Raw genomic sequence first — 56,964 nt, 5'->3', positions numbered from 1 at the left:
CTCGGTGTGCTTTCCGGCCTTTCGGCCTTCCGGCGGTTCCGACTCTATCAGACTCTTTCGGGCCTGATTCCCAGTCAGCGGGTGTTGTCCTCGCGGCTGTTGGGCCGTTCCGACGCTCAAACTGTAGCGGATTTCCCGGGCGGCTCATAATCGAGCTTTCGAAATAAATTTCGGCATGCCGAAATTCGTCCCGGCTGGGAGATCGTGCTGAGTTTGGTTGCCGCGTTCGCGGCGGGATGGCTGTCGAAGAACCGTTCCGGCTCCGTGACAACTCGAAGAACCTTACGGATCGCCGAGGGTCGTGTCAAGTGTCCGCCAGGGGCCCGGACAGGTCGTCCAGCAGGCGCTTCCTAGTCCAGATCGGTGAGGCGGCCGCCGGCGTCCGGCTGGTCGTGTTCCACCCGGCGCAGCACCCGGATCAGCAGCTCACCGAGGAGAGCCCGCTCATCGCCAGAGAGGTCCTGGAGGAGGTCCTCCTCGAAGTTCGTTGCCATGCGCATCGCCTCGAGCCACTTGGTGCGGCCCTCGTCCGTCAGCTCCACGATCACGCGTACGCGATTGCTCTCGTCACGGTCGCGGGTGACCAGCCCTTCGCCGGCCATGCGGTCGATGCGGTGCGTCATGGCGGCCGGGGTCAGGCCGAGACGCTTCGCGAGTTCGCCGGGGCCCAGGCGATAGGGGGCGCCCGAGAGCACCAGCGTCTTCAGGACCTCCCACTCGGCGTTGCTGATGCCGAGCTCGGCTACCTGGCGCCCGTAGGCGACGTTCATCCGGCGGTTGAGCCGGCCGAGGGCCGAGACCACCTTCTCGACCTGGGGATCGAGATCGCCGAACTCTCGCTGATAGGCGGCGATCTGCTCGTCGAGGCTCGGCTCCTGCGGGCCGGGCGTCGCGGAGGCCTCGGGGGTCTCGGTAGGCATGCGCCGAAGTATGGCACGGCATGCGTTCGCCTTGAAGTCCTTCGATGTGTACTCTTAACTGTCGAACTTTAGTGTTGAAGTCTTCAGAGCTCAGTACTACGGGCTTCTACGGACTCGGATCAGAAGTAGGTGAGTGTGACCAAGGCGAAGGGTGCAGCGATGCGCCGGATCCACGCGGGGAACGTGCTGAGCGCGTTCGGGCTCGGTTTCACCGTTCCGTACCTCTACGTCTATGTGGCGCAGGTGCGGGATCTGGGCGCGAGTACGGCAGGCGTCGTGCTCGCGATCTTCGCGATGGCCGCGCTCGTCGCTCTCCCCTTCACCGGACGCGTCATCGACCGCCGCGGGCCGCTGCCCGTTCTCGTGACCGGCGCGGTGCTCGCGTCCATCGGTGCGATCAGCATGGGCCTGTCGGGCAGCGTCCCGACGGCCGTCCTGTCGGCCGCCCTCCTCGGCGCCGGAACGGCCGTGATGCAGCCGGCTCTCGCCACCATGATCGTCTGGTGCTCCGAGACCGCGACCCGTACCCGCGCCTTCGCCACTCAGTTCTTCCTGCAGAACCTCGGGCTCGGTGTCGGTGGCCTGATCGGCGGACACATCGTCGACGAGAGCCGGCCGGCGAGCTTCGTCCTGCTGTTCGGCATCGAGGCCGCGATGTTCCTGATACTCGCCGGCATCGCACTCACCGTGCGGCTCCCCCACTCCCCGGCGCTCCACGGCACCCGTCCCGCCGACGCGGAGGCGGGCGCCAAGGGCGGACTCCGTGTTCTGCTCGGGCACCGGGCGATGGTGCAGCTGCTCATCCTCGGGTTCGTCATCTTCTTCGCCTGCTACGGCCAGTTCGAGTCCGGCCTCGCGGCCTACGGCACCGAGGCGGCGGGCATCGAGCCGGCGACCCTCGGCACCGCGCTCGCGGCCAACACCGCGGTCATCGTGCTCGCCCAGTTCCTCGTCCTGAGGTTCGTGGAGCGACGCAGCCGCAGCCGGGTCATCGCCTCCGTCGGACTCATCTGGGCGGTGGCGTGGCTGGCCGCGGGGTACGCGGGGCTCGGGCACGGCAGCCAGGCCATGGCGACGGCCGCGTTCATCTCCACGTACGCGCTCTTCGGGCTCGGCGAGGCGATGCTGTCGCCGACCGTGGCGCCCCTGGTCGCCGACCTGGCGCCGGAGGCCATGGTGGGGCAGTACAACTCCGCCTTCGCCCTGGTCAAGCAGCTCGCGCTGGCGGTCGGGCCGGCGGTGGGCGGGCCGATGGGCGCCGCGCTGCACGGCCCGTACATCGTGACCTTCGTGCTGTTCTCGCTGTCGATCACGGTGCTCGCGCTGCGGCTGGGCAAGCGGCTCGCCCCCGTGCAGGACCGTCCGTACCTCGCGGCGAAGACTCGAGTGGTGGCCGTCCACAAGCCCGAGGAAGCCGTCGCCCCGGCCCACTGAGGCCGGAGCTCAACGAGGCAACGCGAACTCGCACCACACCGCTTTGCCCCCGCCGGGTGTCCGGCGGCTGCCCCAGGACGAGGCGATCGTCGCGATGATGGAGATCCCGCGGCCCGCCTCGTCCTCCGTCTCCGCACGACGGCGGCGCGGCAGATGGTCGTCGCCGTCCGTCACCTCCACGATCAGGCGCCGGTCGGTCCTGCGGAGCCGCAGACGCATGGGTGGGGTGCCGTGCTGGAGGGAGTTGGCGACCAGTTCGCTGACGGCCAGGACACCGAGGTCGTGCAGCTCGGGGGAGAACCGCCAGGAGGCGAGCACCCCGGTCGCGAAGGCCCGTGCCCGCGGGGCCGCCTCGATGCCGCCGAGCAGGTCGAGCGCCGCGTTGTGGAACAGCTCGGCGTCCGCGCCCTGGCGTGTGGGGTGCTGCAGTACGAGCACCGCGACGTCGTCGTCGTGCTCCGCGGTCACGCCCAGGGAACGGATCAGCCGGTCGCACACCACCTGCGGGCCGCCGGTCGCCCCGGCCAGCGCGCGCTCCAGCGCCGCCATCCCCTCGTCGATGTCCTCCCCGCGGCGCTCCACCAGGCCGTCCGTGTAGAGGACGGCGGTGGAACCGGGCGGCAGGGCGATGGTGCCCGAGGTGTGCAGCCAGCCCCCGGTGCCGAGCGGCGGGCCGGTCGGTTCCGCCGCCGTGCGGACCGTGCCGTCCTCGTCCCGCACCAGGATCGGCAGATGGCCGGCCGAGGCGTAGACGAGCCTGCCCTCGTTCGGGTCGTGGACCGCGTACACGCAGGTGGCGATCTGGCTGGCGTCGATCTCCGCGGCGAGGCCGTCGAGCAGCTGCAGGACCTCGTGCGGCGGAAGGTCCAAGCGGGCGTAGGCGCGGACCGCCGTGCGCAGTTGGCCCATCACGGCGGCGGCACGGACCCCGCGGCCCATCACGTCGCCGATGACCAGCGCCGTACGGCCCGCGCCGAGCGTGATCACGTCGTACCAGTCGCCGCCGACCGCGGCGTCCGTGCCGCCCGGCTGGTACGTGGCGGCGAAACGCAGATCGTCCGGCTGCTCCAGCTCCTGGGGCAGCAGCGAACGCTGAAGCGTCACGGCCGTCTCGCGATGGCGGCGTTCGCTGGCGCGCAACCGCTCGGCCGCGTCCGCGTGGTCGGTGACGTCGGCCGCGAAGACGAGGACGCCCGCCGTCTCCTTGCTGCCGTCGGTCCGCTCCGCGGGCAGGCAGGTCACCGTGTACGAACCCTCGCCGCGCTGCGGGGAGGCGCCGACGCCCTTGATCCTGCGGGACTTGACCGTGCGCGGCCTGCCGCTGCGCAGCACCTGGTCCATCAGCGGGAGCAGGCCGAGTTCGGACAGCTCGGGGCAGACGTCAGCGGCGGCCGCCCCCGCCGTACGCGGGCCGAAGGCGGCGACGTACGCGTCGTTGACGTAGGCGATGCGGTGGTCCGGACCGTACACAAGAGCGACCAGGGCGGGCAGACGGCCGAGAATCTCCGGTACGGAGAAGTCCTCGAGGGCCGGGACGTCGGGCGATGGCTCCAGCTGTCCGTACTCGCCGCGTGCCGCGGGCACCGAGCCCTCGGACCCCTGCGCCGGGGAGAGCCGCTGGTCGGCTCCCCGCGCTGCGGCGCGACGCTGCGTACCGGGGAGCCTGGCGCTCCAACGCGTGAAGTTCACTGACTTTCTAGCCTCAATGGGTTGTCGCGAAGGGTCACTCTGTGCAGGTGTGAGCCCACCTATGGTCACACGTCCAGTGTGGCCGACCGGACTGACAGTCGTCTTTCCGCAAGTTGCCGAACAGGCGTCATGTCCCCGTGGGACCGCCGGGTGACCCGTCGGCCGACTGTCCCTTCGGCCCTTCGTTCGGGCTTGCGGACGGCTGGTCCTTCGAGCGGTTCACCGGTCGTCCCCCTCCCGCCGCGAGTTCGAACTCGGCCCGTGGGTGTTCCAGCGAGCCGAGGGAGACGATCTCACGCTTGAAGAGACCGGAGAGGGTCCATTCGGCCAACACCCGCGCCTTGCGGTTGAAGGTGGGCACCCGGCTGAGGTGGTAGACGCGGTGCATCAACCACGCCGGATAGCCCTTCAGCTTGCGGCCGTAGACGTGCGCGACGCCTTTGTGCAGCCCGAGGGAGGCGACCGAGCCCGCGTACTTGTGTGCGTACTCCTGCATCGGCGCGCCGCGGAGCGAGGCCACGATGTTCTCCGCGAGCACCTTGGTCTGACGCACGGCGTGCTGGGCGTTTGGGGCGCACTCCGCACCCGGCTTGTCCGAGGTCAGGTCGGGCACCGCCGCCGCGTCGCCCGCCGCCCAGGCGTGTTCGACACCCTCGACGGCGAGCCGGGCGTCGCACCTGAGCCGCCCGCGCTCGTTGAGCGGCAGGTCGGTCGCGGCGAGGACCGGGGCGGGTTTGACACCCGCGGTCCACACCAGCGTCCGGGTGGGGAAACGGGCTCCGTCACTCAGGACGGCGACACGGTCCTCACAGGAGTCGAGCCGCGTCTCAAGGCGTACGTCGATGTTGCGGGCACGCAGCTCACGTACGGCGTACCTGCCCATCTGCTCGCCGACCTCGGGAAGGATGCGGCCCTGGGCCTCGACGAGGATCCACTTCAGGTCCTCCGGCTTGAGGTTGTGGTAGTAGCGCGAGGTGTAGCGGGCCATGTCCTCGAGTTCGGCGAGGGCTTCGACACCCGCGTAGCCGCCGCCGACGAAGACGAAGGTGAGAGCGGCGTCGCGGATGGCCGGGTCGCGGGTGGACGACGCGATGTCCATCTGCTCGATGACGTGGTTGCGCAGGCCGATGGCCTCCTCGACCGTCTTGAAACCGATGCCGAAGTCGGCGAGGCCGGGGACCGGCAGGGTGCGGGAGACGGAGCCGGGCGCGATGACGAGTTCGTCGTAGGTGATCTCGACCGAGCCGGTTCCCTCCTCCTCGGTGGCCAGCGTGGTGACGGTCGCGGTGCGCTTGGCGTGGTCCACGGCCTTGGCCTCGCCGATGACGATCGTGCATCTGCTCAGCACGCGGCGGAGGGGGACCACGACGTGGCGTGGGGAGATGGAGCCGGCCGCGGCTTCCGGGAGGAATGGCTGATACGTCATATAGGGATCGGGGGCGACCACGACGATCTCCGCTTCACCGCGTGCGAGCTCCGGCTTCAGCTTCCGCTGGAGGCGCAGCGCGGTGTACATCCCGACGTAGCCGCCGCCGACGACGAGAATGCGCGTGCGCGGCGGGGTGCCGGGGGTCGTGCCCCGGGTGTTTGCAGCCTTCACCATCCCATGAGGCAACGGCCTCGGGAGTTTGTCCACAGGCCCGGCAAATTGTGTGACCGGGCGACGGCTGTCGCACGGCCGGCGAGCGGCTCGGGGCAAAAAGGAAGCAACGCAGGTCAGACGTGGCGGGAGGGCCGGGGTTCCGGGGCGTAATGGGGAACCTTCCGGCTCTTGCTCCGATCGGGGGGCGCTCCGTGCGGAAGTACCCCCTTCTGAATTGACCTGGGCTCAACTATGTTCGTACTCGGTCGGGGTGTCGGGTCACGACATGCCCGGCGGACCAGCGGGGAGGTCTCCGGGGGGAGACAACATGACCGGGGGAACGCTCATGCATATTCAGGATTCGCATTGGCAGACTGCTGTGACGCCTTCGGGGGCGGACAGCCATGGGAACGGACACGCGGGACCGGGCGGGGCCGGTCGCCCTGCGCCGCTGCGGGTGGACGCGCAGCGCAATCTCGAACACGTACTGCGCGCGGCACGCGAAGTGTTCGGCGAGCTGGGATACGGCGCGCCGATGGAGGACGTGGCGCGCCGGGCCAGGGTCGGAGTCGGGACGGTCTACCGCCGTTTCCCGAGCAAGGACGTGCTGGTGCGCCGGATAGCCGAGGAGGAGACCTCCCGGCTGACCGAGCAGGCGCGCACGGCTCTCGGGCAGGAGGACGAGCCGTGGTCGGCGCTCGCACGCTTCCTGCGCACCTCGGTGGCGTCCGGCGCCGGACGGCTGCTGCCGCCGCAGGTGCTGCGGGTGGGCGTCGACGACGAGGACTCGACGGTCGTCGCGGTCGACGGCGAGGCACTGGACGACACCCGGGTGCCGCAGCAGCGGCTGGTGTCACAGCCCGGCCTGCGGGTGGTGCCGCCGCGGGCGGTTCCGCTCGAGGAGCAGGACGACTCGGGTGCGGCGGAGCTGCTGGACGTGGTGGGCCGGCTCGTGGAGCGGGCCAGGGCCGCGGGTGAGCTGCGAGACGATGTGACCGTCGCCGACGTGCTGCTCGTGATAGCCACGCCCGCCCCTTCGCTGCCGGACGCGGCGCATCAGGAGGCAGCCTCTGCCCGACTGCTGGACATCCTGCTGGAGGGCCTGCGGCCGCGATCCGCCTGACCTCTCACGCCCGGACGTCAACGGGCCTTGTTCGTACGGCCGCTGCGGTCCTTCCCCGAAGAGTGGTCCGGCGCACCCGAACCCGGAGATGTTTCCCCGGACGAATGGTTGCCGTACCAAGGGGTTCGGCGTACGGCCGCTCTGTGGCACGCTTGCTCGGTGGCCGGGTCTGCAGGTGCTTACGGGGGCTTCCGCGATGAGCGGTGACAGGCGGGACGAGTCGCTCGGAGACGCGGGCGGTCCGGAGGCGGGCGAGCTGCCCGCCTCCCAGGTGCCGAGCCAGGGTGGCCGTGGCAGACCGTCCGCGTCCGGGGCGTCGGCGGAGCCCGCGTGGCCGTACGACCAGTACGAGGTGCCGCAGCAGCGGGAAGCCGGCGGTCACGATTCGGTGCTGCCTCCTCCTCGTGAGGTACCGGTCTCCGACGCCGAGTTGATCCGGCGCATGCGTGACAGCGACGACAGCGCCTACGAGGAGCTGTTCCGCCGCCACTCCGACGCCGTCCGGCGGTATGCCCGCACCTGCTGCCGCAACGCGGACACCGCCGACGACCTGACGGCGGAGGTGTTCACGAGAACGCTGCAGGCCGTCCGCGGAGGCTCGGGACCGGAGCAGGCGGTACGGGCCTATCTGCTCACCACGGTGCGGCGCGTCGCCGCCGCGTGGACGAAAAGCGCAAAGCGTGAGCAACTGGTCGAGGATTTCGCGGCGTTCGCCGCAGAGGCGGCCGTCACGACCGATGCGTCGGGCGTGGACACCCTCGAGATGGGTGCCGACGCGCGGGCGATGCACGAGGCGGAACAGTCGCTCGCCATGCAGGCGTTCCGGTCCCTGCCGGAACGCTGGCAGGCGGTCCTGTGGCACACGACGGTCGAGGAGGAGTCGCCGAGCGAGGTCGCACCGCTCTTCGGCCTGACCGCCAACGCCACCGCGGTGCTCGCGAGCCGGGCCCGCGAGGGGCTCAAGCAGGCCTACCTCCAAGCCCATGTGAGCACCGCGCTCACCACGGGCGGCGACTGCGCACGGTACGCGGACCGGCTGGGCGCCTACTCCCGCGGCGGTCTGCGGATGCGGGCGGAGCGCGGTCTGCGCAAGCACCTGGACGAGTGCGTCAAGTGCCGGCTCGCCGCCGGTGAGCTGGCTCATGTCAATGCCGGGATCCCGGCACTGCTTCCGGTCGCGGTCATCGGCTGGTTCGCCGCGGGGTACTCCCTCAAGGCAGCGGGGATCGTGGCCGGCGGGGCGGTGGGAGCCGCCGGCGCCGGCGCCGCGGCGGCCGCCACCGGGGGCGCGTCGGGAGGCGTCGCCGCCGAGGGGCTGGGTGCACCGGCGAAGGCGGGCATCGCGGCGACGGTCGTCGTGGCCGCGACCGCCGGGTTGGTCTGGGCGCTCTCCGGTGACCCTCAGCCGACTCCGGCGCCCGCGGCCAAGCCGCCCGTCGCCCAGCCCGTCGTGCCGGCAGAGCCCGCGGAGCCGCCTCCGCCGTCGGCCGCGCCCGCCCGTCCCGCGCCGCCGGAACCTCCCGTGGTGCAGGCGGCGAAGCCGGCACCGACGCCTTCCCCGAGCTCCGCACCGCCGAAGCCGACCCCGACCCCGACCCCGAAGCCCACACCCACTCCGACGCCCACGCCCACACCCACTCCGACGCCGACTCCGAAACCCACGCCGCCCCCGCCCCCGCCGGCGGAGGTCTACCAGGTGAACCGGCTGGAGTACGGGACCTTCGGGGATCACACCGGCCCGGAGATCCGCCTGGGCGAGAGCGGCTGGCTCTGGCAGCGCCCCGGCATGTCGATCGGCGGGGAGCGTTACGCGCACGGGGTGACCGCGCACGCCAAGTCGTCCATCACGATCGACCTCAACCGTCGGTGCACCGGCTACGACGCCTTCGTCGGCATCGACGATCTGACACGCGGCCTCCGACTGGGCGCGGTGCGCTTCTCGGTGTACGGGGACGGGACACGGTTGTGGCGCTCGCCCGTGATCCGCAGTGGTGAGCCGGCCGTGCCGGTCCACGTACCGCTGTCGGGCAGCCGCACGATCCGCCTCGTCGCGGAGCCGGAGAAGCCGCAGGACCACGTGGCGCTGGCGGACTGGGCCGAGTCCCGCATCACCTGCGAGTAGGGCGGAGTCCGCATCACCTGAGGACGGCCGGGGCCCGCCACCTCGCGGCGCCCGTCGTCCTCGGCTCCACCGCCCGCTACGACTGCAGCGTCACGACTGCAGCGTCGGCCTTCGCGGCACCCCGCCCGCCACCGCCCGCTGCCGTGGCGCCGCCGTACCCGTCCAGCAGGTGCCCCGGCGCGAGAGCAGTCTCCGCAGCCAGAGCTCCGTCGAGATCAGGTCCGCGAGGCCGTCCAGCGGGACGGGCTCGCCCTCTGCCGCAGCGCGCAGCGCCTTGCGCACCACCCGTGCCTCCACCAGCCCCGCGTCCGCGAGCAGCGGCGCGTCGAAGAGGGCCAGCAGGTCGGGCAGGGCGACCCGCAGTCCCGCACGGGCCGCCGCGGCGGTCGACGCGTGGGTCGGGGAGCCCCAGCCGGGCGGCAGGTCATGGATGCCCGCGCCCCCGAGGACCGTGCGCAGCACGGCGGCCCGCGCCCCCGGCTGGACCCTCAGCGATTCGGGCAGGTCGCGGCAGGCCCGTACGACCTGGTTGTCGAGGAAGGGCGCGTGCAGGCGCTGGCTGCGGATCTCCGCGGCCTGCTCCAGGATCCGGTGGTCGGACGCGTGACGGGTGAGTGCCGCTCGCGCCCGGGCCTCGCCGGGCCGTTGCACGGATGTCGGCCGAGTCGCCGCCTCGGTCAGGCGAACCGATACTTCAGCGAGTGCCTCACCGGTCAGCCAGCGTGCCGCCGGCCCGGGCCGGGACCAGGCCAGCGCGGCCAGTGACGCACCCACGGCCCCGTTGCGAAGGGCCGGACCCGACCGGTTGGCGACGAGCAGGTCGTCGGCAGCCGTCTCGAGGCCGGTGCGGTAGGTCGTACGGGCCAGCCTGCGCGCCGCCCGGTACACGGTGAGCGGCACGAACAGGGACTGCGGCGAGGGCCGTTCTGAGCGGGCCAGGGCGGTCACCGGCCTCAGCAGGTGGCGTCTGCGCCGGTCCAGCAGCAGATCCGCGAGACGCGCCGGATGCGCGTCCAGGACCTGCCGGGCACCCGTGCCGGTGAAGTGGTCGGCGCTGCCCGCGGCCAGCCGGCCCCGATGGCGTTCCGCGGTGACGAGCGACGGTGCGGGTTCGTCCGTCAGGGGACCGGACTCGAGGTTCGTGTAGGGCAGTCCTTCCTCACCGGCGGCGACCACCACATGGTGGAGCCGGGGGTTGGCCGCGATGGCACGGGCCCGTTCCAGCTCCGGTTCGCGCAGTTCGTGGCCGCTGGTGGCCAGGTCGTTGTAGGTGACGGCGAGGAGCCGCTCGCCTGCGCCCGTGCCGTGCCCGAGGACGGTGCCCGGCACGCCGGGCAGACCGGCCGCGAGCAGTGCGAGGGTGCTGGAGGCGCTGCCCCCTGAGAGGTCGGCCCCGATCCCGGGCGCGGGCGCGCCCCGCGCGGCGCGGCGTTCGGCCGGCCCCATGCCGGGGACGGGTCCGGGGTCGGGCGGCAGAGTCTCCGGCGCGTGCCGCGGCGCGGTCAGCCTGGCCCGTACCGCCTCGACCAGTGCGTCCCGCACGCCGTCGATGGCACGGGTGGCCTCCACCTGGGGGGCGGCGACGGCCAGTGAGGCGACCGGCTCGTACCCGGTGATCTCCCGCGAGCCCTCGCGGAGGACCAGCGCGTGGCCGGGCGGGATGCGTCTGACGCCGGCGTAGGGCGTCGAGTCGCGCAGCGCCTCCGGTGCCTCCGGGCAGGCGAGCAGTGCGGCCAGGTGACCGATGTCGAGCTGGGCCTCGATGAGGTCGGCCAGGGGAAGGGCGGCGGTCGCGTAGGCCGTGCCGTCCGCCCACGGCGTGTAGAAGACGGGCCGGGCGCCCGCGAGATCGCCGACGACGGTGATCCGGCGGCCGACCTGGACGACGACGGTGTAGCTGCCCGCCCATGCCGTCAGGTGCCTCAGTGCGCCGCCGCGCGCCGCGAACAGTCCGACGCGCAGTTGTTCGTCACTGGCGGCGCAGCAGCCGAGTACGGCGAGCCGGGTCACGGCCGGGGTCTGGGCGCCCGCGGGGACGGAGTACGGCCGCTGGTGCGGCTCGGCGGTGATGACGCGCACCTCGTCGGGGCGCCAGTCGCCGACCGCCCACAGGGGATCGGGGTCGCTCCACAGGAGTTGGGCGCCGACAGGGTGCACGGTGCGGCCCTCTTCGGACGCTCCGACGGCTCCGACCGTGCCGAAGTTCGCGGCGATACTGCTCCACCCCACCAGCCACCGCATCGCCGCCTCCACACATTGCCGAAGCCGTTCGGGAACATGCTGCCACGAAGGAGGCGCGTGCGAGGGGGTCCTGGTAGCGCGCGCAAAAAGTGAACGCGCCCCTGGCATTGGCGATTTGCCGACGGTCCGCGAGCCGGCACCGGGGCCGCCAGGGGTCCGTGGAAGGCGCAGAAGAGGGAGTGCGGAGCGGCGGTATTCAGCCATTCTCGAAGCCTGGCAGGCGTGCCCGTTTGGCCCAACACACGGACCGGGAGGTGCAGTTCACCTCCCGGGCCCTGTCCGCCGCCCGCGGGGATTGAGGCGGCGGTGTCCCCCAGCCCGCTGGTTCCAGTGCGCAGCGGGCCGACCCACGCAGCACTCATGGAAGCGCTCCCGCGTCCGACCGTGCAGAGCGCACGGACGGGCGCACGGCCACACGGCGGGAGCACGAGGGCCGGCGTCCGACGACCCGTACGGACAACAATCCCGCCATAGGGAAGTTGCCCCCTTAACGGTCGGGATGCGGCGAACTACGCTGTGTTTACTGATGTTCTCCGCAGGCGCGCATATTCCGCAGGGCTCGGCCACATGCTTTTGCAGCCGGGACGGGTCGGGATCGGGGGCTGTGAACCGGGAGGACCCAGCACGAATGCCGTGCGCGGGCCGCGCACGGCAGCCGTCTGCGTGTCGAGGGGTGGCGCATGTCCAGGGAGCAACGCGGGCCGAACGAAAAGCTCGGCACGGTTCTCGCCCTCGCGGGAATCAGCAACGCGGGCCTCGCGCGGCGGGTCAACGACCTCGGCGCACAGCGGGGTCTGACCCTTCGCTACGACAAGACGTCGGTGGCCCGGTGGGTTTCGAAGGGCATGGTGCCGCAGGGCGCCGCACCCCATCTCATCGCGGCAGCCATCGGCGCCAAACTGGGCCGTCCGGTTCCGCTCCACGAGATCGGTCTCGCGGACGCCGACCCGGCCCCGGAGGTCGGTCTGGCCTTCCCCCGCGACATCGGCGAGGCGGTGAAATCGGCCACCGAGCTGTACCGGCTGGACCTCGCGGGCCGACGGGCCGGCAGCGGCGGGATATGGCAGTCCCTGGCCGGGTCGTTCGCGGTGAGCGCCTATGCGACGCCCGCGTCGCGCTGGCTGATAACCCCGGCCGACCCGTCGGTCGAGCGGTTGCTCGACACCACGGGCGGCTCCCCGGCGGCGCCCGACACCGCCCCCTCCGGCTCCCCCTCCGACCCTCCTGACACCGCCGACATTGCGGACACGGGCGACACACCCGCACGCGTGGGTCACAGCGACGTCGCCAAGCTGCGTGAGGCGGCGGAGGACGCCCGCCGCTGGGACTCCAAGTACGGGGGCGGCGACTGGCGTTCGTCCATGGTCCCCGAGTGCCTGCGGGTGGACGCCGCCCCGCTGCTGCTCGGCTCGTACTCGGACGAGGTCGGCCGCGCCCTGTTCGGCGCGACCGCCGAACTGACCCGGCTGGCCGGGTGGATGGCCTTCGACACCGGGCAGCAGGAGGCCGCGCAGCGGTACTACATCCAGGCCCTTCGTCTGGCGCGTGCCGCCGCGGACGTCCCGCTCGGCGGGTACGTCCTCGCCTCGATGTCCCTGCAGGCGACGTACCGGGGCTTCGCAGACGAGGGCGTCGACCTCGCCCAGGCGGCACTGGAACGCAACCGGGGGCTCGCCACCGCCCGCACCATGAGCTTCTTCCGCCTGGTGGAGGCCCGCGCCCACGCCAAGGCGAACGACGCGCAGGCCGCGGGGGCCGCGCTCAAGGCGGCGGAGGGCTGGCTGGAGCGCTCACGGGCAGGCGACGGCGACCCTTCCTGGCTGGGGTTCTACTCGTACGACAGATTCGCGGCCGACGCGGCCGAGTGCTACCGCGACCTGAAGGCGCCGCGGCAGGTCCGGCGCTTCACCGAGCAGGCACTGTCCCGGCCCACGGAGGAGTACGTGCGCTCGCACGGTCTGCGCCTCGTGGTCTCCGCGGTCGCCGAGCTGGAGTCGGGCAACCTGGACGCGGCGTGCGCGGCGGGCACCCGGGCGGTGGAGGTCGCCGGCCGCATCTCCTCCGCGCGGACCACGGAGTACGTGCGGGACCTCCTGCACCGTCTCGAACCGTACGGCGACGAGCCGAGGGTGATGGAGCTGCGTGAGCGGGCCCGCCCGCTGCTGATGACGCCGGCCTGACGCCCGCGGCCCGTACGGAGCCCACGCCCCGGACTCCCGCGCCCCGGCCCCCCGGGACCGGGCGTCGGACACGAGGACGTGTCTCCCGCGCGTCGGCTGGTTTAAGCGCGTTGTCAGCGGGCCAGTGCACTATCGGGGTGGGAGGTGACGCGGTGAGGGCGTCCTGGCAGGACTTCGACTGTGACGTGCTGGTGGTCGGCGGCGGGATCGTCGGCCTCTCGACGGCGTACGCACTCACACGCGCGGCTCCCGGCACCCGGGTGACGGTCCTGGAGAAGGAGCAGGGCCCTGCCCGCCACCAGACGGGACGCAACAGCGGAGTGATCCACAGCGGGATCTACTACCGCCCCGGCTCCCTCAAGGCGCGGTACGCGGTGCGCGGCGCCGCCGAGATGGTCAAGTTCTGCGCCGAGTACGGCATCGATCACGAGGTCACGGGCAAGCTGATCGTCGCCACGGACCGGGACGAGCTACCGCGGCTGCACGCCCTGGTCCAGCGCGGCCGGGAGAACGGCATCCCCGTGCGGGAACTGGGCCCGGCGCAGATCACGGAGTACGAGCCGCAGGTCCGCGGGCTCGCCGCGATCCATGTGACGACAACCGGGATCTGCGACTACGCGGCTGTGGCGGCGCAGCTGGCCACCTCGTCCGGCGCGGACGTCCGGTACGGCGAGGAGGTCACCGTCGTCGACCGCCGCCCGTGGGGCGTCGCGGTGCGAACACGCTCCGGCACGGTCGTACGGGGCCGGGTGCTGGTCAACTGCGCCGGGCTGCACTGCGACCGGGTGGCACGACTGGCGGGCGACGACCCCGGCATGCGGATCGTCCCCTTCCGGGGGGAGTACTACGACCTGGCCCGGCCCGGTCTCGTACGCGGCCTTGTCTATCCGGTGCCCGACCCGGCGTTCCCCTTCCTCGGCGTCCACCTCACGCGCGGCATCGACGGAGGCGTCCACGTCGGGCCGAACGCGGTCCCGGCCCTGGCCCGCGAGGGCTACAGCTGGTCGGCCGTCAGACCATTCGAGCTCGCGGGCACCCTCGGCTGGCCCGGCTCCTGGCACATCGCCCGCCGGCACTGGCGGTACGGGGCGGGTGAGCTGCACCGCTCGGTCTCCAAGCGCGCCTTCACGGCGGCGGTGCGGCGGCTGCTGCCCGCGGTGACCGAGGACGACCTGCGCCCTGCCCCGGCGGGCGTACGGGCGCAGGCGGTGCTCAGGGACGGGACACTGGCCGACGACTTCCTGATCCGCGAGGCGCCACGGACGGTGCACGTCCTGAACGCGCCCTCCCCGGCGGCGACGGCCTCTCTCCCGATCGGCCGAGAGGTCGCCCGCCGCGCGCTCGTGTCGCTCTCCACGACCCGTCTCCGCCGCACCGGCTGACCTCGGCCCACCGTCACCACCCCGCCTCGGCCGCCCGGCCTCGCCCCCGTTGTTCAGGCCCCGGGCCGGCGCCGCGGACGGGACGGAGCAGCACCGGGTCACGAGCCGGCCCGGAACGGCACGGGTGCGGGTCCTCGTAGAATCGGCATCACTGTGTCTGAGTTCCGAAACCACCACATCATCCGCGCCAAGGGCGAGCCCCGGTTCCCCGGCGGGCCCGCCGCCGACCCCGCCGGTTCGCATCACGAGCGGCGTATCCGCAGCTTCCAGCCGCGCCGCAGCCGGGTCACCGCCGGGCAGGGCGATGCGCTGCAGCGGCTGTGGCCGGTGTGGGGCATGGACATCGACGGGCACCGGGTGCTCGACCTCGGGGAGATGTTCGGCGGGCTGCCGGTGGTCCTGGAGATCGGGTTCGGGATGGGCGAGGCCACCGCGCAGATGGCCGCGGACGACCCCGGGACGGGAATCCTCGCGGTCGACGTCCACACGCCGGGCCAGGGCAACCTCCTGGGTCTCGCGGAGCGGAACGGCCTGTCGAACATCCGGGTGGCGAACGGCGACGCGATCATCCTGCTGCGCGAGATGCTCCCGCCCGGTTCCCTCGACGGCATGCGCGTCTACTTCCCGGACCCCTGGCCGAAGAAGCGGCACCACAAGCGGCGGCTGATCCAGCCGGACTTCCTCACCCTCGCCGCCCAGCGGCTGAGGCCCGGCGCGATCCTGCACTGCGCGACCGACTGGGAGCCGTACGCCGAGCAGATGCTCGAAGTGCTCTCGGCACATCCGGACTTCGAGAACACCGTGGAGGGCGGCGGTTTCGCACCACGTCCCGCCTTCCGCCCGCTGACCCGGTTCGAGGGGCAGGGACTCGACAAGGGCCACAAGGTCCACGACCTGCTGTTCAGCCGGACCCGGCCGCAGGCGTGACGCGAGCGACCGGACGCCGTGAGCCGTCGCCCGGCGTGCCCACGGCATTTCCCGTGCCGTCGCCGGTTGTCAGTGTGCCTGGTTAGGGTCGACGGGTGTCAGACTCGTCCGCGCAGCAGCCACCGGCGCACGGCCCGCATCACCCGTCCGGCCCGCATCACCTGTCCGGCCCGGACGGCCCGGGCGGCCCGGACGGCCCCGGCGTGCCGCCGCATCCGGTGCTTCCCGCACGCGAGCAGCGGCATGTCGACGCGCTCCTCACCGAGGTGCCGGAGCCGACGCGCCGGCGCTACCGGGCCCGGGCCGTCTCGAGGCTGCGGCACAGCAGGGCGGTCCGCGCGGGTGTGGTGATCACCCTGCTCGCCCTGTGCGGCCTGGTGATCCTGGTGCTGGTGCGCGAACAGACCGGCAACCACGGGTTCCTGGTCGGCCTCGCTCTCGCCACGCTGCCGGTCCCGTTGCTCCTGGCGGCGTTCCGCTGGCTCGACCGGGTCGAGCCGGGACCCTGGCGGAACCTGCTCTTCGCCTTCGCGTGGGGTGCGTGCGCCGCGGCACTGATCGCGATCATCGCGAACACGTTCGCGACCCGCTGGATAGCCACGGCGACCGCCGACCCGGCATCCGCCGACACACTCGGGGCGACGGTCGTCGCACCGATCGTCGAGGAGAGCGCGAAGGCCGCCGCGATACTGCTCCTTTTCATGTTCCGCAGAAGAGACTTCACCGGAATCGTGGACGGCGTGGTGGTCGCCGGTTTCACCGCGACCGGCTTCGCCTTCACCGAGAACATCCTCTACCTGGGCAGCGCGTTCGACGAGGACCAGACGATCGGCACGTCGGGCTTCGCCTCCGTGACCGCCGCGACCTTCTTCGTGCGCATAGTGATGTCGCCGTTCGCCCATCCGCTCTTCACCGTGCTGACAGGCATCGGTTTCGGCTTGGCGGCGCTCGGCTCGCGCCGCCACCGGCGGCTGCGGCGTACCGGTCTGCCGCTGCTGGGCCTGGCGCTCGCGATGGGCGTGCACGCGCTGTGGAACGGCTCGGCATCGATGCTCGGCCCGTGGGGTTTCTACGCCGTGTACGGGGCGTTCATGGTCCCGGTCTTCGGCCTGCTCACCTGGCTGACGATATGGACCCGGCAGCGCGAGCTGCGCACGATATCCGACCAGTTGCCCGCGTACGCCGCGGCGGGCTGGATGTCCCCGGCGGAACCTCGTGCCCTGTCGTCGATGCGGGCCCGCACGATGGCGCGCGACTTCGCCCGTCGCACGTACGGCCCCGCCGCCGGGCACGCGGTGTCGGAGTACGAGGCGTTCGCGACCTCGCTGGCCTTCCTGCGTCACCGGGCCCGTCGCGGCGCGGCCGAGCCGGACTTCGTGGCGCGGGAGCAGGAGTTGCTGCACCATCTCTGGCAGCGCAGGGAGGTGGCGGGGCCCTCGCTGGACTACGCGGCCCGGATGACCAGCAGGATCCCCGCGCCGGCGCCGTACCGCGACTACGACGGCTGGAACCCGTACCGCCGCTGAGCGCCGCACGACCTGACCGGCCTGCCGACCGCACGACCCGACCGGCTGCCGACCGCACGACCCGACCGGACGGCCCGACCGGACGGCCTGCCGACCCGACCGGTGGCGGACAGTCCGACAGCCCCGACGCGGGGGGTGGGCGTCGTGGCTGCCGGAGACAACGGGACCGCCCGGCACGGGGAAGAGTGCTGCTTCCCCCGTACCGGGCAGGGATCAGACGGTGAGGCCCTTGCCGCGCAGCCACGCCATCGGGTCGATGCCGGATCCGCCCGGCGTGTGCACCTCGAGGTGCAGGTGCGGCCCGGTGACGTTGCCGGTGGCGCCGACGCGCCCGATCGTCTCGCCGGTGGTCACGGTCTGGCCGGCACTCGCCGTCATCGACGACAGGTGGGCGTACAGGACCTCGGTGCCGTCGTCGAGCTCGAGGACGATCCGGTAGCCGTAGGAGCCGGACCAGCCGGCCGACTTGACCGTGCCGCCGTGCACGGCCTTGACCGGGGTTCCCGTCGGCGCGGCGAAGTCCAGGCCGGTGTGCTGGCCGGAGGACCACATCGAGCCGGACTCTCCGTACGTGGAGGTGATCGTGTACGAGGAGGTGGGCAGGGCGAAGCTCTTCGCGAGCTCGGCGAGACGCTCGGCCTCCGCCTTGGCCCGCGCGGCCTCCTCCGCCTTCCGCTTCTCCTCCGCGGCCTTGGCCTCCGCCGCGCTCTGCTGCTTCTCCGCTGCGGACGCGGCCTGTTCCGCGGCGAGCTTCTCCGCGGCTGCCCTGGCCTCCGCGTCCGCCTCGGCCTGCTGCTGCTCCGCCTGCTGAAGGATGCGCGCGCGAAGCGCCTCGCCCGCGCCGACAGCCCCGGCGGATTCGTCGCCACCGTCGGCGACGGTGGTCGCGGCCGTGAGCGGCGCGGTGTTCGCGAGCTCTGCCGCGTCGGAGTCGTCCGCGAGCAGAGAGCCGACGCCGGGAAGGGACTTGGCGTCGGGAAGACTGTCCGTGATCGCGTCGGGAAGGGAGATGGAGACGGCCGGCTTGTCCTGCGCGGTGGCTATGCCGCCCGCGCCGACAGCGGCGATCACGCCGACGCCGAGCACTGTGGAGCTGCGGGCGAGTCCGCCGCGCTGCTTGATGACACGGTGCCGACCGCGCACCGGGCGGATGGATTCCTCGGTGGGATTCCATTCCTCCAGGGTCCGCTCGGGGGCGTCGGCGCCGAAGCGTTCGGACGCGAAGCGGACCTCGGGGGCAGGCATGTTGGACGCCACGAAGGCGTTCTCCTTTCCTTCCTTCTCGCCTACCGGGTTAGCTGACGGGTTCGGAGCAGGAAGGTCTCCTACGGGCGCCTCGACCGCGAACTGCGCGGCAGAGGTGACCGATTCACCCCAATTGGTGGTTCCCCGGTTCCCTTGCGGGATTCGGCGCGTGCGCGCGGCGCCGCCTCTTACGACGACTTGGACGACCGCGCTGCGTTATCGAACGTTAATAGAAGGCGGTGCCCGATTCCAAGCTCTTCCGATTGATCATTAACGATTCCGGGCGGGACTTAACCGGACAGACGCGGGCGGAACCGGGCGACTTGATCAAACGTCAGCGGGCATCGAGTTTCTGATGTTGTGTCAGTTGTTATGCGCAGGGGTGCCCTCCGACTACGGAACGTGCACACCGTCCCGCGCCACTCGAGCACTGGAACCGATTCAGCCGCCGGCCCCCGGCTCCGGAGGGACCACCGGCACCGTCGTGCGCCGTTCCGGCTGCCCCTTCGCGGGGCGGCCGACCGCCAGCAGCGCCATGTCGTCGTTCGATCCGCCGCCGGTGTACCGGCGTACGTCGTCGACCAGTGCGTCCAGCAGGTCCCCCGGCCCGGGGAAGAGACGACCGCCCAGCCGTGCGACGGGGTCGTAGAAGTCCCCGTGGTCGTCCCGCGCCTCCGTGACCCCGTCCGTGAAGAGCAGCAGCGTCGCCCCGTCGGGCAGCGGGTACTCCTGGGCGCGGTCCGGCCATCCCGCCAACTCGCCCATCCCGAGCGGCAGTGCGGCCTGGGAGGGCTCCAGCACGTCCAGGCTCCCGTCGGCGTGCAGCACCAGCGGCTCGGGGTGGCCGCGGTTCACCAGCCGCACCAGAGGAGTGCCACGGGGAATCTCACCCAGCACGGCGGTGGTGAACCCCTCGACGGCGTCGAGGCCCTCCCGCCGCGTGCCCTCCCGTCCGAGTGCGCGCTCCAGCCGCTGGGCCACGCCCTCGAGCGAACGCTCCTGCTCCGCGGCCTCACGGAACGCGCCGATCAGCACGGCGACGGTCCCCACCGCGTCCAGCCCCTTGCCCCGTACGTCGCCGACGATGAGACGCACACCGTAGGGCGTGTCCTGCACCGCGAACAGGTCTCCGCCGATGAACGCGCCCGCCTGTGCCGCCTCGTAACGGGCGGCGATGTGCAGGCCGCCGATCCGGTCGACCGGCGTGGGCAGCACGGCACGCTGGGCGGTCTCCGCGATCACCCGGGCGGAGGCGAGCCGTTCACCGCTGCGGCGTACGACGTTGTTGATGAGCAGCGCGAGGACCGCGACCGTGATCACGGTGGTCGTCTCCGTCAGAGCCGTGATCTCGGCGAAGCTCCGGTTGATGGCGTGCATACCGGTGACGGCCAGGAGAGCGGCGACACCGGTGAGCAGGGTCGCCACCCAGGAGACGATCGGTGCCGCGAGGAGCGGGGCGGCGGCGAAAAGCGGCACCGCGGTGAAGCGGGTCGGAGTCATGAGGTCGAAGACCACTCCGCCGACGATCATCGCCGGGGGCAGCGCGCACATGTACCAGGGGGCTCGACGGGAGCCGCCCTGGTCTCGCCACTCCTGTCCCAAAGGTGATCTCCTGCCGGGTCCGCTGACGGCTGCGGACAGTACCGCGCCCTCCCCAGGCTGAGCGTCGGCGCGCCGAGCAGCGACTCCCCGTCGTCCAACCGGGCGAACACCGCGAAACCCCGAGGAACCGTGCCGGGAAACGGCACCGGCCCGGTGGGCGATCATTCGGATCGCCCACCGGGCCGGTGTCATCAGTAGCGGGGACAGGATTTGAACCTGCGACCTCTGGGTTATGAGCCCAGCGAGCTACCGAGCTGCTCCACCCCGCGTCGGTGAACACAACCTTACGCCATCCGGAGCAAGATCCACTCCACATTTCCGTCCCGCCCCGCCGGCCGGTCGCATCGGCCTGGTTCCGTCCGTCGGATCCGGCGCCTCTCCCGGCAGTGCCGGGCTCGGCCTCACCGTCCTCGGCAGGTGAACGCGAACTCCCCCGACTGCTCCTGCCCCAGCGGTTCAGGAAGGGCACCGGTACGCGCAATGATGGGGGCCACTTCAGGTGAGCTACGGAAGGACACTTTCGTGATCAACGGGGCCGACGGGGCCGACTACGAGGACATGCGCCCCGATCGAAGGGAACAGGCGGAGGCGTTCGACGCCATCGGCGACCGCTACGACGAGGCCTTCCCCCACAAGGAAGGACAGGTCTTTGCCGGTGAGTGGCTGGCCGGGACGCTGCCTGCCGGATCACGGGTGCTGGACCTCGGCTGCGGAACAGGCGTTCCGACCGCGCGCCAGATGACGGATGCCGGATTCCAGGTCGTGGGCGTCGACCTGTCGGGCGGCATGGTGAAACTCGCCCGGGAGAACGTCCCCGAGGCGACCTTCCACCAGCTGGACGTCTCGGACCTCGCCCCCGGCGGCCCGGTGGACCTGGGCCGCTTCGACGCGGTCGCGGCCTTCTTCTCCCTGCTCATGCTTCCCCGCGCCGAGATCCCCCAGGCGCTGCGGACGGTCCACCATCTGCTGGAACCCGGTGGCCTGTTCATCCTCTCGATGGTCGAGGCGGACGTCGACAACCGCCCGATCCCCTTCCTCGGCAACACGATCCGGGTGTCCGGTTACCTCCGCGAGGAGCTGCGCAGGCTTGTCGCGGAGCACTTCGAGATCGTCAAGGAGTCGTCCTACATATACGCCCCGGCGATCAGCGACGTGCCGCCCGAGGAGCAGGTCTTCCTCAACTGCAGACGACGCGACTGAAAGGCGGCCGGGGGTGCGCCCAGGACATCAGGATCCGCCCCCGGCCGGAGGGTCTCCCGCCGGGCTTCCGTCCGGCATGCTCCCCCTCCGCGGGTCTGCCCTGCGCGCCACGGGGGGCACGGAGTAGGTGACCGTCGCGGTTGCGGCCAGAGTGCCGGCGCCGTCGCGGAGTTCGGTGAGTACGACACAGAGGCGGCTGCCGAACTTGGCCATCTCCGCGTGGGTGCGCAACGGGCCGGGGCGGGGGCGGCTGAGGTAGCTGATCTGGATGGAGCTGGTCAGTGCCATGAGGGTGGGGCGGCCCAGACGGGCGTTGACGAGGAGGAAGGCGGCCAGGTCCACGAGAGCGGCCTGCTCGGGGCCGGAGACACTGCCGCCGGGGCGGGTGCGCAGGCGGGCGCCGTCGGCCTCCATGGTGAGGTGCGTTCCGGTGGCCTCGGTGACGTGACAGGCGGCGTAGTCCTGGAAGTCCCGCGCGATCATCTCGTTGAGCGCGGCGGGGGTCATCGGGGCGTCGTCGACGAGGACGGCCGACTCGGTGGGCATGGAAATCCCTTCTGGGACGCGTGGCTTACGCGAACGCCTTGGCCAGACGGCGCAGGCCCTCGGTGATCTCCTCCGGGGAGTGCGTGGTGAAGGAGAGACGCAGGGCGGCCGGGTCGGGGGTGCCGGCGAAGAAGGGGGCACCGGGGACGTACGCGACCTCGTGGCCGATGGCGACATGGAGGAGCTCGGTGGCGTCGTGGCCCTCGGGCAGACCGGCCCAGACGAACATGCCTCCGCCGGGACGGTTCCAGCGGCTGCCGGAGGGCAGGGCGGCGGGCAGGCCGTCGAGGAGCGCGTCGCGGCGTTCCCGGTAGGCGTCGCGGATGGTCCGGACGTGCGCGTCCAGGTCGCTGTCGCGCAGGTACCGGGCGGCCACGGCCTGGTCGACGGTGGAGGTGTGGAGGTCGGCGGCCTGCTTGGCGATGACGCAGGACCGGCGGATGGCCGCGGGGGCTCGGAGGAAGCCGAGGCGCAGGCCCGGAGCCATGATCTTGGAGAAGGAGCCGAGCAGGACGGTGCGGTCGGACGCGGCCGGGAACGTGGCGATCCAGGGGACCTGCTCACCGTCGTAGCGCAGTTCGCCGTAGGGATCGTCCTCGACGATCCAGAAGCCGTGCCGGGCGGCTGCCTCGGCGACGGCGGTGCGCCGCGCGGCCGGAAGTGTCCGGCCGGTGGGGTTCTGGAAGGTGGGGACGAGGTAGAGCAGCTTGGCGGGTTCGCGGGCGGCGATCTCGTCCAGGGCCTCGGGGATGATGCCGTCGTCGTCGGTGGGGACGGGGACGACGCGGGCGCCGGCGAAGCCGAAGGTCTGGAGGGCGGCCAGGTAGCAGGGGTCCTCGACGAGGACGACGTCGCCGGGTTCCAGGGTGGCCGTGGTGATGAGGGTGAGGGCCTGCTGCGAGCCCGTCGTGATCATCAGGTCGTCGGCGCCGGTCGGCAGCGCGCGTGCCGTGAGGCGCTGCGCGATGGCCTCGCGCAGGTCGGCGTCGCCCTCGGTGGTGGAGTACTGGAGGGCTCGGCTGGGCCCGTCGGTCATTACACGGTCGAAGGCCGACTTGAGGCCATCGATGTCGAACAGCTCCGGAGCCGGAAGTCCCCCCGCGAAGGAGATCACTTCGGGGCGTGCAGTGAGCATCAAGATGTCCCGGACCGGCGAGGAAGCGACGTTGGCCAGGCGGGAGGCGATTGCAGGAGGCGGGACAGGAGGCTGCATGCGGCAAGCATATAGAGATCCGAGTGACTGTCCAGGCTGCGGATTGGCCAGGAAGCCCTGCCGCGGCCGCAGTTGGGCCTGTCCGATCGGCCTTCTCCGGCTCGGCGCATGCGCCGCCGATACCGCGTAGAGGCTTTGTTCGCGAGAGCCCGGGGCCTGTTTCGGCTATGCGGTTCTAGCGCGCTCCACCGACTGGGCGCATCGGGGAGTTTATGCAGGTGGGAGCCGACGGACGGATCGCTTTCGGGGTGGCGGAGGCCGGCGCTCCCCCCGCCGAGGCGGTGGGAAGGGCATGTGATCTCGACACTTTTCAATGGCGTTTCGGCCGCCGCGGCCAAAAGATTTCCATTGATCGGCCGCCTCGGCTGTGGTTATCGTCGGCCCGCTCTGTCGAAGAAACGATTCTGATCAGCGGCGCCGACAAGTGAAAGCGGAACCGGAGTTCCGTTCGCACGTGTGCACAATCCAATGATCGAACGAGTTCCGGCGAACCGGTACGCCCGGACTCGGTGAGGCGAGCGAGGTGGAGAAACGCACATGTCATTCACCATTCCGAGCGATGAGGTCGTCGTAGTCCGCACTCCTGAAGAATTTCTCGCGATGCCCGAGGACTACCGGGAGATCGCGATCCGGGGAATGGTCGTCAACACCGAAGGCGAACTCTCGGGCGGAGACGACTACATACAGGTCTTCCTGCCGCTGGCACCCGACGCCGAGGAGCGGCAGGTCTGCGCGGAACGCGCGGTCGAGGAGTACGACCACTACAAGATCGGCAAGCGTGTCCTCGCCGACATCGGCATCGACACGGCCTATATGGAGAAGCAGACGCTCGCCGAGCGGAAGCTCTTCGCCGGCCATGAGTTCCACGAGTGCACCACCTGGGCCGAGCGCGGCGTCTTCTCCTACATCGGTGAGGAGACGGCGATGGTGATGATCTCCGAGTTCGCGCAGAGCAGTTACAAGCCGTGGGCCGAAGCCGTCCGCACCATCATTCTCGACGAAAAGGTCCACATCGCGCACGGGGCGCGGGTCTGCCGCAATCTCGCGGGGACGGACGAGGGGCGCGAGGAGCTGCAGCAGGCACTGGACCGACTGTGGCCCGGCTTCGAGCGGATCTTCGGCAGCGCACGGTCCGAGCGCTCCCGCACCGCCGTCCGCTACGGGCTGCGGCAGACGACCAACGGGCAGGCGCGGGACATCTGGCGGGAGAAGGTGACGCCCCGCATCAAGAGCCTGGGGCTGAAGGTTCCGGAGTAGGACGGGGCGCGCCCCGAGCGCCATGTGCCGGGAGTGACGACGACAGCACGTTCCCGAGAATCCCGAGAACGAGGAGCACATCCCCATGGCAACACCGCTCACCATCGGCCCACGCCCCCTCACCCGCAGGGAGGCCAAGGAGCGCACTGCCGCTCTGCTGGCGGAGCGGCCCGACCTGGCCGACCGGCTGCACCGTCTTCGCCGACTCGGACGTACCGTCCGCTCGTGCGAGGTGCACCTGACCAACACGTGCAACATCCGCTGCAAGGGCTGCTGGTACTTCGAGGGCGGCTTCGACACGGCGGTCAGGGAACTGTCCGACGTCGACAGGATCAGGGCGTTCGCGAGGAAGCTGAGCGACGACGGCGTCAACCAGGCGACCCTGATCGGCGGTGAACCCACGCTGGTCCTGCGCCGGGTGGAGGCGTTCGTCGAGGAGCTTCCCTACATCACCATCTCCACCAACGGGCTGCGGCCGATGCCCATGCAGGGCTTCGAGCACATCGCCGTCGCCGTCAGCATCTTCGGCGGCGGGCCGCTGGACGACGACCTCCGTGCCATCCGCGTCAACGGGTCCAAGTTCACCGGGCTGTTCGACACGGCGCTCTCCCACTACCGGAACGACCCCCGGGTGCTGTTCATCTTCGCGCTCTCCGAGGCCGGCCTGAGCCACCTGGAGCCGACGGTCCAGAAGATCGCGGACAACGGCAACATCGTCACGTTCAACTTCTACAGCGAGCACGGCTCCGACAACCCGATCCAGATCGAGAACGAGCGCCGGGTGCTGGAGGAGGCGCTGCGGGTCAGGGAGCGGTACCCGAAGACGGTGGTGAGCCACCCGTACTTCATCCGCTCCCTCATCACCGGCACCTCCCACTGGGGTGCCCGTTTCGGCTACGACGTCTGCCCGAGTCTGAGCGTGGACCACCCGGACCACGAGGAGCGCGTCGCCAACGGCAACCCGGTGATCCCCGGCTTCGCGGCCTGGGGAGCCGACTACGAGACATTGCAGTTCTGCTGCACCTCCGGCGATTGCGGCGGATGCCGGGACAGCCAGGCCGTCTACAGCTGGCTGATGGTCAGCGGCAACCGGTTCCTGGACAGCGCGCAGCGGCTGGAGGAGTGGCTGGACATCGCGGAGAGCTACTGGCGCCAGTGGCACTGGTCGCCCCTCCACGCCACCAAGGTCGCGGCGTAGTCCGCCGCGACCGGACCGCCCACCCCACGACGTCCCGCACGAGAAGGGCACATCGCTCATGCTTGATCACGCCGCGATCGAGAAGTTCATCAACGAGGCGCTGGTGGAACTCGGCGTCGACGAGTCGGACATCCTCCCCGACGCCAGGCTCGACGACCTGGAGATCGACTCGCTCGACATGGTCGAGCTGGCACAGGCCATCAAGAAGGATCTGGAAGTCCCGGTGAAGCCCAAGGACTTCGACGGGCTGGACACCGTCGGCCAGATACTCGAGCTCTGCTGCACGAAGGCCGGACTTGAGTGACGCCGTGACGGGGGCGGTGGTGACCGGCTTCGGCGCGGTCACCCCGCTCGGTGTCGGCGCCGACGTGCTGCACGAGCGGGCCGTCGCCGGGGCGAGCGGGCTGCACGACGGGCTCGGTTCCTGTGACGGCTTCCGCGCCGCCGACCACCTCTCCCGTCACCTCGCGCGCCGCACCGACCGGTTCACCCAGCTCGCGCTGGTGGCGGCGGAGGAGGCGCTGGCACGGGCCGGCTGGAAAGCCGGTGAGCCGCCGTACGCCGCTGAGCGCGTCGCCTGCGTCATCGGTTGCGGGCTCGGCGGCACGGCCAGCTTCGAGGCGCAGGGTCCGGTCCTCGCGGAGCAGGGCGCCGAGTACGTGTCGGCGCTGATGGTGCCGCAGATGATGGCGAACGCCGCCGCCTCGCACCTGTCGATGCGGTACGGCTTCAAGGGCGAGTCACTGTGTGTGGCCTCTGCGTGCAGCAGCGGCGCCCAGGCCATCGGTGCGGGGCTGCGCCTGCTGGCAGCCGGCGCGGCTGACGCCGTCGTGGTGGGCGGTGCGGAGGCGTCGACGTCGGCACTCGTCGGCGCGTCCTTCCGTAACGCCGGGGCGCTCTCGCCCACCGGCCGCTGTCTGCCGTTCGACGCGGAGCGGGACGGCTTCGTCATCGGGGAGGGCGCCGGCGTCCTCGTCCTGGAAACGGCCGACGGGGCCACCCGGCGCGGAGCCGCGGCCCTCGGTACCGTGCGGGGCTACGGCGCCACCTCCGACGCCCACCACCTCACCGCCCCCGACCCCGGCTGCGGCCCTGCCGCCGAGGCTGTCACCCAGGCCCTGCGCGATGCCGGGACGGCCCCCGACGAGCTGGACTACCTCAACGCCCACGGCACCGGCACCCTGCTCAACGACCGGCTGGAATGCGACGCCCTGCGCCTCGCCCTCGGCGGCGGCACCCTGGCAGGCACCCCGATGTCGTCCAGCAAAGGCGGCCTCGGGCATCTCTTCGGCGCCGCCGGAGCGGTGGAGGCCATCGTCACGTTGCAGGCGCTGCGCCACGGCGTCGCACCCCCGACCGCCGGCCTCCGGCAGCCGGACGAGCGGCTCGGCAGGCTCGACCTCATCCGGACGGCACGCGAACTGCCCGGCGGCGACCGGCCGCGGGTGGGCCTGTCGACATCGTTCGGCTTCGGCGGCCACAACGCGGCGCTCGTGCTCTCCACTCCCTGACCGAAGAAAGGCCACAGCGCAATGCTCGGTTTCGCAGGACGCCGCTATCTCGTGACCGGGGTCCTCAACGACGACTCCATCGCCTGGCACACCGCCAAGGCCCTCCAGGAGGCGGGCGCGGAGGTGCTGCTGACCGGGTTCGGCCGGACGCGGCGGATCACCGAGGCCGCGGCGGCCGGGCTGCCGCGCCCCACCGACGTCCTGGAGCTGGACGTCACCCGGCCGGACGACGTCACCCGGCTGACCAAGGAACTGGAGAACCGCTGGGGCGCGGTCGACGGCGTCCTCCACGCGATCGCCGCCGCCCCGCAGTCCGCACTGAGCGGCAACTTCCTCACCACCCCCGTGGAGGGCGCCACGCACGCCCTGCACACGGCCGCCCTTTCCCTCCACGGGCTCACCACCGCACTCGCCCCGCTGCTGGCCGAGAAGCGAGGCAGCGTCGTCGGGCTGGACTTCGACTCCTCCGGCGCCTGGCCCGGCTACGACTGGATGGGCGTCAGCAAGGCCACGCTGGGCGCCGTCTGCCGCTATCTCGCCCTCTACCTCGGTGACAGCGGCATCCGCGTCAACCTCGTCGCCGCAGGGCCCGTGGAGACGGTGGCGGGCCTCGCCATCAGCACCTTCGACACCATCGCCGACCGCTGGGAGCAGGAGGCGCCGCTCGGCTGGGACCGCGCGGACGTCCAGCGCCTCACCGGGCCGGTCCTCTTCCTGCTCTCCGATCTCGCCGCTTCCGTCACCGGTGAGATCGTGCATGCCGACGGCGGTATGCACGCCGTACGGATGGGCGTCGGCGGCCAGACCTTCGGGAAGGAGGCCGCACGATGACTGCGGCGATCACCGGCATCGGGGCCGCACTGCCCGAACGGACCGTGCCCAACAGCCACTTCGAGGCGATCGGTTCGTCCGACGAGTGGATCGTCAAGCGGACGGGGATCAGAGAACGTCGATTCCTGCCCGCCGACGGCCGGCTGGCCGACCTCGCCGTCGACGCCGCCCGGACGGCGCTGCGGCAGGCCGGACAAAAGCCCACCGGCCTGAGCCACGTCGTCGTCGCGACGACCACCCCCGACCGGACGACGCCCGGACTGGCGGTGGAGGTCGCCGCACGGCTCGGCACGCCGCAGGCCGCCGCCTTCGACCTGCACGCCGCCTGCGCCGGATTCGTCTACGCGCTGGACCACGGGACGGCGCTCATCGAGTCCGGGCGGGCGGAAGCCGTCCTCGTCTGCGGGGCGGAGGCACTGACGCGCATCACCGATGCCGAGGACCGGTCGACGGCCGTCCTGCTCGGTGACGGTGCCGGCGCCGTGGTCCTCACCGACCTCCCGGACGCCCCCGTCGCACCCGCCTTCCACCTCGCCTCCGACGGCGAGCACATCCCGCTGCTCTTCGCCGACCGCCACGACCGCAAGCTCCGCATGGACGGCCCGGAGATCTTCGTCCACGCCGTGGAGAAGATGAGCGACGCGGCCCGACGAGTGCTGGACCGGCGCGGCCTGACCTGCGACGACGTCGACCTCTTCGTCGCCCACCAGGCCAACGCCCGCATCGTGAAGGCCGTCGGCAAGGAGATCGGGGTGCCCCCCGAGAGGCTGTTCCTGAATGTCAACCGGGTGGCCAACACCTCGTCGGCCTCCATTCCCGTCGCCCTCGCCCACGCCCAGGAGGAAGGCCGGCTCGGGCCGTCCGGGGTGCTGGGCGTGGCGGCCTTCGGCGCGGGGATCACCTGGGGCGCCGGGGTGCTCGGCTGGCGGCTGGGGTGAGCGCCAAACAGCCCCGCCTGCAGCTGCTGGGCGAGATCACCGCCCCCGACGGCGCACGGCTCACCGTGCGCGTGCGGGCGCGGGACGACGACGCGGGTGCGCCCGTCGTCGTCCTGTTGCCCGCCATGGGGACACCCGCGCGGAACTACCTCCCCCTCGTGAGGGCGCTGCACCGGCAGGGCATGACGGTGGTGACGACGGACCTGCGCGGACAGGGCGAGAGCGTGCCCGTGCCCGCCCGTGGCGTCCGCTTCGGTTACCGCGAGATCGTCGAACACGACATCGGGGCCGTGCTCGGCGTCGTCGACGCCGCGTATCCCGCGGCACCGCGGCTGCTGCTCGGGCACAGCCTGGGCGGGCAGTTGGGTCTGGTGCACTGCGGGCTGTTCCGGCCCGCGCGCCTCGACGGCGTGGTGCTCGTCGCCAGCGGCTCCGCCTGGTACCGGACACTCGGACACAACCGGGCGAAATGGCTGGTGCGCAGTCAGCTCAGCGTCCTCGGAGCCGGGATGCTCGGGTACTGGCCCGGGGAGCGCTTCGGGTTCGGCGGGCGGGAGACGGCGAGGCTCATGCGGGACTGGGCACGCCAGATGCGCACCGGCCGCTACACCGTGCCCGGAGCGCCGGTGGACTACGAGCGGGCACTGCGGGCGGTGACGCTGCCCGTCCTCGCCGTGGACGTCGAGAACGACACCATGGCGCCGCCGGCGGCCGTGGACCACCTGTGCGCCAAGATGCCCTCCGCCCGCGTCGAACGCCTCCACTACGCGTGCGCCGACGCGGGCGGCCGTCCACTGGACCACTTCCGCTGGATACGGCACCACGGTGGCCTCGTCGAACACATCGGGGCCTGGGCGGCACGGATCGGCCTCGCCTCCGGTCGGACGGCCTGATGCTGGACGGGCTGCTGCCGCCCTGGGTGCGGTGCGCCGAGACGACGGTGGACACGGAGCCCGTAGTCCTCTACCCGGAAGAGGAAGCGCTGATGGCGCGGGCAACCCCGGGCCGCCGCCGCGAGTTCGGTACCGCACGGTGGTGCGCCCGCCGCGCCATGACGGCCCTCGGCCTCCCCGAGGCCCCGCTGCCCCGGGGCCGGCGCGGCATGCCCGACTGGCCGCCCGGCATCGTCGGCAGCATCACCCACTGCGACCGTTACCGGGCGGCCGCCCTCGCCCTTGCCGACGACGCCGTGGCCCTCGGTATCGACGCCGAGCCCGCGGGCCCGCTGTCCGCACGCGCTCTGGAGGCCGTCGCCCTCGCGGCGGAGCGGGACCGGCTGGCCGACCTCGGGGTGCGGCGCCCCGGCGTGGCCTGGGACCGGCTGCTGTTCAGCGCCAAGGAAGCCGTCTACAAGCTGTGGAGCTCCGCCGGCGGCGGGTGGCTCGGCTTCGAGCAGGCCGATGTGCGGGCAGGGCTCCCGGACGCCGACGGCGTCGGCGACTTCGAGGTCCGACTGCTCGGGGCGCCACCGAGCATTCCGACGTCCCTGCCGCGTGTGCTGCACGGCCGCTGGTCGGCCCGCGAGGGCCTGGTGGTGACCGCGATCGCAGTCCGCCGCTGATGTCCGTTCCCGTCCGTCCACCGCTGGAGGATGACCCGATGCAGCCCGAGCCCGAGCCCGAGCCCGCGCCCGCGCACGACCCCGGCACCGTCCCCTCTCTGCTGGCCCGCAGCACCGCCGCGTACCCCGACCGTCCGGCCCTGCGGCTGGACGGCGACGAGCTGACGTTCGCCGATCTGGACGATCTCAGCTCCCGTGCCGCCGCACAGCTTCGCGCCCTGGGCACGGCACCGGGCGACCGCGTGGCCGTCCTGCTTCCCAACACCCCCGTGTTCGCGGTGCTGTACTACGGCATCCTGCGCGCCGGGGCGATCGTCGTACCGCTCAACCCGATGCTGAAGGCGGGGGAGATCGAGCACTGCCTGGACGACGCCGGCGCGGCCCTCCTCTTCGCCTGGCACCAGGGCGCGGCGGAGGCGGTGGAAGGCGCCCGCCGGGCCGGTACCCGCCACGTCGTCGTCGAGCCGGAGGCTTTCCTCGCCACGTTGCGCACCCAGCTCCCGTCGGCCCGGGACGAGCCGCGCACGCCCGCGGACACCGCCGTCGTCCTCTACACCTCCGGAACCACCGGCAGACCCAAGGGCGCCGAACTCACCCACCACAACCTGCGCCGCAACATCGACGAGGGCGCGCGGGTGATGGGCCTGGGCCCCGGCGACGTCATCTTCGGCGGGCTGCCGCTCTTCCACTCCTTCGGACAGGTCATGGGGCTGAACTGCGCGGTGTCGGTGGGCGCCTGCCTCACCCTGCTGACCCGCTTCACGCCCGCCGACGCCTTCGCCCTGATCGAACGGGACCGGGTGACCGTCTTCCTGGGCGTCCCGACGATGTACACGCTGATGCTGAGGCTCGCGCAGAGCCCCGATTCGGATCCGTACGACCTCTCCACCCTGCGCGTCGGCCTGTGCGGAGGCTCCCCGCTGCCCGTGGAGGTGCTGTACGCGTTCGAGAAGACTTTCGGCTGCGCGGTGCTGGAGGGGTACGGGCTCTCGGAGTCGTCACCGCTCGCCTGTGTGAACCGCGTCGACCGCGAACGCGTCGCCGGCACTGTCGGCATCCCCGTCGACGGCGTCGAGATGCGCGTCGTCGACCGCGAGGGCAGAGCACTGCCGGACGGCGAAGTGGGCGAGATCGTCATCCGCGGTCACAACGTCATGCGCGGCTACTGGCGCCGTCCGCAGGAGACCGCGGAGACGGTACGGGACGGCTGGCTGCACACCGGTGACCTCGGCACCCGGGACGCCCGGGGGGACTTCCGGATCGTGGACCGCATCAAGGACCTCGTCATCCGCGGCGGGTACAACGTCTATCCGCGCGAGGTGGAAGAAGTTCTCTACGCCCATCCGGCGGTCGCGGAGGCGGCTGTCTTCGGTGTCGCGCATGTCGTCCACGGCCAGGAGATCGCCGCCGCCGTCGTACTGCGCGACGGGGCGTCCGCCACGCCCGACGAGCTGCTCGGCTTCGTCCGCGAGCGGGTCGCACCGTTCAAGTACCCGCGCATCGTGTGGATCACCGGCTCCCTGCCCAAGGGCCCCACCGGCAAGATCCTCAAACGCGAGATCGTCCCGCCCGGCCCGGCCGCCGGCTGAGGCACCCGACCGGGGGCCACAGGTAGGAAGCCGAGGGCGAACCCGGCGGGGGAGCGGGCCGGCCCGCTCCCCCGCCCTCCGCTCACTGGCGGATCTTCAGCTCGCGTGCGCCGTTCAGAAGGCCGACGACATCGATGCTGTTGCCGCAGACGTTCACGGGAATGCTCACCGGCACCTGGACGACGTTGCCGGACAGCACACCGGGCGAGTGCGCCGCGACGCCGACGGCGCTCGCATCGTTGCCGACGTTGGCGCACTGGGCGCCCAGGTGGTCCTTGTGGTGCGAGCCGTCTTCGTCGGCCACGGCGAGCGGGCCGGCAACGAGTACCAGGCCGCTCGCGACCACAGCCAGGACCGCAGCCCTGCGGGGCGTGCTCATCGTGCTTCCTCCTTTGGGACATGCGCTTGCAACGGTGCGCGCCGGCGCCGGGCGCCGGCCCGTTTCCCACCGTATTAACCTGCGCGAGTGCGACCGGAGAGGAACGGCCCGGCCCACAGAGCCAAAGACACCCGGACAGCACAAGCGGCAAGCCGGGCCGAACCGCGGGAGCCGGGGCCGGGACGTCGCGGAACAACGCCCCGGCGCCATGATCCAGCGCGCTCCCAATGGGCCCACGGAAAACGCCCCCGCCGACGCCGCTGGAGAGAACCAGCAGGTCAACGGAGGCGCGGAAGGTAGGCCGTGTGGGACTCGAACCCACAACCAACGGATTAAAAGTCCGCTGCTCTGACCAATTGAGCTAACGGCCCTCGGCACAACACCCCTGAGCATAGCGGCAGAGATCCCGGGAACCGATCGGGTATCCCGACACGGGTCCTGCCGGCCGGCGGTGCGGGGCCTCAACGGGCCAGGGCCCGTACGTCACCGAGGTGTCGTACGGGCCCTGGACCAGGAGGTCACACAGCGTCAGCCGTTGCGCTTCCAGCGCGGCTTGTCGTCACGGCGGCCGCCGAACGAGCCGGAGCTCGACCCGGCGCCACCGCGGTGGTCGTCACGGCGGCCGTACGGACGGTCGCCGGCGCCGGAGCGGAAGCCGCCGGAGGCGGGGCGGTCGTCACGGCGGTCGCGGTTGAAGGGACGGTCGCTGCCGCGGTGACCGGCCGGGCGGTCGTCACGGCGGAAGCCGCCTCGGTCGCCACCGCGGTCGTCACGACGCTCGAACGTACGGCCACCACGGTCGCCGCCTCGGTCGTCACGACGCTCGAAGGAACGGCCGCCACGGTCGTCACGACGGTCGTCACGGCGGAAACCGCCACGGTCGCCACCGCGGTCGTCACGACGCTCGAAGGAACGGCCGCCACGGTCGTCACGACGGTCGTCGCGACGGAAACCACCACGGTCGTCACGACGCTCGAACGTACGGCCACCACGGTCGCCGCCACGGTCGTCACGACGCTCGAAGGAACGGCCACCACGGTCGTCACGACGGTCGTCGCGACGGTCGTCGCGACGGTCGTCACGACGGTCGTCACGACGGTCGTCGCGACGGAAACCACCACGGTCGTCACGACGGTCGCGGCTGAAGTTGCCCCGCTCGTCGCGGCGGTCGTACGACGGACGCTCGTCGCGGGACTCACGGACCGGCTCGGCCTGTGCCGGCACCGCGGCGAGCTCGGCCTCGGCGGCCTCCGCCACCTCGGCGACCGCGGCCTCCGGGTCCTCGCCGCGCTCACGGGCAGCGCGGGCGACCAGACGGTCGGCCTCCTCGCGCAGCTCGGTCGCCCGGCGCTGGACACGCTCGAGCTGGCGGTTCAGCTCGACGACCTCGCGCTCGGCCTGCTTGGCGGCGTTGTTCGCGGAGTCGGCCTGGACCTCGGTCAGCGAACGGGCGCCGGTGATCTCGGCGACCTCCGGGTCGAACGCGCCCGCTCCGCCGACGATGTGACGCGAGGCGTCGACGCCCGCGTCCTCCATCAGCCGGAAGATCTGGCGGCGCTGGTGCGGCAGCGAGAGCGAGACCACGACGCCCGACTTCCCGGCTCGGGCCGTACGGCCGGAGCGGTGCAGGTAGTCCTTGTGGTCGCCGGCCGGGTCCACGTTCAGGACCAGGTCGATGCCGTCGACGTGGATGCCTCGGGCGGCGACGTCGGTCGCGACGAGCGCGTTGACGTAACCGTCCTTGAAGTCGGCCAGGGTGCGGGTACGGGCGCCCTGGGTCATGCCGCCGTGCAGTGCGTCGGCCTTCACACCGGAATCGCGCAGCTGCTCCGCGATGCGGTCGGCGCCGAGCTGGGTGCGCACGAAGATGATCGTGCGGCCCTTGCGGGCGGCGATGGCGGCCGTGACGGGCGCCTTGTCCTTCGGCTTCACGACGAGCACGTGGTGGCTCATGGTCGTGACGTTGCCCTGGGCGCTGTCCACCTCGTGGCTGACCGGGTCGGTCAGGTAGCGCTTGACCAGCGTGGAGATCTCGTTCTCCATGGTGGCCGAGAAGAGCATCCGCTGGCCGCCGGCCGGGACCTGGTCGAGCAGCTCGGTGACCTCGGGCAGGAAGCCCAGGTCGGACATCTGGTCGGCCTCGTCGAGGACGGCGACCTGGACGTTCTCCAGGGAGCAGGCGCCACGGGTGATGATGTCGCGCAGACGGCCCGGAGTGGCGACGAGGACGTCGACGCCGCGCTCGAGCGCGTAGATCTGGTTGCCCATCGACGTACCGCCGCAGACGACCTTCATCTTGAGGCCGAGGACGTCGCCGTAGGGCTGCAGGGCGTCCGCGACCTGCATCGCGAGCTCACGGGTCGGGGTGAGGATGACCGCGCGGGGCTTCTTCTTCTCCGTGTGGCCGCCGGCCAGCGTGGCCAGGGTCGGCAGACCGAAGGAGAGCGTCTTGCCGGAGCCGGTGCGGCCGCGGCCGAGGATGTCCTTGCCGGCCAGGGCGTCCGGGATGGTCGCGGCCTGGATCGGGAAGGGGGTGGTCACGCCGTTCTGCGCGAGCTTGCGCACGACGCCCTCGGGGAGGCCGAGGTCCGCGAAGGTCGTCTGGGGCTCGTCGGCGGGCGCCTCTGCGGCCTCCGCGACGGCGGCCTCGGCCGCCTCGACGATCTCGTCGTTCTCGGGCATGACGGCGTGATCAGTACTGAAAGTGGACATGCGAAATGCGAAACCTTCCGGAGTCTCGGCACGCGCCCAAACTCCGTGAATTCGCAATTCGACCGCCTCGATGCGGTCAGCCACGGCTAGGGAGAGTACGCGCCACGCGGCGCTCTTCTGTTTCGGCGCCGGGCAATGGGATCAAACGATCTACCACCATACGCACCCTCCCGGGGTAAAGGCAAACCGCTTCCGAGTGACCCCCGGCACACCACCCTCCGCCGCCCTCCGACGCCGCCCCCGCCACCCCCTCCGCCCCGGCCCCGCCGCCACCCCGGCTCCGCCTCGCCTCCGCCCCGTCGGGAACTACGCCACCGTCCGTTCCGCCCCGTACGGGTGGGACCACGGCGAAGCCGCCGGCTCCGTACGCGTGCCGGCCGGCGCCGCAGCCCGCGTCCCGTCCCCCTGCACGTCGGACTCGGAGGAGGCGCTCGGCGGGGCCGTCGGCTCGGTCGGCGTGGGCGAGGGGCTCCCCGTCGGCGGCTTCGACGACTCCTGCGGCGGCGGCTCCGACGACTCGGACGCGGACGGCGACGCCCCGCCCCCGGTGGGCGCGGGCGGTTCCGTGGTCGGCGGCCGGTGACCGGTCGGGGTCGGCTCGGCGTGGGCGGACCCGGACCCACTCGGACCGGGGGAAGCGCTGGTGTTCTTGGCGTCAGGGGCCTCGGAGGACGTCTCGTCGCCGTCCGCCTGCCGCCGCCCGTGCCCGCCCGGCACCATCTGCCCGCCGTCCGGCTCGGCCACCGTCCCGCGCTGTTCCGCCGAGGTGCTGGGCGCGGGCTTCCCGCCCGCGTCGTCGCTCACGCTCATACAGCCTGCCGACGCCAGGGCCGCCAGTGAGGTGACGATCCAGACGGCCGTACGGCCTGGGGCTGACAACTGGCGCACGGGGGCACCTCCGGGGCAGGGGACGCGGGTTTCCCTGCCCAACTCCCGCCGGCCCGGAAGGGACACGCCCGGGATCCGCGTTCCGCCGACGGACCGCGGACCGTGCTCAGGCGGTGAGCGCCCTCGCCAACTCCAGCCCCAGGAACACCGATCCGAGCCCCACCAGCAACGAGGCCGCCACGTTCGCGACGGCCAGGAACCGCCATCCGCGCTCGGCCAGACGCAGCGTCTCGTACGAGAACGTGGAGTACGTCGTCAGTGCCCCGCACAGCCCCGTGCCGAGCAGCGCGTACGCGGACGACGACACCGACGCGCCGGCGACCGCGCCGAGAACCAGGCTGCCCGCGGCGTTGACCACGAACGTCCCCCAGGGGAACACCGAGTCGTGGCGGGCCTGCACCGCACGGTCCGTCAGGTACCGCAGGGGAGCACCGACCGCGGCTCCCACGATCACCAGCAGCCAGTTCACCGGGCCGCCCTCCGGTTCAGCACCGCCCTGGCCGCGGTCGCCGCCAGCCACACGGCGCCCAACGCGCCGGCGACCGTGCCGCCCGCGTACGCCAGCGCGGTGCCCGCTTCCTCCCGTTCCAGCAGACCGGAGAAGTCGAGCGCATACGTGGAGAACGTCGTGAAACCGCCCAGCACACCGGCCCCGAGGAAGGGACGCAGCAGCGGCGGGGCCGAGCGGCCGCCCTCGCTGACGAGCACCATCAGCACACCGATCAGGGCGCAGCCGACCACGTTGACCCAGAAGACCGCCCAGGGGAAGGCGCCCTCCGGCGCCGGCCACAGCAGCGAGGCACCGTGCCGGCACGAGGCGCCGACCGCCCCGCCCGCCGAGATCGCGGCGAGGACCGGCCATTTGCGGGCGCCCGTCGTCTCCGCGCGCTGCGCGGGGACATGGAGGTCGACGTCCGGGTCGATGGCCTCCGGACCGCCGCCGGGCCGGGGGCTCATCCGTACCCGAGTTCGTGCAGCCGCTCGTCGTCGATGCCGAAGTGGTGGGCGATCTCGTGCACCACGGTGATCTCGGTCTCCGCGACGACGTCCTCGCGGGACTCGCACATCCGAAGCGTCGGCCCGCGGTAGATGGTGATGCGGTCGGGCAGGACGCCCGCGTACCACTCGCCCCGGTCCGTCAGCGGAGTCCCCTCGTAGAGGCCGAGCAGATCGGGATCGTCCGCGGCCGGCTCGTCCTCCACGAACACGGCGACGTTGTCCATCAGCCGCGTCAGCTCGGGCGGGATCCTGTCCAGGGCCTCCGAGACCAGTTCCTCGAACTCCTCGCGCGTCATCTCCAGCACCCGGCCATTGTCACGTACGCCGTGCGAGTGGTCGCCCCGGCATGGCCGCCCGCTTGTGCGGGCATACGGGACCAATGGCCCGCGAAGCCCAGGAACCGCCCAGCTCGTCCTCGTCGCTCTCCCCGATCCGCACCGCACTCACCCGGCTCAGGCACGGCCCGCAAAAACGCGGCCGAGGCCGCAGTGGCCCGCGCTCCGCCCCCGCGCCGGCCCTGACCCACGCCCCGCGTCCGTGGGCGAGGGCACTCGGGCTGACGGCGGTCGTCCTCTTCGGTGCCTGGCTCGGACTGCTGATCGTCGGCAACGTCCGTACGCCGGTCGGGCCGATGGACACGACGATGACGCTGCGTCCGTCCCTGAACGGCGGAACGAAGATCAACGTGTCGCCGCTGGGCGCGCTGGAGCTCGACTCGCACATCGCGCCGGTACGCCTCGACGTCGATGTCGACCGCCTCGACCCGGTCCGGTCCCAGACGCTGGTCGAGCACCCGGAGCTGATCTCCGGGCTCCAGGACGAGATCACCCACGACGTCCGGGACGGTGCCACCGAGCTGGCCGTGCGCTCCTGCGTCGCCGTCGTCGCCGGGGCGACCGCGCTCGGCCTCGCGGTCTACCGGCGCCCGCGACGGGCACTCGCGGCAGGCGGTCTCGCGCTCGCCCTGCTGACCGCGTCCGGAGTCAGCGCGTACGCGACCTGGAACCCCAAGTCCGTCCTGGAGCCGAAGTTCTCGGGCCTGCTGACCTCCGCTCCTTCGGTCGTCGGCAACGCCCGCTCGATCGTCACGGAGTTCGGCATCTATCAGGAGGAGTTGGCGAGGCTCGTCACGAACGTCACCAAGCTCTACGAGGCGACGTCCACGCTTCCCGCCTACCAGCCCGACCCGGGGACGATGCGGGTGCTGCACGTCTCCGACATCCACCTCAACCCGGCGGCGTGGCACATCATCGAGTCGCTCGTCGAGCAGTACGAGATCGACGTGATCATCGACTCCGGCGACACGATGGACCACGGCTCAGCCGCCGAGAACGGCTTCCTCGACCCGATCTCCGACCTCGGCGCCCCGTACGTGTGGGTGCGCGGCAATCACGACTCGCGCACCACACAGGAGTACCTGGAAGGTCTCGAGAACGTCCACGTCCTCGACGACGGCGAGGCCGTGAACGTCGCCGGACTGCGCATCGCCGGCAGCGGCGATCCGCAGTTCACCCCGGACCGCTCTGTCGTCGCCCAGGGCGACCCGGCGGAGCGGATGGCCGGCATCCGTCTCGCGTCGTCCCTGCGCGACCAGGAACGTGCCGGTACGCCCGTCGACATCGCCGTCGCCCACAACCCGGTGGCCGCCCGCGAGACCGACGGGACGGTCCCGCTCGTCCTGTCCGGCCACATCCACAAACGCCACACCGAGGTGCTTCCGCACGGCACCCGCCTGAAGGTCGAGGGCTCCACGGGCGGCGGCGGCCTCCGGGCGGTCCAGAACGAGATGCCGGAACAGGTCCGGGCCTCCGTTCTCTACCTGGACAGGGAGAACCGCCGGATGCAGGCGTGGGACGAGATCACGCTGGGTGGGCTCGGGCTGACGACTGCCGAGGTCCGCCGCCATCTCGCGAAGGACCCGGCGCCGGACCCCTCCCCGTCCGAATCCCCGTCCGAATCCCCGTCGGAGACGCCGTCGGGGACCCCCTCCCAGGGCACGCCCGGCCCCTCGCCCGCGCCATCGCCATGAACTCCGCCGACGGAGACCTCGGCGGTGAACCGGACTGCCGCTATTCGGTTTGGTCGAGGCCCAAACGCCGTAGTACAGTCTCGTCGTGCCCAAGGGCAGCGGTCAGGGCTTGACCGTCCCGAACCTCGTAAGAGGTCAGGGAGAAGCGGATCCTTTCAGGGGAAGCGGAGTCACATGCTTCTCACGTCTCCGCTTTTTCCGGGAAGACGCAGAGAGAAGTCGCAGTACAGGTTTCAACGCCCTCATCGTCTAGTGGCCCAGGACGCCGCCCTTTCAAGGCGGTAGCACGGGTTCGAATCCCGTTGGGGGCACGCAACACCATGTGCGAGACTAGTCCCGCACAAGCTTGGTCCTGTGGAGCAGTTTGGAGTGCTCGCCACCCTGTCAAGGTGGAGGCCGCGGGTTCAAATCCCGTCAGGACCGCTGGAACTCGTAAGAGTTCCGTGGCTGGGTAGCTCAGTTGGTACGAGCGATCGCCTGAAAAGCGATAGGTCGCCGGTTCGACCCCGGCCCCAGCCACAACCCGAAGGCCCCGGCTCACGAGCCGGGGCCTTCGTCGTACACGCGGGCCCGGACACAGGGGGGCGGCCCGCCGCGGGATCGCCCGCGGCGGACCGCCCCCGGTGTCACACCCGTTCGCCGCGCCGTGACCCCCAGCGCCCCCGCACGGCGAGCACCACTCCCACCACGGCCACCACCAAGGCGAGCAGCGCCCAGTCCGGCACCACCCGTCCCACGCCCGACACCCACTCCTCGACCGCGAACGAGTCGTCGACCGAGAGCAGCCCAGGCAGGGCCGTCGTGCCGTCGAAGGCCAGGAAAAGGGTGCCGAGCAGGATGAAGAACAGGCCCGACAGCAGCGATGTCGTGTGCAGCTCGAAGCGGCCGGCCCGGACCACCCGCCCGCGCAGCCACCTGCGGCGCCCCAGGTCGAAGCGTTCCCACAGCAGTGCGAGCACGAACAGCGGGATCGCCATGCCGAGGGCGTAGACGGCCAGGAGCAGACCGCCGTAGACCGGGCTGCCGCTGACCGCCGCCACCGTCAGCACACTGCCCAGGATCGGGCCCGCGCAGAAGCCGGCGAGGCCGTAGACCAGGCCCAGCGCGTACACGGACAGGGCCGTCGTGGGGCGGATGCGTCCGGAGACCTCGGCGAGGCGGCGCGAGGCGAAGCCCATGCCGAGGATCTGTGCGACACCCAGTGCGACGATCAGCCATCCGCCGACGGAGACCAGCAGGTCACGGTTGCCGTAGAACAGCCTCCCGGCGAACGACCCCGCCGCGCCCAGCGGCACGAGCGTCGTGGCCAGGCCCGCGTAGAAGACTCCGGTTCTGGCCAGCAACCTGCCGGTCGAGTCCATCGAATACGCGAAGAACGCGGGAAGCAGCAGCGCGCTGCACGGGCTGATCAACGCGAGCAGGCCGCCGAGAAACGCCGCCAGGTAGCCGATGTCGCTCACCGGCCGCCGTCCTCACCCGCAGCGGGCTTCCCGGCCGCCGCCTTCGCCGCCTCGATGGCCTCCGTGAAGGTCTCCATCGGCTGGGCGCCCGCGACGGGCCGCCCGTTGATCAGGAACGAAGGAGTGGACGTCGCGCCGAGTCCGTACGCCTCCTCCTGGTCCTTCTTCACTGCCTGCCGCGCCGCGTCGCTGTCCAGGTCCTGGGTGAAACGGCCGAGATCGGGCACTCCCGCGTCCCGCGCCAGCGCCTTCAGCCGGTCCTTGCCGAAGCCCTTCTCCTTGACGCCCTCCGCGTAGGCGGCCGAATGGAACTGCCAGAAGCGGCCCTGCTGCCCCGCGGCCCAGGCAGCACGCGCCGCGGACTCCGATTCCTCACCGAAGATGGGGAAGTTGCGCCACTCGATGCGCAGGGTGCCGTCCTCGACGTACTTCTTCACCAGTTCGGGCTCGGTGTCGCGGGCGAACTTCCCGCAGTAGCCGCACTTGAAGTCCGCGTACTCGATCAGGACGACGGGCGCGTCGTGGCGCCCCTGCGCCAGCGCGTCGGTGGCGTCACGGCGTGCGAGCGCCTCGAGCTCGGGATACGTCCCGGCCTGCGGGTCGACCGAGACGTCGGCCGCGGTCGAGTCGCCGGCGGAGGACGGCGCGTCCGGCTTGGTGGCGCTGTACGAGGCGAAGCCGAGCAGCAGCGCGGCGACGACGACACCGGCCCCGATGGCGACGGACTTCCCGGATGTGCGTGGGGTGGAAGAAGGCATGGTGATGCTCCTGAGCGAAGGTCTGACGGTCTGGACGGGTGCGGGGGCCGTCGGGCCTAGACGCGCAGGACGGAGAGATCCACCGGGGAGGGCGGAGCGAGTGGCGCAGACGCGGGCAGCGGCGACGCGTCGAGAAAGGCGGAGTCGGGAACCGCCGGGAGAGCGGAGCACCCCGTCTCGTGCAGCGCGGGCAGCAGCTCGTACGCGGAGCCGCCGCGCGGCGGCGTTCCGGGGTGGGCGCCGCTGTCGGCGTCGTCCACGCCCCTGCCGCAGCCCTGCGACTGCCCCGGGCCGAGAGTGGCGGCTGACACGGCCGCGGCGTCCCGGTCGGCCCCGGCGAAGACGCCGGGAGCCGCTGCCGCCGTACCGCCGAGGCACCCGAGCAGCGCCCCGAGCAGTCCCAGCAGCAGGCTCGCGGTCACCACGAGGCGGCACCGGCGGTCGCGGCCGATCGGCATGGACGCGCTTTCCCTTCGGATCGGAGCGGTCGGAGACGAATCTGCTCCATACTGCACCAGCTCGTGGGCGAAATGGGTTCGCCAGCGGTTTCCCGGGGGTGCGATCCTGGATGCCGTATGTCTACTTCCTTCGCCGACCTTCAGACCCTGCTGGCCGGGGCGTCCCTGCGCGACGCCCACCGGCTCGGCCGCCGTCTCGAAGGCGCTCGCCGCATCCGTAAGCCCGAGGCGCGGCAGGCCGTGCTGGACGAGATCGCCTCGGAGGCGGAGAAGTCCGCGGCCCGCACCGCCCGGCGCGCCGGGCGCGTGCCCGCGATCACGTATCCCGAGCAGCTCCCGGTCAGCCAGAAGAAGGGCGAGATCCTGGAGGCGATACGGGACCACCAGGTCGTGATCGTCGCAGGTGAGACCGGGTCGGGCAAGACGACCCAGATCCCGAAGATCTGTCTGGAGCTCGGCCGCGGCGTGCGCGGCATGATCGGCCACACGCAGCCCCGCCGCATCGCCGCACGCACGGTCGCGGAGCGGGTCGCGGAAGAGCTGAACACCCCGCTCGGCGAGGCGGTCGGCTGGAAGGTCCGTTTCACCGACCAGGTGAACCAGGAGGCCACCTTCCTGAAACTGATGACGGACGGCATCCTGCTCGCCGAGATCCAGACGGACCGCGAGCTGCGCGCGTACGACACGATCATCATCGACGAGGCCCACGAGCGGTCGCTGAACATCGACTTCCTGCTCGGCTATCTCGCGCAGCTGCTGCCCAAACGTCCGGACCTCAAGGTCGTGATCACCTCCGCGACGATCGACCCGCAGCGCTTCTCGCGCCATTTCGGCGACGCCCCGGTCATCGAGGTCAGCGGCCGCACGTATCCGGTCGAGGTGCGCTACCGCCCCCTCCTCGAAGAGGACGGCGACGACAGCGACCGTGACCAGATCACCGCGATCACCGACGCCGTCGAGGAGCTGATGGGCGAGGGGAAGGGCGACATCCTCGTCTTCCTCTCGGGCGAGCGCGAGATCCGCGACACGGCGGACGCGCTCAACAAGAGGGCCTTCCGCTTCACCGAGGTGCTGCCGCTGTACGCGCGCCTGTCGCACGCCGAGCAGCACCGCGTCTTCCAGCCGCACACCGGCCGCCGGATCGTCCTCGCGACGAACGTCGCGGAGACCTCGCTGACCGTCCCCGGCATCAAGTACGTGATCGACCCGGGCACCGCCCGGATCTCCCGCTACAGCCACCGCACCAAGGTCCAGCGGCTGCCCATCGAGGCGATCAGCCAGGCCAGCGCCAACCAGCGCAAGGGCCGCTGCGGCCGTACGTCGGACGGCATCTGCGTCCGGCTGTACTCGGAGGACGACTTCGACTCCCGGCCCGAGTTCACCGACGCCGAGATCCTGCGCACCAACCTGGCGTCCGTCATCCTGCAGATGACCGCGGCCGGTCTCGGCGACATCGAGAAGTTCCCCTTCATCGACCCGCCGGACCACCGCAACATCCGCGACGGTGTGCAGCTCCTCCAGGAGCTCGGCGCCTTCGACCCGGCCGAGAAGGACCCTCGCAAGAAGCTGACGCAGATGGGCCGCAAGCTCTCGCAGCTGCCGGTCGATCCGCGCCTGGCCCGCATGGTCGTCGAGGCCGACAAGAACGGCTGTGTACGCGAGGTCATGGTGATCGCGGCCGCGCTCTCCATCCAGGACCCGCGCGAGCGGCCCGCGGAGAAGCAGGCGCAGGCCGACCAGCAGCACGCCCGCTTCAAGGACGAGACGAGCGACTTCCTCGCCTTCCTCAATCTGTGGCGCTACATCCGCGAGCAGCAGAAGGAGCGCGGCTCCTCCAGTTTCCGCCGGATGTGCAAGCAGGAATACCTGAACTTCCTGCGCATCCGTGAGTGGCAGGACATCTACTCCCAGCTGCGCACGGTCGCCAAGCAGATGGGCATGCACTTCGAGGAGCCGGCGGCGGACGCTGCCGTCCCCGAGCAGTCGGTGCACGTCTCGCTCCTCGCCGGCCTGCTGTCCCACATCGGCATGAAGGACGTGAAGGACGGCGCGAAGAACGAGTACCTGGGCGCCCGCAGCGCCAAGTTCGCGCTCTTCCCCGGCTCCGCCCTGTTCAAGAAGCCGCCGCGGTTCGTCATGTCCGCGGAGCTGGTGGAGACCTCGCGGCTGTGGGCCCGGGTCAACGCGAGGATCGAACCGGAGTGGATCGAGCCGCTCGCGCAGCATTTGCTGAAGCGTACGTACAGCGAGCCGCACTGGGAGAAGGACGCCGCCGCGGTGATGGCGTACGAGAAGGTGACGCTGTACGGCGTGCCGATCATCAGCGGGCGCAAGGTCAACTACGGCCGCATCGATCCCGAGACGTCCCGTGACCTGTTCATCCGGAACGCGCTCGTGGAGGGCGACTGGCGCACGCACCACAAGTTCTTCGCGGACAACCGCAGGCTGCTGACCGAGGTCGAGGAGCTGGAGCACCGTGCCCGGCGCCGTGACATCCTCGTGGACGACGAGACCCTGTTCGACTTCTACGACCAGCGGGTGCCCGAACATGTCGTGTCCGGGGCCCACTTCGACTCCTGGTGGAAGCACAAGCGCCGCGAGCAGCCCGAACTGCTCGACTTCGAGCGCGAGATGCTCATCAACGAGAAGGCCGGCGCGGTCACCAAGGACGACTACCCGGACTCGTGGCGGCAGGGCCGGCTGAAGTTCCGGGTGACGTACCAGTTCGAACCGGGCGCGGACGCCGACGGTGTCACCGTCCACATCCCGTTGCAGGTGCTGAACCAGGTCACGGACGACGGCTTCGACTGGCAGATCCCCGGCCTGCGGGAGGAAGTGGTCACCGAGCTGATCCGCTCCCTGCCCAAGCCGGTGCGGCGTCACTACGTCCCGGCACCGAACTACGCCACGGCGTTCCTGAAGAGGGCCGTGCCGCTCCAGGAGCCGCTTCCGGTCACGCTGGCCCGCGAACTCCAGCGGATGGTCGGCGTACCGGTCGCGGCGGACGACTTCGACCTGACGCGCGTACCGGACCATCTGAAGATCACGTTCCGGATCGTCGACGAACGCCGCAAGAAGCTCGCCGAGGACAAGGACCTGGAGGCCCTTCGGCTCCAGCTGAAGCCGAAGGCCCGCCAGGCGCTCTCCAAGGCCGCGGCCTCCTCCAGCCCCTCTGGGGAGTCCCTGGAGCGCACCGGCGTCACGGACTGGACGATCGGTCCGCTGACCAAGGTCTTCGAGACCCGGCGCGCGGGCCAGCCGGTCAAGGCGTTCCCGGCGCTCGTCGACGAGGGGGCCTCGGTCGCCGTACGGCTCTTCGACACGGAGGCGGAGCAGGCACAGGCGATGTGGCGGGGCACCCGTCGCCTGATCATGCTGAACATCCCGGTGAACCCCGCCAAGTTCGCCTCCGACAAGCTGTCGAACCAGCAGAAGCTCGCCCTCTCGAGCAATCCGCACGGCTCGGTCCAGGCGCTCTTCGACGACTGCGCCACGGCCGCGGCGGACCGGCTCATCGCGGAGCACGGAGGTCCGGCGTGGGACGAGGAGTCGTTCCGCAAGCTCTTCGACAAGGTCCGCGCCGACCTCGTCGACCTGACCGTGCGCACGGTCGGCCAGGTGCAACAGGTGCTGGCGGCCTGGCAGGCCTGTGAACGCCGCCTGAAGGGCACGAACAGCCTCGTCCTCGTGGACAACGTCCGGGACGTGCGCGAGCAGCTGGCGGCCCTCGTGCCGGCCGGCTTCGTGACGCGCACCGGATTGCGGCGGCTGCCCGACCTGATGCGCTACCTGGTCGCGGTGGACCGACGTCTGCAGCAGATGCCGACGAGCGTCCAGCGCGACACCACGCGCATGGAGAAGGTCCACGAGATGCAGGACGAGTACGCCTGGCTGCTCGAGCAGATGCCGCAGGGCAGACCGGTGCCGCAGGAGGTCCTGGACATCCGCTGGATGATCGAGGAGCTGCGCGTGAGCTACTTCGCGCACGCCCTGGGCACGGCGTACCCGGTTTCCGACAAGCGGATCGTGAAGGCGATCGACGCGGCCGCGCCGTGACGGACCGGTCGCCGGGAGTGAGTTCGACCTGATGGTCGCACCTGCTGTACAGTCTCACTCGCAGCCAACGGAGCAAGTACGGCTGCGAAACCTGGTCCTGTGGAGCAGTTTGGAGTGCTCGCCACCCTGTCAAGGTGGAGGCCGCGGGTTCAAATCCCGTCAGGACCGCGTGAAATACGAAAGGCCCGCATCGTTCGATGCGGGCCTTCGTCGTGTCCGGGCGTCTTGACGGCGGCATCTGCCGGGGGTACCCAGTCAGTAGGGGACGGCACACACCCGGAGGTGACGTGCATGGCGGCGTCCACACGAAGGCGGTACGAGACCCGGGCGCTGCTGCGCGCCCATCTGTCGGCCGCTTCGGGCTACCGGCACCTCACAAGGTCCTGCCCCATCTGCCATCGCCTCCTGCGGCTCGCCATGGAGCGCCCTGAGCACGACGCCCGGCCTCCCGAGGCACGACCGTCGGAGCCACGACTGTCGGAGCCACGACTGTCCGGGCCGCCGGCGCTCGGCACCCTGCCTCCCGAGCCGGCGCCCGAGGCGTCGCCCGAGGCGTCGCCCGAACCGCCGATCGAGCTACGGGCCGAGTCGGCGGCCGAGGACGGAAGTCCCACCAAGGAGTGACCAACGGCCGTCCTGCCGCGGCTTTTTCCGTGCCAGGCTGGTCTTTGACAAGAGCCGTGCAGTGTGACGGGTGTCACCGAACGGGTTTTCAGAACCCCGGTACTTAGGCCCTCCCTACAACCGGCCGATTTAATATGTGCCATTGCACTCTCCTCCAGGGCGGTCCGGCACAGGTCGGCACAAGGCGCCCAACCCTCCCCGCGGAGGACAAAAAAGAATCGCGCTGGACCCGGCGGAGTCCAGCGCGATCAATGACGAGGTTCTGTTGGGGCAGAGCGCCGTCATGTGGAGCTGTGGGTGGGCGATCCGAGGTGGGGGCCCCGGAAATGCCCGGTCAAACGGGGTGTTCAGGCCTCGCTGCGCTGCTGCGGAATACCCGCAAGCAGTGCGCGGACCTCTGCCTCGCGGTACCGGCGATGTCCTCCGAGCGTGCGGATGGACGTGAGCTTGCCTGCCTTGGCCCAGCGAGTGACCGTCTTCGGGTCCACGCGGAACATGGTGGCAACCTCAGCCGGGGTCAGCAGCGGCTCGGCATCAGGGGTGCGAGCGGTCATGAGCGGCCTCCTCGGGAGAACCGAACCATCTCGGTTCTTTCCTCTAAATTCTGCACCTTGACCCGCGTTGCCCGAAATGGCAGACGCGGGCCGAGTCGGTTATAGGACGAACGGCTTGTCCTCGGCACTACAACTACACCATCTGTCCAGCGACGTCGGCCAAACCGATGGAATTGCCCTCTCAGGTGTTCATCAGCGGCCGAAGCCCGATGGACCATGCCATAACGGACAGTCACGTCACAGTAACGATCAGTCACAGAGCGATCAGGAGTCGTCAGACCCCCCATAGAGTGCAATGCTGAGCATTCCGCCCACACTTGGGCGGAAGGAACCCTCCCCGGACTCCTTGTCCTATTTTGACACGAGGGTGGGTGATGGGCGCAAGGGCGCGGTTAGTGCCGTCCGTCACCCTTGGGGCTTCTGCCCGGATCAGGACCTAGGTCCTGTACGCGGCGGAGCCCCGACAACGAAGTCGGCCTTCAGTTGGCGAACTGACGGTCCCTGACGGCCCGCCAGCGCTCGGTCAGCCGCCGGTAGACCCGCGCCGCCCCCTCGCCGTCGCCTTCCCGCAGCGCCGCCACCCCCTCCGCCGCGTCGGCCGCCGACCGGTCCTCCAGGAGCTGCTCACCCGGCAGCGCGTGCACGAGACCCCCGTAGTCGAGCTCCACCAGCGACCGGGGATGGAACTCCTCCAGCCAGCGGCCCACGTCCACCAGGCCGTCGGTCAGCGGACCCTCGTCGATCGTCTCCCGCAGCGTCCGCAGCGCCCGGGCCACCCGCCGGCGGGCCTGGACCATCGGCGTCCGGTAGCGCAGGACGGGCGCGGCCGGTCCTGCCGCCTCGTACTCCCGCTCCTCGTCGGCGAAGAGCGTGAACCAGCCGACCGGCACGTGCCAGACCGCCGTCCTGATCCACGGCCGGGCGTCCGGGTTGTGTACGCGCCACTGCTCGAAGTCCGCCGCCGCCTGTCCCCGTACGACCGGCGGCAGCGCCGCGTCCAGCAGCGGCGCAGGCAGCTGCTGGGCGAGCTCCTCGAGCGCCAGCCAGCCGCGCAGCCTGGTCCGCCACGGGCAGACGCACACGACGCCGTCGACGACCGCCACGAACGCGTCGGCGCTCTCGTGCACCGGCACCACGACCGGCGGAGTCGGCAGCAAGTCGGCCAGCGAGCGGCGCAGTTCGTCCTGGGCGGTCGGGGTGGCCTCCCGACGGGCGTAGTCGGCCCAGTGGCCGCGCTCGGGCTCGGGGAAGGCGGCCAGCGGCTCGTAGATCCGCAGATAGGACGCGTACGGGACAAGAACCGAGGACAGCGCTGGCATGCCGCAGATCCTTCCACGCCGGTACTCCACGAGAGGGTGATCCTCGGCACTGAGTCCGATCTACGCACGCGTAGGACTTACTCTCTTGCCCAACTGGACTCTTCCCCACCCACAGGAAGATCCGAAATCCGCCGCTTCGTACTTGGGAGTCACCACCGTGACCGATGTGACCGGCGCCAGTGTCGACGTACTGCACACCCTGTTCCGCTCGGAACAGGGAGGCCACGAGCAAGTCGTGCTGTGCCAGGACCGCGCCAGTGGCCTGAAGGCTGTCATCGCCATCCACTCCACCGCCCTGGGCCCCGCCCTCGGCGGCACCCGCTTCTACCCGTACGCCTCCGAGGAGGAGGCCGTCGCCGACGCCCTGAACCTCTCCCGGGGCATGTCGTACAAGAACGCCATGGCCGGACTCGACCACGGCGGCGGCAAGGCCGTGATCATCGGCGACCCCGAGCAGATCAAGTCGGAGGAACTGCTGCTGGCCTACGGCCGGTTCGTGGACTCCCTCGGCGGCCGCTACGTGACCGCCTGCGACGTCGGCACCTACGTCGCCGACATGGACGTCGTCGCACGCGAGAGCCGCTGGGTCACCGGCCGCTCGCCGGAGAACGGCGGCGCGGGCGACTCCTCCGTGCTCACCGCCTACGGCGTCTTCCAGGGCATGCGCGCCTCCGCCCAGCACTTGTGGGGCGACCCGTCGCTCCGCGGCCGCAAGGTCGGCATCGCCGGTGTCGGCAAGGTCGGTCACCACCTGGTCGAGCACCTGATCTCCGACGGCGCCGAGGTCGTGATCACGGACGTGCGCGAGGAGTCGGTACGCCGGATCCTCGACCGGCACCCGCAGGTCACCGCCGTCGCCGACACGGCCGCCCTGATCCGTACCGAGGGCCTGGACGTCTACGCGCCCTGCGCGCTCGGCGGCGCCCTGAACGACGGCACCGTCCCGGTGCTGACGGCGAAGGTCGTCTGCGGCGCGGCCAACAACCAGCTCGCGCACCCGGGCGTCGAGAAGGACCTCGCGGACCGCGGGATCCTCTACGCCCCCGACTACGTGGTGAACGCCGGTGGCGTCATCCAGGTCGCCGACGAGCTGCACGGCTTCGACTTCGACCGGTGCAAGGCGAAGGCTTCGAAGATCTTCGACACGACGCTCGCGATATTCGCACGTGCGAAGGAAGACGGTATTCCGCCGGCCGCCGCGGCCGACCGGATCGCCGAGCAGCGCATGGCCGAGGCACGCGCCGGCCGACCGTGAACACCCGGCCCGCCGGCCTCCGGGGAGACAAGACTCACCCACGGTCGGCGGGTCGACCGCCACGAAGAGGTTAAAATCGCAGTTGACCAGCGAGGACAGGGCTCCTCGCCGGTCCTGTGAAGTGGCACCTGATGCGGGCGGCGTACCGTATGGCCGCGGAAGCAGGTACCGTTGAAGCCCTACGGACCGGTCTCTCCGAGGAGAGCCCGTTCCGACTCATGAACGCGTGTCAAGACTCTGGGGCCGTCGAGCCCCGTCACCGAGGGGGTCGAGCCATGGGGCGCGGCCGGGCCAAGGCCAAGCAGACAAAGGTCGCCCGCCAGCTGAAGTACAACAGCGGCGGGACTGACCTGTCGCGTCTGGCCAACGAGCTGGGCGCTTCGACTTCGAGTCAGCCTCCGAACGGCGAGCCGTTCGAGGACGACGACGAGGACGACGACCCGTACGCACAGTACGCGGATCTGTACAACGACGACGAGGACGAGGACGAAGAGTCCGGCCCGTCGTCGCAACAACGCCGCGGCGCTTGACGCTGTACTGACACTGACCCGGTCCTGGGGAAACCTCGGACCGGGTTCTGTGCTGTCTGCTCACGGCCGTCGCTCGCGACTGCCGGACCACACGTCACTGCCGGACCGGCGGCCGGGCGGCCGCTGCCGTCGGTCGGCTTCCGCCGACCGACGGCGTCGCGACTGCTACGACGCGTGGGTTCCCGTCAGCTCGGCGCCCGTCTGTCCGTCGGCGGCACGCTCGACGATGCTGCCGGCCACCCAGGCGTCGACCCCGCGGTCGGCCAGCGTGGTCAGCGCCACGTCCACGGATTCCTCCGGGACGACGGCCATCATGCCGACACCCATGTTGAGTGTCTTCTCCAGCTCCAGCTGTTCGACCTTGCCGGCCCTGCCGACGAGATCGAACACCGCGCCGGGAGTCCAGGTCGAACGGTCGACGACCGCGTGCAGCGAGTCCGGGATCACCCGCGCCAGGTTGTTGGCCAGCCCACCGCCGGTGATGTGGCTGAACGCGTGCACCTCGGTCGTCCGGGTGAGCGCGAGGCAGTCCAGCGAGTAGATCTTGGTGGGCTCGAGAAGCTCCTCGCCCAGCGTCCGGCCGAGTTCCTCGACCTGCTGCTCCAGCGACATCCCCGCCCGGTCGAACAGCACGTGCCGGACCAGCGAGTACCCGTTGGAGTGAAGCCCGGAGGACGCCATCGCGATGACCACGTCACCCTTGCGAATACGATCCGGGCCCAGCAGCCGGTCCGCCTCGACCACGCCGGTGCCCGCGCCCGCGACGTCGAAGTCGTCCGGGCCCAGCAGGCCGGGGTGCTCGGCGGTCTCGCCGCCGACCAGCGCGGTGCCGGCGAGCACACAGCCCTCGGCGATGCCCTTGACGATCCCGGCGACCCGCTCGGGGTGGACCTTGCCGACACAGATGTAGTCGGTCATGAACAGCGGCTCGGCGCCGCAGACGACGATGTCGTCCATGACCATGGCGACCAGGTCGTGGCCGATCGTGTCGTACACGCCCATCTGGCGGGCGATGTCGACCTTCGTGCCGACACCGTCCGTGGCGGAGGCCAGCAGCGGACGCTCGTAACGCTTGAGGGCGGAGGCGTCGAAGAGACCGGCGAAGCCGCCCAGGCCGCCGAGGCCGGCGACCTCGGGGCGCTGCGTCTTCTTCACCCACTCCTTCATGAGCTCGACCGCGCGGTCGCCCGCCTCGATGTCGACGCCCGCGGCCGCGTAGCTGGCGCCGGTGCCCGCGTGCGGAGCACGCTCGGAAGATTCAGCAGACATGCTGGAGAACTTTCGTGTCGTACTGCAGGGGGATCACGGACGACGGAGCGCGTCGGCGGCGTCGGAGCCGCCCGCCAGCTCGGTCTCCAGAAGCTGCTTGCCGAGCAGCTCGGGGTCGGGCAGCTCCATCGGGTACTCGCCGTCGAAGCAGGCGCGGCACAGATTCGGCTTGGCGATGGTGGTCGCCTCGATCATGCCGTCGATGGAGATGTACGACAGGGAGTCGGCGCCGAGGGAGGTGCCGATCTCGTCGATCGTCATGCCGTTGGCGATGAGCTCTGCGCGGGTCGCGAAGTCGATGCCGAAGAAACAGGGCCACTTCACCGGCGGCGACGAGATCCGGATGTGGACCTCGGCGGCGCCCGCCTCGCGGAGCATCTTCACCAGGGCCCGCTGGGTGTTGCCGCGGACGATCGAGTCGTCCACGACGACCAGGCGCTTGCCCCGGATGACTTCCTTGAGCGGGTTCAGCTTGAGGCGGATACCCAGCTGGCGGATGGTCTGCGAGGGCTGGATGAAGGTGCGGCCGACGTAGGCGTTCTTCACCAGGCCGGAGCCGTACGGGATGCCGCTGGCCTCCGCGTAGCCGATGGCCGCGGGCGTGCCGGACTCCGGCGTCGCTATGACGAGGTCGGCGTCGACCGGGGCTTCCTTGGCCAGTTTCCTGCCCATCTCCACTCGGGAGAGGTAGACGTTCCGGCCGGCGATGTCGGTGTCCGGGCGGGCCAGGTAGACGTACTCGAAGACACAGCCCTTGGGCTTCGCTTCTGCGAATCGGGAGCTGCGGATGCCGTTCTCGTCGATGGCGATGAGCTCACCGAGCTCGATCTCACGGACGAAGCTGGCACCGCAGATGTCGAGTGCGGCTGTCTCCGACGCGACGACCCAGCCACGGTCGAGGCGGCCGAGAACCAGCGGGCGGATGCCCTGGGGGTCGCGGGCCGCGTAGAGGGTGCCCTCGTCCATGAAGACGAGCGAGAAGGCGCCCCGGACCTCGGGGAGGACCTTGGCGGCCGCTTCCTCGATCGTCAGCGGCTTGCCGTCGTCGTCGACCTGACCGGCGAGCAGCGCGGTGACCAGATCGGTGTCGTTGGTCGCGGCGACCTGGGTCGAGCGGCCGTTCTCCTTGGGGAGTGCGGCGACCATTTCGGCGAGCTGCGCCGTGTTGACCAGGTTTCCGTTGTGACCGAGCGCGATGGAGCCGTGGGCGGTGGCCCGGAAGGTCGGCTGCGCGTTCTCCCACACCGAGGCGCCCGTGGTCGAGTAGCGGGCGTGACCGACCGCGATGTGACCCGTCAGGGAGCTGAGGGAGGTTTCGTCGAAGACCTGCGAGACCAGGCCCATGTCCTTGAATACGAGGATCTGGGAGCCGTTGCTCACCGCGATTCCCGCGGATTCCTGGCCTCGATGTTGGAGGGCGTAGAGCCCGAAGTAAGTGAGCTTCGCGACCTCTTCACCCGGAGCCCAGACACCGAAGACGCCGCAAGCGTCCTGGGGGCCCTTCTCACCGGGGAGCAGGTCGTGGTTGAGTCGTCCGTCACCACGTGGCACGCCACCGAGTGTAGGCGAGATCGACCACTGGTCCGAATTGGGGACGGCGTCGACAGGGGTCCCGGGGGGTCCGCGAGGTGTCTCGGAGCCCCGAGCACGGGTGCCTGCCGACGTGTGCTCGACCTCGCCGGACGCCCGGAAATCCGTCCATCGACTCGTCCACGATCCGGGACGACGGGGCCGCATCCCGCATGGGCCAGGGGTTCGGCCCGTGCGGCCGCCCGCACAGGTTTGATCACGCTCCGTCAAGGTGGCACGCCGGGGGGCCGTCGCCGCGACGGTCATCCGGGCGTGTGCTAGTTCACACGGTCATTTCTCGTCGGAGGCGCCCGAGGTGTCGGCGACGACCGCTGCGAAGCCCTCGCCGTCCGCGCCGGTGAGGGTCAGGGAGCGGTGGTTCAGCTCGTACTTCACCGTCCCGTCGAGGATCTTGACCAGCTTGCGCTCCAGGTCCATCTCGGGGCCTTCGCACAGCTTCCGTGTGGAGGCGAGACGGCCGAAGGCGATCGAGTCCTCGGTGATCTCGGCGGTGCTGGTGAAGCGGTTGCAGCCGAGGCTTCCGGTCACCGAGCCGTCCTTGCCGAACGTCAGATGCGCCTTGTTCTCGGCGCCGGCGGGCAGCGACGCGACCGTCTCGCCGGTCACCAGGCTGTTCACCGACCACTTGGTGCCCACGAGCGGGGTGGACGGCTCGGAGGTGAGGGCGATGGTGTCGCCCTTCTCCGTCGTGAGGATCAGCCTGCCGTCGGTGAGTTTCGCCTTGAGCTTCCCGGAGAACGCGGCACGCAGGGCGTCCTCGAAGCCCTGGATCTTCTCCTCGCACGCCATCTCGGTCATCTCGCCGGGCCCCACGGTGACGGTGTCACCCTCGATCTTCACGTCCGCGCCGAAGTGGTTGCACCCGTAGTTGCCCTGTGCCCGCCCCTTGTCCGTGATCTCGACGTGCGCGTCGGTGGGGGCCTCGGTCCTCCTGCCGTCCACCGTGATGCTGTCGACGGACCAGTGGACGCCGGAGAGGGGCACGTCGGGCTGCACGGAGGCGCCTCCCCCGCCGCCGGAGCCGGACTCCGTCCCGCAGGCGGCGAGCGCGAGGACGGCCAGTGCGGTCACTGAAATGCTCAGGTGATTGCGCATACCGGTGGGACGGAGCGCCTGGTGCGTCGGTTCCGCCCTTTCCTCCGTACGGCTCAGCCGAGGATCGGCAGCAGCCCCCCGAGGTCGGCGCGCTCGCCGCTCGCGCTGACCTTCGCCGCCGCAACCGCGTCCTGCCATGCCGCGCGTCCGGTGGCCAGGCGGATCCAGGTCAGCGGATCGGACTCGACCACGTTGGGCGGGGTGCCGCGGGTGTGCCTCGGCCCTTCCACGCACTGCACGACGGCGAACGGCGGGATCCGCACCTCCGTCGACGCCCCGGGCGCCTTGACCGCCAGGGCGTCCGCGAGCAGCCGGGTGCAGGCGGCGAGCGCTTGGCGGTCGTACGGGACGCCGAGACCGGTCGCGTCGTTCAGGTCGTCGGTGTGGACGATCAGCTCGACGGTTCGGGTGACCAGGAAGTCCCCGAGCCGCATGCCGCCGAACCGCATGGGCACGAGCCGCTGTGCCGAGGCGGTCGGCAGCAGTTCCCCGAGGTCCGCGGCCGTCCGGTCGAACAGCTCGGTGACCGCGCCCTTGTCGGCGAACGCCCTGGTGTCGTCGTCGACCTGCCCGGCGGCCGTGACCGTCGCGAAGGGCCAGTCGAGCAGGGCCAGGTCCTGCTTGTCCGGCTCCGGCAGCCGCAGATACCCGGCGACGAGCCCGGACACCATCGCGATGTGCGCGGCGAGTTCGCGCACCGTCCAGTCCCCGAGTCGCGTGGGCATCGCGAACTGCTCCTCGGTGAGCGTGCCCACGGCTTGCCGTACCTGCTCGAACTGGGCGAGTACGGCGGCGCGCGTGGTCTCGGGGTCGTAGGCGCGAAGGCGCTTCCTGGCAGGTGGCATGAGCCGACCCTACGGGGTGGGCGTCTGAACGGCAGGGACTTCTCGACGACGTTCCCGACAGCCTTCTCCACCACGAACGCCTCGCCGTTCCCCGGGACTCCGATACCGCGCAGGCGGAACGGCATCCCGGAGTCGCCGAGTTGCCGCGGCGCCGGCACCCTGCGGACGCCGCCGACGTCCCGGAGCCACGCCTCGTCGAGCATCAGGCAGATCACCGCGGGCAGTGAATCGCGGCTGAGGTGGGCGCGCTGACAGTCGTGCGCGCACGACCGTCAGCGTGCACGACCGTCAGCGTGCACGACCGTTGCGTCTGCGACGGCCGGCAACGGCTCCCCGAAGGCGGGGAAGTTCCCGCTTGCGGCGCATGAGTGCCCATGGGAGAAGCCCCCTCGCCGGGCGGACCGGCGAGGGGGCTTCTTCGTTGTTTCGCTGCGTGTCAGACGAGCAGACCCGGGATGGTCTCCTCGTGGGCCGTGCGCAGTTCGCTCAGCGGAATGCCGAACTGGCCCTGCACCTCGAGCGAGTCGCCGTCGACGACACCGATTCGTGTCGCGGGGAGCCCGCGCGCGCCGCACATGTCGGTGAAGCGGAGTTCCTCGCTGCGCGGGACGGAGACGACGGCGCGGCCGGCCGACTCGCTGAGCAGGAAGGTGAAGGCGTCCAGACCGTCCGGGACGACCAGGCGCGCACCCTTGCCGCCGCGCAGGCAGGACTCGACCACGGCCTGGACCAGTCCGCCGTCGGACAGGTCGTGCGCCGCGTCGATCATGCCGTCGCGGGAGGCCGAGATCAGGATCTCGCCCAGCAGCTTCTCGCGGTCGAGGTCGACCTTCGGCGGCATGCCGCCGAGGTGGTCGTGGACGACCTGGGACCAGGCGGAGCCGCCGAACTCCTCGCGGGTGTCGCCCAGGAGGTAGAGCAGCTGCCCCTCCTCGGCGAACGCGATCGGCGTGCGGCGGTTGACGTCGTCGATCACACCGAGCACGGCCACGACGGGCGTGGGGTGGATCGCGGTCTCACCGGTCTGGTTGTAGAGCGAGACGTTGCCACCGGTGACCGGGGTGCCCAGCTGCAGACAGCCGTCCGCGAGACCGCGGGTGGCCTCCGCGAACTGCCACATCACGTCCGGGTCCTCAGGGGAACCGAAGTTCAGACAGTCGGAGATCGCCAGCGGCTTCGCACCGGACGCCGCGACATTGCGGTACGCCTCGGCCAGCGCGAGCTGCGCACCCGTGTACGGGTCGAGCTTGGCGTACCGGCCGTTGCCGTCAGTCGCCATCGCCACACCCAGGTTCGACTCCTCGTCGATCCGGACCATGCCGGCGTCCTCGGGCTGCGCGAGCACGGTGTTGCCCTGCACGAACCGGTCGTACTGGTCAGTGATCCACGCCTTGGACGCCTGGTTGGGCGAGGCGACCAGCTTCAGGACCTGCTCACGCAGCTCCTCGGCGGTCCGCGGGCGGGCCAGCTTGTTCGCGTCGTCGGCCTGCAGCGCGTCCTGCCAGGACGGGCGGGCGTACGGACGGTGGTACGTCGGGCCCTCGTGAGCGACGGTGCCCGGCGGCACGTCCACGATCAGCTCGCCGTGCCAGAAGATCTCCAGGTGGTCGCCCTCGGTCACCTCACCGATGACGGTGGCGATGACGTCCCACTTCTCGCAGATCTCCATGAACCGGTCGACGTGCTGCGGCTCGACGATCGCGCACATGCGTTCCTGCGACTCGCTCATGAGGATCTCCTCGGGCGAGAGCGTCGCGTCACGCAGCGGCACGGTGTCCAGCTCGACCCGCATACCGCCGCTGCCGGCGGAGGCCAGCTCGGAGGTGGCGCAGGACAGACCGGCGCCGCCGAGGTCCTGGATGCCCGCGACGAGCTTCTCCTTGAAGATCTCAAGGGTGCACTCGATCAGGAGCTTCTCCTGGAACGGGTCGCCGACCTGGACGGCGGGGCGCTTGGTGGGCTTCGTGTCGTCGAAGGTCTCGGACGCGAGGACCGAGACGCCGCCGATGCCGTCGCCGCCGGTGCGGGCGCCGTACAGGATGACCTTGTTGCCGGGGCCGGATGCCTTGGCGAGGTGGATGTCCTCGTGCTTCATCACACCGATGCAGCCTGCGTTGACCAGCGGGTTGCCCTGGTAGCAGGCGTCGAAGACGACCTCGCCGCCGATGTTCGGCAGGCCCAGGCAGTTGCCGTAGCCGCCGATGCCGGCGACGACGCCCGGCAGGACGCGCTTGGTGTCGGGGTGGTCGGCCGCGCCGAAGCGCAGCGGGTCCACGACCGCGACCGGGCGGGCGCCCATCGCGAGGATGTCGCGGACGATGCCGCCG

The 56,964-nt window shown here is 71.0% G+C and carries 46 protein-coding genes, 6 tRNA genes and 1 riboswitch; of the genes, 26 read left to right on the top strand and 26 right to left on the bottom strand.

Translation table 11 applies throughout. From position 1 onward, the window contains the following. Positions 1 to 350: 350 nt before the first annotated feature. Complete coding sequence (locus ACFYV1_RS33230) at positions 351 to 920, bottom strand: MarR family winged helix-turn-helix transcriptional regulator (RefSeq protein ID WP_389399373.1); 570 nt, start codon at positions 918 to 920, stop codon at positions 351 to 353. Positions 921 to 1,055: 135 nt separating this feature from the next. On the opposite strand from ACFYV1_RS33230, the gene ACFYV1_RS33225 reads away from it, so the two are divergent. Next, complete coding sequence (locus ACFYV1_RS33225; protein ID WP_389399372.1) at positions 1,056 to 2,354, top strand: MFS transporter; 1,299 nt, start codon at positions 1,056 to 1,058, stop codon at positions 2,352 to 2,354. A 9-nt stretch (positions 2,355 to 2,363) separates the two neighbouring features. Here ACFYV1_RS33225 and ACFYV1_RS33220 read toward each other — a convergent pair whose 3' ends face one another. Both ACFYV1_RS33220 and ACFYV1_RS33215 read right to left on the bottom strand, forming a co-directional pair. Beyond that, positions 2,364 to 4,043: a SpoIIE family protein phosphatase gene (locus ACFYV1_RS33220; protein WP_389399371.1), complete on the bottom strand. Its 1,680-nt coding sequence runs from the start codon at positions 4,041 to 4,043 to the stop codon at positions 2,364 to 2,366. A 127-nt stretch (positions 4,044 to 4,170) separates the two neighbouring features. Then, entirely contained in the window at positions 4,171 to 5,646 is a 1,476-nt protein-coding gene (locus ACFYV1_RS33215) for an NAD(P)/FAD-dependent oxidoreductase (RefSeq protein WP_389399370.1), read from the bottom strand. Positions 5,647 to 5,971: 325 nt separating this feature from the next. Here ACFYV1_RS33215 and ACFYV1_RS33210 point away from each other — a divergent pair, with 325 nt between their 5' ends. Both ACFYV1_RS33210 and ACFYV1_RS33205 read left to right on the top strand, forming a co-directional pair. Continuing rightward, positions 5,972 to 6,748 (top strand): TetR/AcrR family transcriptional regulator, encoded by a 777-nt coding sequence (locus tag ACFYV1_RS33210; protein ID WP_389399369.1) that lies wholly within the window; start codon positions 5,972 to 5,974, stop codon positions 6,746 to 6,748. A gap of 196 nt (positions 6,749 to 6,944) precedes the next feature. Next, positions 6,945 to 8,870: a sigma-70 family RNA polymerase sigma factor gene (locus ACFYV1_RS33205; protein ID WP_389399368.1), complete on the top strand. Its 1,926-nt coding sequence runs from the start codon at positions 6,945 to 6,947 to the stop codon at positions 8,868 to 8,870. A gap of 90 nt (positions 8,871 to 8,960) precedes the next feature. Here ACFYV1_RS33205 and ACFYV1_RS33200 read toward each other — a convergent pair whose 3' ends face one another. Continuing rightward, positions 8,961 to 11,111: an asparagine synthase-related protein gene (locus ACFYV1_RS33200; RefSeq protein WP_389399367.1), complete on the bottom strand. Its 2,151-nt coding sequence runs from the start codon at positions 11,109 to 11,111 to the stop codon at positions 8,961 to 8,963. Between the two features lie 680 nt (positions 11,112 to 11,791). On the opposite strand from ACFYV1_RS33200, the gene ACFYV1_RS33195 reads away from it, so the two are divergent. From ACFYV1_RS33195 to ACFYV1_RS33180, 4 genes are all read left to right on the top strand, one after another. Further along, entirely contained in the window at positions 11,792 to 13,291 is a 1,500-nt protein-coding gene (locus tag ACFYV1_RS33195; RefSeq protein WP_389399366.1) for an MFS transporter, read from the top strand. Positions 13,292 to 13,443: 152 nt separating this feature from the next. Further along, positions 13,444 to 14,673, top strand: a complete 1,230-nt coding sequence (gene lhgO, locus ACFYV1_RS33190; RefSeq protein WP_389399365.1) for an L-2-hydroxyglutarate oxidase — start codon at positions 13,444 to 13,446, stop codon at positions 14,671 to 14,673. A 147-nt stretch (positions 14,674 to 14,820) separates the two neighbouring features. Beyond that, on the top strand, positions 14,821 to 15,600 hold the full coding sequence (gene trmB / locus ACFYV1_RS33185) for a tRNA (guanosine(46)-N7)-methyltransferase TrmB (RefSeq protein WP_389399376.1): 780 nt from the start codon (positions 14,821 to 14,823) through the stop codon (positions 15,598 to 15,600). Between the two features lie 218 nt (positions 15,601 to 15,818). Then, positions 15,819 to 17,126: a PrsW family intramembrane metalloprotease gene (locus tag ACFYV1_RS33180; RefSeq protein WP_389399375.1), complete on the top strand. Its 1,308-nt coding sequence runs from the start codon at positions 15,819 to 15,821 to the stop codon at positions 17,124 to 17,126. 213 nt (positions 17,127 to 17,339) lie between these two features. On the opposite strand, the gene ACFYV1_RS33175 is transcribed toward ACFYV1_RS33180, so the two are convergent. The 3 genes from ACFYV1_RS33175 to ACFYV1_RS33165 all read right to left on the bottom strand — a co-directional run bounded on the left by ACFYV1_RS33175 (position 17,340) and on the right by ACFYV1_RS33165 (position 20,242). Beyond that, positions 17,340 to 18,383 (bottom strand): M23 family metallopeptidase, encoded by a 1,044-nt coding sequence (locus tag ACFYV1_RS33175; RefSeq protein WP_389399364.1) that lies wholly within the window; start codon positions 18,381 to 18,383, stop codon positions 17,340 to 17,342. A gap of 11 nt (positions 18,384 to 18,394) precedes the next feature. After that, a riboswitch (cyclic di-AMP (ydaO/yuaA leader) is annotated at positions 18,395 to 18,549 on the bottom strand. 263 nt (positions 18,550 to 18,812) lie between these two features. After that, on the bottom strand, positions 18,813 to 19,973 hold the full coding sequence (locus ACFYV1_RS33170) for a PP2C family protein-serine/threonine phosphatase (RefSeq protein WP_389399363.1): 1,161 nt from the start codon (positions 19,971 to 19,973) through the stop codon (positions 18,813 to 18,815). 195 nt (positions 19,974 to 20,168) lie between these two features. Continuing rightward, positions 20,169 to 20,242: transfer RNA gene (locus ACFYV1_RS33165), tRNA-Met, on the bottom strand. 289 nt (positions 20,243 to 20,531) lie between these two features. On the opposite strand from ACFYV1_RS33165, the gene ACFYV1_RS33160 reads away from it, so the two are divergent. Continuing rightward, positions 20,532 to 21,173, top strand: a complete 642-nt coding sequence (locus ACFYV1_RS33160) for a class I SAM-dependent DNA methyltransferase (protein WP_389399374.1) — start codon at positions 20,532 to 20,534, stop codon at positions 21,171 to 21,173. A gap of 27 nt (positions 21,174 to 21,200) precedes the next feature. Here the strand turns inward: ACFYV1_RS33160 and ACFYV1_RS33155 are convergent, their stop codons facing one another. Next, a complete protein-coding gene (locus tag ACFYV1_RS33155; RefSeq protein ID WP_389399362.1) occupies positions 21,201 to 21,719 on the bottom strand; it encodes a PaaI family thioesterase in 519 nt (172 codons plus the stop codon). A 25-nt stretch (positions 21,720 to 21,744) separates the two neighbouring features. Then, a complete protein-coding gene (locus tag ACFYV1_RS33150; protein WP_389399361.1) occupies positions 21,745 to 22,932 on the bottom strand; it encodes a PLP-dependent aminotransferase family protein in 1,188 nt (395 codons plus the stop codon). 537 nt (positions 22,933 to 23,469) lie between these two features. Between ACFYV1_RS33150 and ACFYV1_RS33145 the strand changes: the two genes are divergently transcribed. The 9 genes from ACFYV1_RS33145 to ACFYV1_RS33105 all read left to right on the top strand — a co-directional run bounded on the left by ACFYV1_RS33145 (position 23,470) and on the right by ACFYV1_RS33105 (position 31,817). Then, the gene (locus ACFYV1_RS33145; protein ID WP_389399360.1) at positions 23,470 to 24,189 is read left to right on the top strand and encodes a Phenylacetic acid catabolic protein; all 720 of its coding nucleotides are present in this window, start codon (positions 23,470 to 23,472) and stop codon (positions 24,187 to 24,189) included. Positions 24,190 to 24,274: 85 nt separating this feature from the next. Further along, complete coding sequence (locus ACFYV1_RS33140) at positions 24,275 to 25,387, top strand: radical SAM protein (RefSeq protein WP_389399359.1); 1,113 nt, start codon at positions 24,275 to 24,277, stop codon at positions 25,385 to 25,387. Between the two features lie 58 nt (positions 25,388 to 25,445). Beyond that, positions 25,446 to 25,691, top strand: coding sequence for an acyl carrier protein (locus tag ACFYV1_RS33135; RefSeq protein ID WP_389399358.1), 246 nt, complete (start codon positions 25,446 to 25,448; stop codon positions 25,689 to 25,691). Then, positions 25,684 to 26,898, top strand: a complete 1,215-nt coding sequence (locus ACFYV1_RS33130) for a beta-ketoacyl-[acyl-carrier-protein] synthase family protein (protein ID WP_389399357.1) — start codon at positions 25,684 to 25,686, stop codon at positions 26,896 to 26,898. The genes ACFYV1_RS33135 and ACFYV1_RS33130 overlap by 8 nt, the downstream gene beginning before the upstream one ends. A 21-nt stretch (positions 26,899 to 26,919) precedes the next feature. Further along, positions 26,920 to 27,729 carry an enoyl-ACP reductase FabI gene (fabI, locus tag ACFYV1_RS33125; protein ID WP_389399356.1) on the top strand — a complete coding sequence of 270 codons (810 nt, stop codon included), beginning with the start codon at positions 26,920 to 26,922 and terminating at the stop codon, positions 27,727 to 27,729. Continuing rightward, positions 27,726 to 28,667: a beta-ketoacyl-ACP synthase 3 gene (locus ACFYV1_RS33120; protein WP_389399355.1), complete on the top strand. Its 942-nt coding sequence runs from the start codon at positions 27,726 to 27,728 to the stop codon at positions 28,665 to 28,667. Before fabI ends, ACFYV1_RS33120 begins: the two co-directional genes overlap by 4 nt. After that, positions 28,664 to 29,560, top strand: a complete 897-nt coding sequence (locus tag ACFYV1_RS33115) for an alpha/beta fold hydrolase (protein WP_389399354.1) — start codon at positions 28,664 to 28,666, stop codon at positions 29,558 to 29,560. The genes ACFYV1_RS33120 and ACFYV1_RS33115 overlap by 4 nt, the downstream gene beginning before the upstream one ends. Next, entirely contained in the window at positions 29,560 to 30,228 is a 669-nt protein-coding gene (locus tag ACFYV1_RS33110) for a 4'-phosphopantetheinyl transferase (protein ID WP_389399353.1), read from the top strand. The genes ACFYV1_RS33115 and ACFYV1_RS33110 overlap by 1 nt, the downstream gene beginning before the upstream one ends. A 38-nt stretch (positions 30,229 to 30,266) precedes the next feature. Then, entirely contained in the window at positions 30,267 to 31,817 is a 1,551-nt protein-coding gene (locus ACFYV1_RS33105; protein ID WP_389399352.1) for a long-chain fatty acid--CoA ligase, read from the top strand. A gap of 82 nt (positions 31,818 to 31,899) precedes the next feature. Here the strand turns inward: ACFYV1_RS33105 and ACFYV1_RS33100 are convergent, their stop codons facing one another. The 7 genes from ACFYV1_RS33100 to ACFYV1_RS33070 all read right to left on the bottom strand — a co-directional run bounded on the left by ACFYV1_RS33100 (position 31,900) and on the right by ACFYV1_RS33070 (position 37,100). Further along, complete coding sequence (locus ACFYV1_RS33100; protein WP_389399351.1) at positions 31,900 to 32,196, bottom strand: chaplin; 297 nt, start codon at positions 32,194 to 32,196, stop codon at positions 31,900 to 31,902. Positions 32,197 to 32,493: 297 nt separating this feature from the next. Beyond that, a tRNA-Lys gene (locus tag ACFYV1_RS33095) sits at positions 32,494 to 32,567 on the bottom strand. A 157-nt stretch (positions 32,568 to 32,724) separates the two neighbouring features. Beyond that, the gene (locus ACFYV1_RS33090) at positions 32,725 to 34,908 is read right to left on the bottom strand and encodes a DEAD/DEAH box helicase (RefSeq protein WP_389399350.1); all 2,184 of its coding nucleotides are present in this window, start codon (positions 34,906 to 34,908) and stop codon (positions 32,725 to 32,727) included. 306 nt (positions 34,909 to 35,214) lie between these two features. Continuing rightward, positions 35,215 to 35,796: a hypothetical protein gene (locus ACFYV1_RS33085; RefSeq protein ID WP_389399349.1), complete on the bottom strand. Its 582-nt coding sequence runs from the start codon at positions 35,794 to 35,796 to the stop codon at positions 35,215 to 35,217. Between the two features lie 106 nt (positions 35,797 to 35,902). Further along, positions 35,903 to 36,265 (bottom strand): fluoride efflux transporter FluC, encoded by a 363-nt coding sequence (locus ACFYV1_RS33080; RefSeq protein WP_389399348.1) that lies wholly within the window; start codon positions 36,263 to 36,265, stop codon positions 35,903 to 35,905. After that, entirely contained in the window at positions 36,262 to 36,753 is a 492-nt protein-coding gene (locus ACFYV1_RS33075; protein WP_389399347.1) for a fluoride efflux transporter FluC, read from the bottom strand. Before ACFYV1_RS33075 ends, ACFYV1_RS33080 begins: the two co-directional genes overlap by 4 nt. After that, positions 36,750 to 37,100, bottom strand: coding sequence for a metallopeptidase family protein (locus ACFYV1_RS33070; protein WP_389399346.1), 351 nt, complete (start codon positions 37,098 to 37,100; stop codon positions 36,750 to 36,752). Before ACFYV1_RS33070 ends, ACFYV1_RS33075 begins: the two co-directional genes overlap by 4 nt. Before the next feature lie 74 nt (positions 37,101 to 37,174). Between ACFYV1_RS33070 and ACFYV1_RS33065 the strand changes: the two genes are divergently transcribed. From ACFYV1_RS33065 to ACFYV1_RS33050, 4 genes are all read left to right on the top strand, one after another. Then, entirely contained in the window at positions 37,175 to 38,824 is a 1,650-nt protein-coding gene (locus ACFYV1_RS33065; protein WP_389399345.1) for a metallophosphoesterase, read from the top strand. A 238-nt stretch (positions 38,825 to 39,062) separates the two neighbouring features. Then, positions 39,063 to 39,135: transfer RNA gene (locus ACFYV1_RS33060), tRNA-Glu, on the top strand. A gap of 37 nt (positions 39,136 to 39,172) precedes the next feature. Next, positions 39,173 to 39,247 (top strand) — tRNA-Asp (locus tag ACFYV1_RS33055). A 22-nt stretch (positions 39,248 to 39,269) separates the two neighbouring features. Then, positions 39,270 to 39,343, top strand: a tRNA-Phe gene (locus ACFYV1_RS33050). A gap of 107 nt (positions 39,344 to 39,450) precedes the next feature. On the opposite strand, the gene ACFYV1_RS33045 is transcribed toward ACFYV1_RS33050, so the two are convergent. Genes ACFYV1_RS33045 through ACFYV1_RS33035 form a run of 3 tightly spaced genes read right to left on the bottom strand, consistent with a single transcriptional unit; the run spans position 39,451 to position 41,500 of the window. Next, complete coding sequence (locus tag ACFYV1_RS33045) at positions 39,451 to 40,284, bottom strand: cytochrome c biogenesis CcdA family protein (protein ID WP_389399344.1); 834 nt, start codon at positions 40,282 to 40,284, stop codon at positions 39,451 to 39,453. After that, the gene (locus tag ACFYV1_RS33040; protein ID WP_389399343.1) at positions 40,281 to 41,042 is read right to left on the bottom strand and encodes a DsbA family protein; all 762 of its coding nucleotides are present in this window, start codon (positions 41,040 to 41,042) and stop codon (positions 40,281 to 40,283) included. Before ACFYV1_RS33040 ends, ACFYV1_RS33045 begins: the two co-directional genes overlap by 4 nt. Before the next feature lie 56 nt (positions 41,043 to 41,098). Continuing rightward, a complete protein-coding gene (locus ACFYV1_RS33035) occupies positions 41,099 to 41,500 on the bottom strand; it encodes a hypothetical protein (protein ID WP_389399342.1) in 402 nt (133 codons plus the stop codon). Positions 41,501 to 41,617: 117 nt separating this feature from the next. On the opposite strand from ACFYV1_RS33035, the gene hrpA reads away from it, so the two are divergent. The 3 genes from hrpA to ACFYV1_RS33020 all read left to right on the top strand — a co-directional run bounded on the left by hrpA (position 41,618) and on the right by ACFYV1_RS33020 (position 46,180). Next, positions 41,618 to 45,556: an ATP-dependent RNA helicase HrpA gene (gene hrpA, locus ACFYV1_RS33030; RefSeq protein ID WP_389399341.1), complete on the top strand. Its 3,939-nt coding sequence runs from the start codon at positions 41,618 to 41,620 to the stop codon at positions 45,554 to 45,556. A gap of 93 nt (positions 45,557 to 45,649) precedes the next feature. Further along, positions 45,650 to 45,724: transfer RNA gene (locus ACFYV1_RS33025), tRNA-Asp, on the top strand. A 123-nt stretch (positions 45,725 to 45,847) separates the two neighbouring features. Then, complete coding sequence (locus tag ACFYV1_RS33020; RefSeq protein WP_389399340.1) at positions 45,848 to 46,180, top strand: DUF6274 family protein; 333 nt, start codon at positions 45,848 to 45,850, stop codon at positions 46,178 to 46,180. Between the two features lie 347 nt (positions 46,181 to 46,527). On the opposite strand, the gene bldC is transcribed toward ACFYV1_RS33020, so the two are convergent. Together bldC and ACFYV1_RS33010 are read right to left on the bottom strand one after the other, a co-directional pair. Then, positions 46,528 to 46,734 (bottom strand): developmental transcriptional regulator BldC, encoded by a 207-nt coding sequence (gene bldC / locus ACFYV1_RS33015; RefSeq protein WP_003949541.1) that lies wholly within the window; start codon positions 46,732 to 46,734, stop codon positions 46,528 to 46,530. A 479-nt stretch (positions 46,735 to 47,213) separates the two neighbouring features. After that, positions 47,214 to 48,053 carry a hypothetical protein gene (locus tag ACFYV1_RS33010; RefSeq protein ID WP_389399339.1) on the bottom strand — a complete coding sequence of 280 codons (840 nt, stop codon included), beginning with the start codon at positions 48,051 to 48,053 and terminating at the stop codon, positions 47,214 to 47,216. A 157-nt stretch (positions 48,054 to 48,210) separates the two neighbouring features. Between ACFYV1_RS33010 and ACFYV1_RS33005 the strand changes: the two genes are divergently transcribed. Both ACFYV1_RS33005 and ACFYV1_RS33000 read left to right on the top strand, forming a co-directional pair. Further along, on the top strand, positions 48,211 to 49,308 hold the full coding sequence (locus tag ACFYV1_RS33005) for a Leu/Phe/Val dehydrogenase (RefSeq protein ID WP_389399338.1): 1,098 nt from the start codon (positions 48,211 to 48,213) through the stop codon (positions 49,306 to 49,308). 275 nt (positions 49,309 to 49,583) lie between these two features. Continuing rightward, positions 49,584 to 49,838 (top strand): DUF3073 domain-containing protein, encoded by a 255-nt coding sequence (locus ACFYV1_RS33000; RefSeq protein WP_389399337.1) that lies wholly within the window; start codon positions 49,584 to 49,586, stop codon positions 49,836 to 49,838. A 165-nt stretch (positions 49,839 to 50,003) separates the two neighbouring features. Here the strand turns inward: ACFYV1_RS33000 and purM are convergent, their stop codons facing one another. The 5 genes from purM to purL all read right to left on the bottom strand — a co-directional run. Then, positions 50,004 to 51,107, bottom strand: a complete 1,104-nt coding sequence (purM, locus tag ACFYV1_RS32995) for a phosphoribosylformylglycinamidine cyclo-ligase (RefSeq protein WP_389399336.1) — start codon at positions 51,105 to 51,107, stop codon at positions 50,004 to 50,006. 33 nt (positions 51,108 to 51,140) lie between these two features. Continuing rightward, entirely contained in the window at positions 51,141 to 52,658 is a 1,518-nt protein-coding gene (gene purF, locus ACFYV1_RS32990) for an amidophosphoribosyltransferase (RefSeq protein ID WP_389399335.1), read from the bottom strand. A gap of 309 nt (positions 52,659 to 52,967) precedes the next feature. After that, positions 52,968 to 53,792: an META domain-containing protein gene (locus tag ACFYV1_RS32985; protein WP_389399334.1), complete on the bottom strand. Its 825-nt coding sequence runs from the start codon at positions 53,790 to 53,792 to the stop codon at positions 52,968 to 52,970. A 53-nt stretch (positions 53,793 to 53,845) separates the two neighbouring features. Further along, on the bottom strand, positions 53,846 to 54,637 hold the full coding sequence (locus ACFYV1_RS32980; RefSeq protein WP_389399333.1) for a sterol carrier family protein: 792 nt from the start codon (positions 54,635 to 54,637) through the stop codon (positions 53,846 to 53,848). A gap of 436 nt (positions 54,638 to 55,073) precedes the next feature. Further along, a partial coding sequence (gene purL, locus ACFYV1_RS32975) for a phosphoribosylformylglycinamidine synthase subunit PurL (protein ID WP_389399332.1) occupies positions 55,074 to 56,964 on the bottom strand: 1,891 nt, incomplete at its 5' end.

The organism is Streptomyces sp. NPDC003023 (assembly GCF_042888225.1).
Lineage (GTDB): Bacteria > Actinomycetota > Actinomycetes > Streptomycetales > Streptomycetaceae > Streptomyces.
The sequence above is the reverse complement of the archived record's forward strand: the minus strand, read 5'-3'. Positions and strand labels throughout refer to the sequence as shown.

Excerpts from the sequence above, each read along its gene's own strand:
- ACFYV1_RS33230 (WP_389399373.1), bottom strand. The coding sequence starts at position 920 with ATGCCTACCGAGACCCCCGAGGCCTCCGCGACGCCCGGCCCGCAGGAG.
- ACFYV1_RS33215 (WP_389399370.1), bottom strand. The coding sequence starts at position 5,646 with ATGGTGAAGGCTGCAAACACCCGGGGCACGACCCCCGGCACCCCGCCG.
- ACFYV1_RS33210 (WP_389399369.1), top strand. The coding sequence starts at position 5,972 with ATGCATATTCAGGATTCGCATTGGCAGACTGCTGTGACGCCTTCGGGG.
- ACFYV1_RS33205 (WP_389399368.1), top strand. The coding sequence starts at position 6,945 with ATGAGCGGTGACAGGCGGGACGAGTCGCTCGGAGACGCGGGCGGTCCG.
- ACFYV1_RS33200 (WP_389399367.1), bottom strand. The coding sequence starts at position 11,111 with ATGCGGTGGCTGGTGGGGTGGAGCAGTATCGCCGCGAACTTCGGCACG.
- ACFYV1_RS33195 (WP_389399366.1), top strand. The coding sequence starts at position 11,792 with ATGTCCAGGGAGCAACGCGGGCCGAACGAAAAGCTCGGCACGGTTCTC.
- ACFYV1_RS33160 (WP_389399374.1), top strand. The coding sequence starts at position 20,532 with ATGCGCCCCGATCGAAGGGAACAGGCGGAGGCGTTCGACGCCATCGGC.
- ACFYV1_RS33155 (WP_389399362.1), bottom strand. The coding sequence starts at position 21,719 with ATGCCCACCGAGTCGGCCGTCCTCGTCGACGACGCCCCGATGACCCCC.
- ACFYV1_RS33150 (WP_389399361.1), bottom strand. The coding sequence starts at position 22,932 with ATGCAGCCTCCTGTCCCGCCTCCTGCAATCGCCTCCCGCCTGGCCAAC.
- ACFYV1_RS33145 (WP_389399360.1), top strand. The coding sequence starts at position 23,470 with ATGTCATTCACCATTCCGAGCGATGAGGTCGTCGTAGTCCGCACTCCT.
- ACFYV1_RS33140 (WP_389399359.1), top strand. The coding sequence starts at position 24,275 with ATGGCAACACCGCTCACCATCGGCCCACGCCCCCTCACCCGCAGGGAG.
- ACFYV1_RS33135 (WP_389399358.1), top strand. The coding sequence starts at position 25,446 with ATGCTTGATCACGCCGCGATCGAGAAGTTCATCAACGAGGCGCTGGTG.
- fabI (WP_389399356.1), top strand. The coding sequence starts at position 26,920 with ATGCTCGGTTTCGCAGGACGCCGCTATCTCGTGACCGGGGTCCTCAAC.
- ACFYV1_RS33120 (WP_389399355.1), top strand. The coding sequence starts at position 27,726 with ATGACTGCGGCGATCACCGGCATCGGGGCCGCACTGCCCGAACGGACC.
- ACFYV1_RS33110 (WP_389399353.1), top strand. The coding sequence starts at position 29,560 with ATGCTGGACGGGCTGCTGCCGCCCTGGGTGCGGTGCGCCGAGACGACG.
- ACFYV1_RS33105 (WP_389399352.1), top strand. The coding sequence starts at position 30,267 with ATGCAGCCCGAGCCCGAGCCCGAGCCCGCGCCCGCGCACGACCCCGGC.
- ACFYV1_RS33100 (WP_389399351.1), bottom strand. The coding sequence starts at position 32,196 with ATGAGCACGCCCCGCAGGGCTGCGGTCCTGGCTGTGGTCGCGAGCGGC.
- ACFYV1_RS33090 (WP_389399350.1), bottom strand. The coding sequence starts at position 34,908 with ATGTCCACTTTCAGTACTGATCACGCCGTCATGCCCGAGAACGACGAG.
- ACFYV1_RS33075 (WP_389399347.1), bottom strand. The coding sequence starts at position 36,753 with ATGAGCCCCCGGCCCGGCGGCGGTCCGGAGGCCATCGACCCGGACGTC.
- ACFYV1_RS33065 (WP_389399345.1), top strand. The coding sequence starts at position 37,175 with ATGGCCCGCGAAGCCCAGGAACCGCCCAGCTCGTCCTCGTCGCTCTCC.
- ACFYV1_RS33040 (WP_389399343.1), bottom strand. The coding sequence starts at position 41,042 with ATGCCTTCTTCCACCCCACGCACATCCGGGAAGTCCGTCGCCATCGGG.
- ACFYV1_RS33035 (WP_389399342.1), bottom strand. The coding sequence starts at position 41,500 with ATGCCGATCGGCCGCGACCGCCGGTGCCGCCTCGTGGTGACCGCGAGC.
- hrpA (WP_389399341.1), top strand. The coding sequence starts at position 41,618 with ATGTCTACTTCCTTCGCCGACCTTCAGACCCTGCTGGCCGGGGCGTCC.
- ACFYV1_RS33020 (WP_389399340.1), top strand. The coding sequence starts at position 45,848 with ATGGCGGCGTCCACACGAAGGCGGTACGAGACCCGGGCGCTGCTGCGC.
- bldC (WP_003949541.1), bottom strand. The coding sequence starts at position 46,734 with ATGACCGCTCGCACCCCTGATGCCGAGCCGCTGCTGACCCCGGCTGAG.
- ACFYV1_RS33010 (WP_389399339.1), bottom strand. The coding sequence starts at position 48,053 with ATGCCAGCGCTGTCCTCGGTTCTTGTCCCGTACGCGTCCTATCTGCGG.
- ACFYV1_RS33000 (WP_389399337.1), top strand. The coding sequence starts at position 49,584 with ATGGGGCGCGGCCGGGCCAAGGCCAAGCAGACAAAGGTCGCCCGCCAG.
- purM (WP_389399336.1), bottom strand. The coding sequence starts at position 51,107 with ATGTCTGCTGAATCTTCCGAGCGTGCTCCGCACGCGGGCACCGGCGCC.
- ACFYV1_RS32985 (WP_389399334.1), bottom strand. The coding sequence starts at position 53,792 with ATGCGCAATCACCTGAGCATTTCAGTGACCGCACTGGCCGTCCTCGCG.
- ACFYV1_RS32980 (WP_389399333.1), bottom strand. The coding sequence starts at position 54,637 with ATGCCACCTGCCAGGAAGCGCCTTCGCGCCTACGACCCCGAGACCACG.